Here is a 56312-nt window from a genome sequence, read left to right as displayed (position 1 = left end):
CGAACTCTCCGGAGGTAGCCCGGCCGCGCTCGGCTTGGCGGTCGCGCTGCAGTTCCTCCCCACCCTCGCGCTCACGCTGTGGGCGGGTGTGTTCGCCGACCGGTTCGACAAGCGCAAGATCCTGATCGTCACGCAAAGCGCCCTGGGGCTCTGCGGCTTCGCGCTGGGGACGCTCGACGTGAGCGGGATCGTCGTCCTCTGGCACGTCTACGTGCTGTGCTTCGTGCTCGGCTGCTTCTCGGCTGTGGACGCGCCGGTGCGGCAGTCCTTCGTGGTGGAGATGGTCGGACCCGCGCAGCTGACCAACGCCGTCGCGCTGAACTCGATGACCTTCAACCTGGCCCGCATCGTCGGGCCCGCGATCGCCGGGCTGGCCATCACCGCGGTCGGCACCGGCTGGGTGTTCCTGGCCAACGGGCTCAGCTCGGTGGCCGTGGTGGCGGGCCTGCTGCTGATGGACACCGCCCTGCTGCACCGGGCCAGAGCCGTGGGCAAGGAGCGCGGCCAGCTCCGGGCCGGCCTGCGCTACGTGCGCGGCCGCCCGGACCTGGTGGTGGTCATGGTGCTGATGTTCTGCGTAGGCACCTTCGGGATGAACTTCGAGAACACCTTCGCCGTGATGGCCCGCAACGTCTTCGGCCGCGACGCCGACGGCTACGGCATCCTCATCACGATGCTCGCGGTGGGAACGCTGACCGGCGCGACGCTGGCCGCCCGCCGCAGCGGCAAGCCCGGTTCCCGGCTGCGGCTGATGCTCGTCGGCGCGGGCGTGTTCGGCGCGCTGGAGGCGGTGGCCGGGCTGATGCCGACCTACTGGCTGTTCGCCGCGTGCCTGGTCCCCGTCGGTGTCGCGGTCATGACCTTCACGACCAGCGCGAACTCGACGGTGCAGCTGGCCGTCGAGCCGACCATGCGTGGTCGGGTGATGGGCCTCTACATGCTGCTGTTCATGGGCGGCAAGCCGCTCGGGGGTCTGGCCTCGGGCTGGCTGGCGGAGGTCTTCGGCCCGCGCTGGCCGCTCGTGCTCGGCGGGCTGCTCTCGCTCGCGGCCGCCATCGGTGGCGCCGTGGCGCTGTCGCAGCAGCGCAAGAAGGGGTTGATCCGGCCGAAAGGTTAGGCTAACCTAATACGCGTCCGCTTCGTGGTGGGAGCGGTAGTCAGTTCGGGAACAGATCGAGCCCCGGCCTCCTTCGGGAGACCGGGGCTCGATCATTACCGGCGGCAAGAACTTGTCGGAGCACCCACCGCCGAGTCTTCGAGTCCAGGATTTCAGTGGAAATCCGGTTCCCGATCTCCACTGCAATCCGGTCAGGCCGTGGGCAGGCGCAGGCCGTTGAGGCCCTTGCGGGCGTCGTCGAAGCGCTTGGCGACCTCGTCCCAGTTGACGACGTTCCACAGCTGCTTGACGTAGTCGGCCTTCACGTTGCGGTACTGCAGGTAGTAGGCGTGCTCCCAGATGTCGAACACCAGCAGGGGAGTGGTGGTGATCGACAGGTTCGAGTGGTGGTCGCGCAGCTGCTGGGTGATCAGCCGCTGACCGACCGGGTCCCACGCCAGCACGCCCCAGCCGTTGCCCTGGATCGTGGTCGACACGGCCTCCATCTGGGCGCGGAACTTGTCGAACGAGCCGAAGTCCTGGTCGATGGCCGCGGCCAGCTCGCCCGTCGGCTTGTCGCCGCCGTCCGGGGACAGGATCTTCCACCACACCAGGTGCATCGAGTGCCCGGCGAGGTTGAACGCCAGCGTCGTCTCCAGGCCGACGATCGAGGAGAAGTCGTTGTTGTCGCGGGCCTCGGCGATCTTGGCGATCGTGTCGTTCGCGCCCTTGACGTAGGTGGCGTGGTGCTTGCTGTGGTGCAGCTCGTTGATCTCCCCGGAGATCGCCGGCTCCAACGCCGCGTAGTCGTAGTCCAACTCCGGCAGCACGTACTCGGGCACCGAAGTCTCCCTCCGTAGTCGACACCTTCTGGTTGTTGCCACCCTATGGCAATTGAAGAGGTGTGGCCACAGGCGTCCTGCGGAGTGTCAGCGGATCGGCCAGGTGTGGACCGGATCGCCGTTGTCGGCGAGCTCGATGTAGCGGCGGAGCATGCTCGTCAGCGCGGAGTGCCGATCGGCGCCCTCGGACTCCAGGTGCGCGACCACGTCCCGCTGCCAGCTCGCGCCGTTCTGCCTGGCCAGCGAACGCTGCTCGATGACCCCGAGGTAGCGGGTGCGGGCCTCGTCGGAGACGCCGCAGGCCCGCAGGCCCTCGTGAGCCATCGGGAGCAGGCGGCGCAGGACGAGTTCGTCCGGCGTGACCCAGCCCGAACCCGGCCAGTAGAGGTGCGCGTCGAAACCGTGCCGGGCGCCCGCGTAGAAGTTCTCCTCGGCAGCGGCGAACGACATCTGCGTCCAGAGCGGACGGTCCTGTTCGGTCAGCGCGCGCTGGGCGCCGTAGAAGAACATCGCGTTCGCGACGATGTCGACCACTGACGGGCCCGCGGGCAGGACTCGGTTCTCGATCCGGAGATGGGGGACGCCTTCCACCAGGTCGTAAACCGGGCGGTTCCAGCGCCAGATGGTGCCGTTGTGCAGGCGCAGCTCGTTGAGCTTCGGGGCACGGCCGTTGTCCAGCGCGGCCACCGGGTCCTCTTCCTCGGGTTCGGGCAGCAGCGCGGGGAAGTAGCGGACGTTCTCCTCGAACAGGTCGAAGATCGAGGTGATCCACCGCTCGCCGAACCACACCCTGGGCCGCACGCCCTGGTTGCGCAGTTCCGTCGGGCGGGTGTCGGTGGCCTGCAGGAACAGCGGGATGCGCGTCTCGTGCCAGAGCGCCTTGCCCAGCAGGAACGGCGAGTTCGCGCCGATCGCGACCTGCACCCCCGCCAGGCACTGCGCCGCGTTCCAGTGCGCGGCGAAGTCCTCCGGCGCGACCTGCAGGTGCAGCTGCACCGAGGTGCACGCCGACTCCGGGGCGATCGAGTCCGCGTAGGAGCGGAGCCGTTCCGAGCCGCCGTCGGCCAGCGGAACGCCCTCCATGTCCAGCAGCATCTCCTCGCCGCGAGCCAGGATGATCTGGTCGTTGAGCACCGAGTAGCGCGGATTGCTCGTCAGCGTGGACGGGTCGAAGTGCAGGCTCTGCAACGTCGGTAAAGCGCCGATCATGGCGATCTTCGCTCCCGCGTCGTGCGCCCCGCCGTCGGCGCGCACCAATGCCGCCCGCACGCCTTCCTCCAGGCGCAGCGCGCTGTCTCCCGCGAGCACGCGCGGTTCGACGTTGAGCTCGATGTTCTGCTGCCCCAACTCGGTGGTGAAAATCGCTTCGCTGATTTTTTCCAGCACCACCGCGTTGTTCATCGACGGCTGCATGTGCTCGTCCACCAAGCACAATTCCATCTCCAGCCCCATCTGTTGATGGGGGAAGGAGAATTCGCCATCGGCCAGCATCCGCGCCAGTGCGTCCAGGCCTCGTTGCATCTTGTTCCGATAGCGTTGCCGATCAATCGGTTTGAAGGATCGATCGTCCACGTGCCGTCCCATGCCGTCTCCCCTTTATCGGCAGCACGTCAGCGCCCAGCGCTGGGGAAACCACCGTGACACATCCCCAACTGGTGAGCCAGCGGCCAATACGGTGTCAGCAGTCACGTCGGTCAGCGCGCTCCAGCCGAAGCGGCATTCAGCCTTTTCGACTCCGCTGAAGCGCGTTGAAATCGGCCGCCGGGAGCAGGCCCGCGCGGTGTTCGGTGTTGCTCGCACCGGCAATCGGGGCAATGGCGGTGCGAAGCGGACGGCAACCAGTCCAACCGGATCAACGGTGGTGCGGCATCACTCAGCGTCGCCCCCTCGTCTGTTGGGGCGAGAACTTTCCCACCGCATTCGTTCGAGAAGTCGCTAACACCGCTGAGCGCACTCGCGGCGGAGGTCTGAACAAATCCTCCAGACGAATCGGAAATGGGGCACAACGGCTCCGATTCGTCCCCTCCGCCGCCGAAGCGAGCCGAGCGGTGAATGAGATCGGCCCCATTACCCCTCGATTCCCGAACCCGGCCCGGGAGGAAGCGAGGGAACCTTCCTGTCACCACCCTGAGGCCAGGGCCGTGGGCGTGGGAACCTTCCTGCCACTCGCGGCTCTCTGCGGGGTGGGCGTGGGAACCTTCCTGTCACCGTCGCTCGCGGCGCGGATGGGAGAATGGCTGGCGTGGCGCAGATGGTCGAGATCAGCGATGTGGACGATCCGCGGGTCGACGACTTCCGCGATCTGTCTCGCGCGGACCGCCGGCCGGACCGGCCTGGCGGGCGCGGACTGGTGATCGCCGAGGGCGTGGTGGTGGTGGAGCGGTTGCTCGCCTCGCCGTACCCGGTCCGGGCGCTGTTCGGGGTGCGCCGCCGGGTCGAAGACCTCGCCGAAGCCACCGCCGACCTCAACGTTCCCGCCTACGTGGCCGACGCGGACGTGATGGCGCGGGTCGTGGGTTTCCACCTCAACCGCGGGGTGCTGGCCGTGGCCGACCGGGCGCCCGCCATCGACCCCGCCGAGCTCGTCGCGCGGTCGCGGCGGCTGGCCGTGCTGGAGGGCATCGGCGACCACGAGAACCTCGGCGCCCTGTTCCGCAACGCCGCCGCGCTCGGCGTGGACGGGGTGCTGCTGGGCGCCGGATGTTCGGACCCGCTGTACCGGCGCAGCGTGCGGGTGTCGATGGGACACGTGCTGCGGGTGCCCTTCGCGCACCTCGAGGCCTGGCCTGAAGATCTGAAACTGCTGCGCGACGAGGGTTTTCGGATCGCCGCGCTCACGCCTCGAGGGGATTCGAAGTCCCTCCGCGACGCCGGGCTCGACCAGGGCAGGGTCGCCGTTCTGCTGGGCTCGGAAGGTCCCGGGCTGACCGACGAGTCCATCGAGGCCGCCGACGTCGCGGTGCGGATCCCGATGGCAGAAGGGGTCGATTCGCTCAACGTCGCCACCGCGGGGGCCATCACCTTCCACGCGCTGAGCGGGGCCTGATGGAGACCGGCTGGGAGCTGCACGCGCGGTCCGGGCGGGCCGTGCTGGTGCGCGGCGGCGGGACCGAGCACGACCCGGCGCGGCTGCACCTGCCCGAAGCGCTGGTCGCGGCGCTGCACGAGTGGGCGAGTGTCGCGGAGCTGGTGCAGACCGGTGAGTCCGCGCAGACCGGTGAGATCGTGTCTCGCCGCGGCCGGCAGCTGGCGGTGCGCCTCGCCGCGGAGACGGGCGGTCGCGTCGGTTACGTCGACCCGTTCAGCGGCGAGCTCGCCCAGATCGGACGGCCGCGTTCGGCGCAGGCGGTGCGTCGTCGCGGGAGGCCGGTCGCGCCGGTGCCCCCGACGCCGTGGGCGACCGGGCTGACGATCAGCGCGATCGTCGCGGTGATCGTGGCGGTCACGCTCGCGGTGGTCTCGCAGGGACTGGCCGATGTCAGCGGAGCGCTCGCGGTGTTCGTCAACATCGCCATCGCCGCCGGGTTCGCGCCCTCGATCTGGCTGGGGCGCAACGTCCCGATCTGGCGCTGGGTGGCCTTCGGCACCGCAGCAGGTCTCGTCGTCTCCTGGATCACCGGGATCCTCAGCCTGCTCGGCCCGGGCTAGACGCGGGAACGCCCAGGCCGCGAAGGACCTGGGCGTTCCCGGTGGAACCCGCTCAGCGGTGCGAGCGCACTCCCAGCAGGACGTCTTCCCAGGAGGGGACGATCGGGTGGTTCTTGCGGGCGCGCTTCGGGTCGGTCTTGGTGTCCTCTGCGGACTCGGTCTCCGGCGTGGCCGAGGCCTCGGCGGGCTCCGGGGTCTCCAGGTCCAGCGTCGGTTCGGCCGGCTCGACGGGTGCCGGTTCCGGCGGTTCGACGCGCTGGAGCGTGGGCTCGACGCGTGCCGCCTGCGGCTCGGGCAGCACCGGCTCCGGCTCGGGGTCGATCTGGTCGGGAGCCGCCTGCTGGTCGAGCTGCAGCGCCTCGCGGGCCAGCTCGGTCACCGGGCGGACCGTGCGCAGCGGACGGTTCGGCGACGGATCGAGCAGGTCCACGGCGTGCTCGTCGAGCGAGGCGACGGTGCCGCCGTGCGCTCCCGGGTGGAACACCCAGTGCGCGCTGTTCTCCGAGCGGCCGGCCTGCCAGGCCAGCTGCACGACCCACTTGTTGTCCTCGCCGCGCCAGGCGTCCCAGTTGGCCTCGGCGTAGTCGTGGCCGCGCATCCCGAAGGTGTGCGCGATGACCTCACCGAGCGTCTGCACGTCGGGGCCGTCCTCGCGGACCGGGTGGGCGCGCTGCGCCATCTCCGCGATCTGGGCGCGTTCGAGCAGCACCGGGTAGGCGTAGCGCTCGATGCGGTGCTCGGGCAGGCCCGAGGTCGCCGCTATCTGGGCGACGGACGCTCCGGAGCGGATGCGGGCCTGGATCTCGCGCGGCCGCATCTGCTGTTCCATCTCGATCTGCACCTGGCCCAGCCGGGTGAGGTCGCCGCGGGCAGCCGCGCGCAACCGCTCGTCGGCGGGCACGGTGAATCGCTCACCGTTCTCCGGGTCCTCGCAGATGACGGATTCACCGTCCTCGTCGAGCCCGACCACTCGCAGCGCTCGCATAACGCCAGCCTCCCGCCGACCTACATGTCACCAAGCTGTGACAGTAACCCGGCGCGCCGCCTTGACGCGGGAGGCACGCCGGGTACTCGTGTCGTTTGTTGGTCGCCCTGTCAGCGTCGATCTTGCCCTACGCGGGCGGGTCGCGCGAATGAGTTGAACTACTCAACTCCTGCGAGCATCACTCGTCGTGATCAACTTCGTCGCGGATCGCGACCGCGAAATGGCAACGGCCGCCGAGGAAACCCGCAGTTCACGGGGTTGCCTCGACGGCCGCATAGCGCGATCAGGACAGCTGCGAAATCACCCAGTCGATGGACTTGGTCAGCTGGGTGATGTCGTCCGGCTCGATCGCCGGGAACATGCCGATCCGCAGCTGGTTGCGGCCCAGCTTGCGGTACGGCTCGGTGTCGACGATGCCGTTGGCGCGCAGCGCCTTGGCGATCGCGGCGGCGTCGATCGAGTCGTCGAAGTCGATGGTGCCGACGACCTGCGACCGCTTGGCCGGGTCGGTCACGAACGGCTTGGCGAACTCCGAGGCCTCCGCCCAGCTGTAGAGGCGCTGCGAGGACTCCTTGGTGCGCGAGTCGCACCAGGACAGGCCGCCCTGGCCGTTCATCCACTCGATCTGGTCGGCGAGCATGAACAGCGTCGCCACCGCGGGGGTGTTGTAGGTCTGGTCCTTGCGCGAGTTGTCCAGCGCGGTCGGCAGCGACAGGAACTCCGGGACCCAGCGGTCCGAGGCGCCGATCTCGTTGATCCGCTCGATCGCGGCCGGGCTCATCGCGGCCAGCCACAGCCCGCCGTCGGCGGCGAAGGACTTCTGCGGCGCGAAGTAGTAGACGTCCACGTCGGCGGCGTTGAACGCCAGGCCACCGGCGCCCGAGGTCGCGTCCACCGCGATCAGCGCGTTCTCCGAGCCCTCCGGGCGGGACGGCGGCAGCATGACGCCGGTGGAGGTCTCGTTGTGCGCCCAGCCGATCAGATCGACGCTCGGGTCCGACACCGGCTCCGGCGCGTCACCCGGGTCCGAGGAGACGACGATCGGGTCGCCGAGGAACGGGGCCGTCTTGGCGGCCTTGGCGAACTTCGAGGAGAACTCGCCGTAGGTCAGGTGCAGCGAGCGCTCGCGGATCAGGCCGAAGGTCGCGGCGTCCCAGAACGCGGTGGTGCCGCCGACGCCGAGCACGACCTCGTAGCCCTCGGGCAGCGAGTACAGCTCCCGCAGTCCCTCGCGGACCCTTCCGACCAGGGACTTCACCGGCTTCTGCCGGTGAGAGGTGCCCATCACCGCGGCACCCTCGTTCGCCAGCCGCGTCAGCTGCTCCGGTCGGACCTTGGAGGGTCCGCAGCCGAAGCGGCCGTCGGAGGGCTGGAGTTCGTCGGGCAGCTTCAAGGTGGTCGGGTCGGTGGTCTCGGCCTGCGTCATTCCGGCGCCTCCGGGCGTTGTTGTGGTGACTGTGCGGGGTGACCGGGAGAGGCCCGTCCCCGCGCGCCAGTGGCCAGGTCCGCCGGCGCCATTGCCGGCTCGGCTCAAGTGTTGCAGCAGGGTTACCGCTCGGTGTCCAGCGGTCGCTGCCGCACCGCAACTTACTGCTGTTCGCCGCCGCGGCCAACCGCACTGTGTCCCACACGGCCCGTTCGGGTCGGAACGATCAGGCGAATCCGGGCGCTCCGCAGCACTTCTTGTACTTGCGTCCCGAACGGCACCAGCAGGTGTCGTTCCGCCCGGGCGGCCAGGGCAGGTACCGCCCGGCGTGCGCCTCCTCGAAGACGTAGTCGTCCGGGGTCTCGGGGTCGCCGGGGTCGACTCCGTACGACGCGGCGAACTCCTCCACGGCGGTGACGGTCGTGGGAACCAGGCAGGCGCCGGAGACGATCTCGCCGAGCTCTCGCTGCACCGCGCGCCGGTAGTCCTCGTGGCTGGTCTCGTCGTTCCACCACTCCGGGTGCTCCCGCACCGAGCGGTCGAACTCCTCGGCGTTCCACAGCGGGACCGGGTAGAGGGTGAGCGAGAGGTTCCCCTCCTCGTCCACCAGACCGGCGAGGTCGCCTTCGGTGCCCGACAGCTGCTGGATCTCGTCGCGGACCTCCTCGCTGTGATCGACGCACCGCTGGAGGAACTCGTCCATCGCGTCGGCGGGCATGCCCGAGTCCTTGCGGGTGTGCCAGCGCTCCAGGAGGAGGTCGAAGCCCTGGTCGGTCGGCTCCAGGAGCTCGTCGAGCGACGGGACAATGTGGGTCGCGCCCGCGTTGAGCCAGCGCAGCCCCTCGGGGATGTTGCCGGTGGTGGCGTAGCCGACGTGGACGTCCATGTAGGTCATCGCGACCTTGCTCGGCTTCCGGCGCAGCTCGTCGAGCAGCGGCGCCGCTTCGTCGGCGCGCCCGTGGGTGAGCAGGTACGAGATGTAGGCGCCGCGCCCGCTGAGCGGCCCGGCGTCCTCGTCGAGGTCGAACGCCCTGGTCAGCGCGGAGTGCTCGCGCTCGTGCTCGTCGGCCGCGTGCCAGTGCTCCGCGGCTTGGACCAGTTCGGCGCACGGGTTGTCGCTGACCGCGGCGTCCTCCTCGAGGGCCGCGGCGTACTGGGCGTGCAGGTTCGCCGGATCGGTCACGCCGTCAAGGTATCCCCTGGTGGGTCGGCCACGCGGCGGACCCACCACGGGCTCACACCGGGGCGATGATCTGGGTGACGGTGTCCCAGCCGACCACGTCCTGCGGCGAGCGCGGGGCCGGGCCGATGTACTGCGCCGACGGCCGGACCAGGCGTCCGGTCCGCTTCTGCTCCAGGACGTGCGCCGACCAGCCCGCGAGCCGGGCTGCGGTGAACATCGAGGGCATCATCGCCGGCGGGACGGCGGCGAAGTCGAGGACCACCGCGGCCCAGAACTCCACGTTCGTCTCGATCTGGCGGTCGGGTCGCCTTTCGCGCAGCTCGGCCAGCGCCGCCTGCTCCAGTTCGCGGGCGACCTCGAAGCGAGGGGCCTTGAGCTGGTCGCAGGTGTTGCGCAGGACGCGGGCGCGCGGGTCCTCGGCGCGGTAGACGCGGTGGCCGAAGCCCATCAGGCGGTCACCGCGCTCGAGGATGTCGGCCACCACGCGGCGGGCGTCCCCGGTGCGCTCGACCTCCTCGATCATCGGCAGCACGCGGGCCGGGGCGCCGCCGTGCAGCGGGCCGGACATCGCGCCGACCGCGCCCGACAGGCAGGCGCCCACGTCGGCGCCGGTGGAGGCGATGACGCGGGAGGTGAAGGTCGAGGCGTTCAGGCCGTGCTCGGCCGCCGACACCCAGTAGGCGTCCAGCGCCTGCACGTGGGCCGGGTCCGGTTCGCCGCGCCACCGGGTGAGGAACTGCTCGGTGGTGGTCGTGGCCTCGGCGATGCGCGCGTGCGGGACCGGCGCCTGGTCGCCGCGCGCGGACTGGGCGATGTAGGACAGGCCGAGGGAGCAGGCTCGGGCGAGCTGCTCGCGCACCTGCTCGGCTTCGATGTCGAGCACCGGCTGGAACCCGAACTCAGGTGCGGTCATGGCCAGCGCGGCCTGCGCGTCCGCCCGAACGTCACCGGTGCGCACCGGCAGCGGGAGGTCCTCGGCGAGCGGCAGTCCGCCGCCGAACCGGCCGTCCACCAGCAGCGTCCAGACATCGCCGAAGGAGACCGTGCCCACCACGTCCTCGATGTCCACGCCTCGGTAGCGCAGCGCGCCACCGTCGCGGTCGGGTTCGGCGATTTCGGTCTGGAAGGCGACAACGCCTTCCAACCCGGGACGGAATTCGCTCATAGCTGCCTCGTCTCCTGGTAGTAGGGGTGCGCGCGTGCGCATGGCTGGGCGACGTGGCGGGGTTTGAGCCAACAGTGCACCCCGGGCGGAAGAAAGGGCAATGGCGCCGGGACGGGAAAAAATTCCAGGTTGAGTTGACCCGCGGTGAATGGAACGTTTTGCACCTCGGTGAAAAATTCCGGAAAAATTGCTGTTTCGCAAGTTGGCGGTCCGGATGTGGACGCGAGGGGTGAAGGTCGTCCCGCTCCGCGCACGGGAACCTTCCTGTCACGGCCACGACGCGCGCATGAGGGCCGCGTTCCGTTCGCGCCGGCCGAGCGCAGGGTGGCCGACGGCGTGGTGCCTCGACGATCCCCTCCCAACATCCGGGCGTCGAGGGCTTGACGCTCCCGCTGTGGTGAAGTGGGATGAGCGAAAGGTTCCCTTGCCCTTCTCGCAGCGCAACGGCTGTTCGGGTGACGTGGAGCCGTTGTGGGAACGATCACTGCATCGGTTGCGGAATCGATCGTGACCTATCGTCGATTCGGCTCCCGTTCCGATCCCGTTTACCGTCATAACGAATGGCCGATGCGCCTCGCGCGCGTCGGCCACGTCCAACCCGTACCGTCCGGCGCCGAGCCGGAATGTCGAAGTCGAGTCGTGCCGTTCGCCGGACGAGTCAGGGAGGAAGAGGATGACGGAGGCCAACGTCGCGTTGCCGTCCATGCGTGTTTCCTACGAAGCCGGGGCGTTGAACGAGGATTCGCTCGCCGGCACTTGGCACGAGCAGCTGCAGCTGTGGTTCGACGAGGCCGTGGCGGCCGAACTGGTCGAGCCGAACGCGATGGTGCTGGCCACGGCCGATCCGGAGGGCTTCCCGTCCTCGCGGACGGTGCTGTGCAAGGGCTTCGACGAGCGCGGCGTGGTGTTCTTCACCAACTACACGTCCAACAAGAGCCACGACCTGAAGTCGACTCGCGTTGCCGCGGCGACGTTCCCGTGGCTGGGCCTGCAGCGCCAGGTCAACGTGCGCGGCGAGGTCGAGAAGGTCAGCTCCTCGGAGACCGCCGAGTACTGGGCGGAGCGCCCGCGCGGTTCGCAGCTGGGCGCGTGGGCGTCGCCGCAATCGCGGGTGGTCAACGGCCGCGAGGCGCTGGAGAACTCGCTCAACGGCATCGAGCGCCGCTTCGGCGAGGCCGAGAAGGTCCCGGTGCCGCCGCACTGGGGCGGCTGGCGGATCCGCCCGGACTTCGTCGAGTTCTGGCAGGGACGTCCCGACCGGCTCCACGACCGGCTTCGCTTCCGCCGGACCGATGACACCTGGACGGTCGAACGCCTCGCTCCGTGAGTGAGCCGCCGGGGAGTGGTGTAGAGCTCCGTCACACGGGCGGACAACCAGTGGTCCTTTAGCTTCGCGAAGGACTACGCTCCGTCTTTCGTGCGGCAGAGCAGCGGAACCATTCCCCGGCGTAGCTTCAAGTCCTCGTTCAGCAAGGTCTTCATCGACACCAGGCCGCTGCACTACCCGGCCTACCGCAGGCTGTGGACCTCCAACATCGTCACCGCCGTCGGCGCTCAGTTCTCCGCCGTGGCCGTGCCCAAGCAGCTCTACGACATCACCGGCTCCTCCTTCTACGTCGGGCTGGCGGGCATCTTCGGGCTGGTCCCGCTGGTGGTGTTCGGCCTGTGGGGCGGCGCGATCGCCGACGCAGTGGACCGCCGCAAGCTGATGATCATCACCAACGGCGGGCTCGCGGGAACCTCCGTGCTGCTGTGGCTGGTCGCGTTCGCCGGCATCCCGTCGGTGTGGCTGGTGCTGGTGCTCTTCGCGCTCCAGCAGACGTTCTTCGCGGTCAACTCGCCGACGCGCGCCGCCGCCGTCGCCCGGCTCATCCCCGCCCACCTGCTGCCGTCCGCGCAAGCCCTGGGCTCCACCGTCTTCCAGCTCGGCTCCATCGTCGGACCGCTGCTGGCGGGAGTCCTGCTGCCGCTGCTCGGGTTGTCCGTGCTGTACCTCGTGGACGCGATCGCGCTGTGCCTGGCGCTGTGGGCGGTCTTCCGGCTGCCCGCGCTGCCGCCGCAGGACGGTGCGCCGAAGAAGGCCGGACTGCGCTCGGTGCTCGACGGCTTCCGCTACCTCGGCCTGCACGCCGTGCTGCTCGCGTCGTTCCTGCTGGACATCATCGCGATGGTCTTCGGCATGCCGCGCGCGCTGTTCCCGGAGATGGCCGAGCGCACCTTCGGCGACCCGCCCGGCGGAGGTGCCGCTCTCGGCTGGCTGTACGCGGCGATCCCGTTGGGCGCCTTCTGCTTCGGGCTGTTCTCCGGCTGGCTGCACCGCATCGCTCGGCACGGTGTCGGCGTGACGATCGCCGTGGTGGCCTGGGGTGTGGCGATCATCGGGTTCGGCTTCGCCGACTCGCTGTGGCTGGCGGTGCTGTTCCTGGCGCTCGGCGGCGGGGCCGACCTGGTCAGCATGGTCTACCGGAGCTCGATCCTGCAGGCGGCGGCCACCGACGAGATGCGCGGCCGCATCCAAGGCGTGTTCACCGTCGTGGTCGCGGGCGGACCGAGGCTGGCCGACACGCTGCACGGGCTGGCGGGTGCCGCACTGGGCACCCGACCAGCGGTGATGATCGGCGGAGCGCTGGTGGTGCTCGCCGCCGCGCTGTCGGCCGTTGCCCTGCCCGCGTTCTGGAAGTACAAGGCGCCCACCGGTGACGACGCGTGATCTGACCAGGGCGGAGCGTGCGCGTTGGGCACTCCGCCACGCTTGCGCCACTCGACGGAGTGCGTTTCGACCAGGGGCGGGCAGACAGTCGTCGAAGCCACCCTGCACACTTCTCCACTATGGCCAACGAAACGACCGTTAATGCGCCCGGCGGTGCGCACGAGCCTGGCCTCAAGAAGGTGATGGGCCCGAAACTGCTGCTCTTCTTCGTGGTGGGAGACATCCTCGGGACCACGATCTACTCGTTGACCGGGAAGGTCGCCGGCAAGGTCGGCGGGGCCCTGTGGGTTCCGTTCCTGGTCGCTTTCGTGGTCGCCTTCCTGACCGCGTTCAGCTACCTGGAGCTGGTCGGCAAGTACCCCCGGGCCGGTGGCGCCCCGCTGTACGTGCACAAGGCCTTCGGCATCCACTTCGTGACGTTCCTGATCGCCTTCGCGGTGATGTGCTCGGGCATCACCTCGGCCTCCTCGGCCGCGCAGGCGTTCAGCGGTGACTACCTGACGGGCATCTTCGGCGACGGCGTCGAGCCCTACTCGTGGATGGTCGCGCTCGGCTTCCTGCTGCTGCTCGCCGCGATCAACTTCCGCGGGGTCGGCGAGTCGGTGAAGATGAACGTCGTCCTGACGTGCGTGGAGCTGACCGGTCTGGCGATCGTGATCGTCTTCGGTCTGATCGCGATCTTCGGTGGTAGCCAGAGCACCGACATCGCGCCGGACCCCAGCAGGCTGACGCAGTTCGACACCGACACCTCGCCGCTGCTCGCGGTCACCTCGGCCACCGCGCTGGCGTTCTTCGCCATGGTCGGCTTCGAGGACTCGGTGAACATGGCCGAGGAGACCAAGGAGCCGTCGAAGAACTTCCCGCGCGCGCTGCTGCTGGGCATGGTCATCACCGCGACCATCTACCTGGTCATCGCGGTGATCACCTCGACCCTGGTGCCGACCGCGGAGCTCGCCGAGTCCGACGGCCCGCTGCTGCTGGTGGTCAAGGCCGCGGCACCGTGGTTCCCGCCGATCCTGTTCTCGCTGATCGCCCTGTTCGCGGTCACGAACACGGCGCTGATCAACATGCTGATGGCCAGCCGCCTGGTCTACGGCATGGCCAACGAGGGCGTCGTGCCGAGCGTGTTCGGCAAGGTGCACAAGGGCCGTCGCACCCCGTGGGTGTCGATCCTGTTCACCAGCATCATCGCGGTCATCCTGGTGAGCTCGCTAGAGATCTCCGACCTGGGCAGCACGACGTCGCTGCTGCTGCTCGTGGTGTTCGCGGTGGTCAACGTCGCGGTTCTGGTGCTGCGCAAGGACGAGGTGGAGCACGACCACTTCAAGGCACCCACCTGGGTTCCCGTGCTGGGTGCGCTGACCTGCGCGTTCTTCGCGAGCCCGCTGTCCGGCCGGCCGGCCACGGAGTACATCATCGCCGGCATCCTGCTGGGCATCGGCGTGATCTTCTGGGTGATCAACTACCTCGTGAAGGGCAAGACGGACTTCGAAGCGGAGTCCCTGAGCAAGTAGGAATCCCACGTCCGACGAGGCGGTCCGGGGCGCTGTTCGCGGTGTCCGGGGCCGCCTCGTGGTCGTAGAGTGGCGGAGTGCATGATCCTCTTCCCGCCACCGGCCGGCAGTTCGAGATCAGCTCGGGGACCGCGAAGGCGGTCATCACCGAGTTCGGCGCCGTGCTGCGCGCCTTCACCGTCGACGGTGTGCCGCACACCGAGACCTTCGACGCCGATCGGCTCCCGCCGTCGGCCGCCGGTGGGGTGCTGGTGCCGTGGCCGAACCGGGTCGCCGACGGGCGCTGGGCGCTCGACGGCGAACCGCAGCAGCTCGCGCTGACCGAGCCCGACCGCAGCAACGCCATCCACGGACTGCTGCGGCACGCGCCGTGGGCGATCGTCGAGCACACCGACTCCGCCGTGGTGCTGCAGGCGACCGTCTCGCCGCGTCCCGGCTGGCCGGTGCCGCTGCTGACCTCCATCGGCTACGCCCTCGACGGCGACGGGCTCACCGTGACCCACACAGTGGAGAACCTGGGTGGGCGCGCGGTTCCCTTCGGCGTCGGAGTGCACCCCTACCCGCGCGCGGGCAACGTCGAGACCGACGAGTGCACGCTGCGCCTGGCCGCCTCCACGGTGCTGCCGGTGGACGCCGACCGGCTGCTGCCGGTCCGGCCGCCGCGCGCGCTGGAGGGCGACGAGGTCGACTTCCGCACCGGTCGCCGCCTCGCGGGAGTCTGGCTCGACACCGCCTTCGGCGGCGCGGCCCCGGCTCCCGACGACCCGGCCGGTCTCGTGCGCCACTCGCTCACCGGACCCGACGGTCACGGCGTCCAGCTGTGGGCCGATCCGGTCTTCAAGTGGGTCCAGGTCTACACGGCCGAGGATTTCCCCGAACGAGGTCGCGCCATCGCGATCGAACCGATGACGTGCCCGCCGGACGCCCTCAACTCCGGCACCGACCTCATCACCCTCCAACCGGGCGAGGCCTGGACGGCCCACTGGGGCCTCAAGTCCCTCTGACCTGCGAAGACCCGTCTCGGATCCCGGGGCCAGAAGGCGTGTCAGGTTCCGCCACCCGCACCGCTGAGCAAAGCAACCACTGGAACTCTCACTTCGTGAGGTGGCGGGCTAGGACGACGCGCTGGATCTGGTTGGTGCCCTCGAAGATCTGCAGGACCTTGGCCTCGCGCATGTAGCGCTCGGCGGGGAAGTCGCGGGTGTAGCCGGCGCCGCCGAGGACCTGGACCGCGTCGGTGGTGACCTTCATGGCCGCGTCGGTGGCCACCAGCTTCGCCACCGACGCCTGCTCGCCGAAGGGCAGTCCCGCGTCGCGGCGGCGGGCGCCGTCGAGGTACATCGCGCGGGCCGAGTGGACGGCCGCCGACATGTCGGCCAGCAGGAACTCGATGCCCTGGAACTCGATGATCGGGTGCCCGAACTGCTTGCGCTGCTGCGCGTAATCGACCGCGAGGTCCAGCGCGGCCTGGGCCAGGCCCACCGCGCACGCGGCGATGCCCAGACGGCCGGAGTCGAGCGCGCACAGCGCGATCTTGAGCCCGTCGCCTTCCTCGCTGATCAGCCGCTCGGCTGGGACGCGGGCGTCCTCGAAGTACAGCGGCGTCGTGGGTGACCCGGTGAGTCCCATCTTGTGCTCGGGCGGTCCCGCCGTCAGGCCCGAGGTCGTGGAGTCGACCAGCAGGCAGCTGATGCCGCGCGCGCCTTCGCCGGTGCGCGCCATCAGCGTGTAGAAGTCCGCCTCGCTGCCGTGGGTGATCCACGCCTTCTGCCCGTTGAGCGCGTACTCGTCGCCGACCCGCTCGGCGCGGGTGCTCAGCGCGGCGGCGTCGGAGCCGGCGTGCGGTTCGGACAGCGCGTAGGCACCCAGCGTCGAGCCGCCGATCATCTCCGGGAGCCACCGCTCCCGCTGCTCGGCGGTGCCGAAGTGGGCGAGCGGGAAGCAGCTCATGGTGTGCACCGACAGGCTCACGCCGACCGTCATCCAGGCGCTGCTGATCTCCTCCAGGACCTGCAGGTACACCTCGTACGGCTGGGAGCCGCCGCCGTGGTCCTCGGGGTAGGGCAGGCCGAGCAGCCCGGTGTCGCCGAGCAGGCGGAAGACGTCGCGCGGGAACTTCCCGGCGGCTTCGTCCTCGGCGGCGCGACCGGCGAGTTCGTCGCGGGCGATCTCGCGGGTCAACGCGAGCAGATCAGCGGCTTCCTGCGTCGGAAGCAGGCGGTCAACGGTCATGGCGCGCTCCCGCGGTCCAGTGTGAGTACCGGGCTGTCGTACTGCAATCAGTACTGTAGGCGGTACGCCAGTACTGTGAAAAGCTCTGCGCCGAGTATTCAGAATCCTGTGGCAGGCTTCTCCCGATGAGCACCTCCCGAGCCGAGCGGGCGCTGAACCCCAGACGAGCCGAACTCCTGGGTCGGCTTCGCGACCTGTTCCTGGCCGAGGGGTTCGCCCACTTCACCCTCGACGACCTGGCCGGACGGCTGCACTGCTCGAAATCGACCCTCTACACGTTGGCCGGGAGCAAGGAGCAGCTCGCGGTCCGCGTCGTGGCGCACTACTTCAAGAGCGCCACCGAGGACATCGAGCGCCGAGCGGAGGTCGCCGACGACCCGCGGGAGAAGGTGCGCGCCTACCTCGACGCCGCCGCCGAAGCGCTGCGACCGGCGTCGCGGGAGTTCATCACCGACATGGGCGCCAATCTCGCCACCCGCGCCACCTACGAGGCCAACGCGGGCGCCGCCGCCGACCGGTTGCGCGGGTTCATCGCCGAAGGCGTCCGGCAAGGCGTGTTCCGCGAGGTCCACGCGGGTTTCGTCGGCGAGATGGTCGGCCGCACCATCGCCGGCATCCAGCGCGGTGAGATCGGCGAGCGCACCGGGCTGTCCGACGCCGCCGCCTTCGCCGCGCTGTCGCAGTTCCTGCTGGGCGGACTGGCCCAGGAGAAGTCCCCTTCGGACACAGTGGAGGAAAATTGATCGTCATCGGCGGTGAGGCCCTGGTCGACCTCGTGCCGGATTCGTCCACCCCGGACGGAGAGCTCGGCCCGCTGCACCCGCTGCTCGGAGGTGGGCCCTACAACGTGGCCATCGCGCTGGGCAGGCTCGGCGTGCCCGCCGCGTTCTACGCGAAGCTGTCCACCGACCAGTTCGGCGACCGCATGCTGCAACGGCTCACCGAGTCCGAAGTGGACACCTCCCTGGTCCAGCGCGGTCCGGAGCCCACGACGCTGGCCGTGGTCGGGCTGGAGGCCAACGGCTCGGCCCGCTACAGCTTCCACACCGAAGGCACCGCCGCGCGCTTCGTCACCGACCAGCCTCTCCCGGACGGCACGACCGCGTTGTGCCTGGGCACGCTGGGCATGGTCCTCGAACCCGGCGCCACCGCGTACGAGAAGGTGCTGTTCCGCGAGGCCGAGCGGGGCGTGTTCATCGCGCTCGACCCCAACATCCGAGCCGACCTCATCGCCGACGCGGACGCCTACCGGGCGCGGTTCTCCTCCTGGCTGCCCTCGGTCGGGCTGCTCAAGGTCTCCGACGACGACGCCGAGTGGCTCGCCCCGGGGCGCGACGTGGTCGAGGCGGCCCGCGAGTGGCAGGCGCGCGGCCCGGCGGCGGTGGTGCTGACCAGGGGAGCCGACGGGCTCACCGCGGTCACCGCTGACGGCGAGGTCACGGTCCCCGGCCGGAAGGTCGACGTCGCCGACACCATCGGCGCCGGCGACACCGTGCAGGCGGCGCTGCTGGCGTGGCTGCACCGCAACGGTGCGCTGTCGCCGGAGCAGGTCCGCGCTCTGGACGTGGGGCAGTGGGAGCAGGCCCTGTCGTTCGCCGCCGCCGCGGCGGCCGTCACCGTTTCGCGTCCGGGAGCCGAACCGCCGTGGTCCGCGGAGCTGGACGCGTGATCGGAATCCATCCGGTGGTGTCCGAACACGCCCCGTGAGCTCATCGGTCTGACTGCGGACGAACGAATCCGGATTAGACCGTTCGGATTTCACTCGTGGTCACGATGGTGGTGTCAGACGGTGGCGGAGCGTCGACATCGGCGCTCCGCCTACCGGTAAGTGTGATGTGATCGTGGTCCCACCTGCAAAAAAGAGGAAACGCGATTGCTGCGCGGGGACCCTCCGGCGGTCTAGCGTGACTACTGACAGGACCCCAACGGGGTGGTGCTGCGACGGTTCGGACACCCCGACCGGAGCGCGGGCGACATCGAGCCCTGCCGCTTGGCTGGGCAATCGCGGTCGTCATCACGCACCCCTTGACGAGCGCGAGAGGTTCCCGAATGCCCGACGACGTGACCGCCAAACGTACCGTCGCGCTGCGCTATGACGCCGGCGAGCACGAAATGCAGGTGACGCAACCTACCGAGGGTGCGCCTGGCGTCGATCTCGGCAAGTTGCTGGCCCAGACCGGTTTGGTGACGTTGGATCCGGGCTTCGTCAACACCGCAGCCTGCAACTCCGACATCACCTACATCGACGGCGACGCCGGAATCCTCCGGTACCGCGGCTACCCCATCGAGGAGCTCGCGGCGAAGTCGAACTTCATCGAGGTCAGCTACCTGCTGATCTACGGTGAGCTGCCGACCCAGCAGGAGTACGACGAGTTCTCCGAGCGCATCCGCCGCCACACCCTGCTGCACGAAGACCTCAAGCAGTTCTTCGACGGCTTCCCCCGCGACGCGCACCCGATGCCGGTGCTGTCGTCCGCGGTTTCGGCGCTGTCGACCTTCTACCAGGACAGCCTCAACCCGTTCGACAAGGACCAGGTCGAGCTGTCCACGGTCCGCCTGCTGGCGAAGCTGCCCACGATCGCGGCCTACGCCTACAAGAAGTCGGTCGGCCAGCCGTTCCTGTACCCGGACAACTCGCTGGGCCTGGTGGAGAACTTCCTCCGGATGACCTTCGGCTTCCCCGCCGAGCCCTACGAGGTCGACCCGACCCTGGCCCGTGCGCTGGACCTGCTGTTCATCCTGCACGCCGACCACGAGCAGAACTGCTCCACCTCGACGGTCCGGATGGTCGGCTCGTCCGAGGCGAACATGTTCGCCAGCGTCTCGGCCGGCATCAACGCCCTGTTCGGCCCGCTGCACGGCGGCGCGAACAGCGCGGTGCTGGAGATGCTGGAAGGCATCAAGAACAACGGCGGCGACGTCGACGCGTTCGTCGAGCGGGTGAAGAACAAGGAGCCCGGCGTTCGCCTGATGGGCTTCGGTCACCGGGTCTACAAGAACTACGACCCGCGCGCGGCGATCATCAAGAAGACCGCCGACGAGGTGCTGTCCAAGCTGGGCGCCAACGACCCGCTGCTGGACATCGCGCTGCGGCTGGAGGAGCGGGCGCTGTCCGACGACTACTTCGTCTCGCGCAAGCTCTACCCGAACGTGGACTTCTACACCGGCCTGATCTACAAGGCGATGGGCTTCCCGACGAAGTTCTTCACCGTTCTGTTCGCGCTCGGCCGGCTTCCCGGCTGGATCGCGCACTGGCGCGAGATGATCGAGGACCCGGCCCGCAAGATCAGCCGTCCGCGTCAGGTCTACACCGGTGCCGCCGAGCGCCCGTACAAGCCGATGGACCAGCGCTGATCTGAATCGTTACCTGAATCAAGTCTGAGGCCAAGGCCTCCGACCGCGCAATGGGCCCCGGAGAGCCCGGCCACCGAGGCCGGCCCCGGGGCCTTTCTGCATCTCAACGCCCCGCTGCTGGCGCCGAAACCCGGATTACCGCCGTAATCGGGTGACGGATTACTGCGGTGTTCGGGCAAAGGATTGCTGCCGGTAATACGGGCGAGGTGAGGTGAGGTGTGGGGTCAGGGTTCGATCCCTGCCAGGGCTCTGGTCACCAGGTTCTCGACCTGGGGGAGGGCTGCGGCGCGCTGGGTGGGGTCGAGGCCCAGGCGGGAGCGGCGGTCGAGGACGTCGTCGGCGTCGAGGGCGCCTTCGTGGCGGACCGCCCAGAGGACTTCGGCCGCGGTGAGGTGAAGGCCTTCCGCCACCGGTTCGGCGAGGTCCTGGTCGAACTCGGTCAGGGCCGCGACGCGGGCGGCTTCGGTGCCGTACTTGGCGACGAGGGTGGCGGGAGCCTCGATGTCGGTGAGATGACGCCGAGGGGCCGCGCCGACCAGCGCGATCTCGGTGGTCCGCGAAGGCCCGGCCGACAGGCCGCGGGAACCGACCGCCGCGTCCACGGCGTCGGCGGCCATCTTCCGGTAGGTCGTGAGCTTGCCGCCGATGACCGTGATGATCCCTTCCTCCGACGTGAGCACCGCGTGGTGGCGGGAGAGGTCGGCGGGGTCCTTGCCGTCCTGCTGGAGCAGCGGCCGGAGGCCGGCGAACGATCCGAGGAGGTGGTCGCGGGTCAGCGGCACTCCCAGGACGTCGCGGATCCCGGCCAGCAGGAAGTCCACATCGGACTCGGGGACAAGCGGGACGGCCGGGATCGGGCCGGGCGCCCGTTCGTCGGTCAGGCCGAGGATCGCGCGGCCGTCGGGTAGCGGAATCAGCAGCAGGAACCGTCCCGGCTCACCTGTCACGGGCGCGACGACGGCCGTTCCGGCGATCCCGGCCGCGTCGGCGTCGACCACCAGGTGCGATCCGCGCGACGGGCTCAGCCGGACCTCCGGCACGAGGTCACCGGCCCACACGCCCGCGGCGTTGACCACCGACCGCGCGCGGATCCGCAGCGACTCGCCGCTGCGCCCGTCCACCAGGTCGGCGCCGCCGCCGTCGAGGGACGTCACCGCGCAGCGGGTGAGGATGCGCGCGCCGAACCCGGCCGCCGTGCGCGCCAGCGCCACCACCAGCCGCGCGTCGTCGACCAGCTGCCCGTCGAAGCTCAGCAGGCCGCCGCGCAGCCCGCCGGGGCGGAGGCCGGGAACCAGCGCGAGGGCTTCGGCCGACGGGATCCTCTTGGGCGAGGGAAGGACGTCGGAGGGCGTCCGCGCCGCCCGACGGAGCGCGTCGCCGGCCCGCAGGCCCGCGTGCAGGACGACCTCCTGGCGCCGCGACACCCCTTCGTGCAGCGGGATGAGCTGCGGCAGCGGGCGGACCAGGTGCGGGGCGGTGCGGGTCATGAGCACGTGGCGCTCGGCCGCGCTCTCCCGGGCCAGCGCGATGTCGCCGTGCGCGAGGTGGCGCAGACCTCCGTGCACGAGCTTGCTGGACCAGCGCGAAGTTCCCCACGCGAGGTCCTCGGCCTCCACCAGTGCCACCGACAGTCCCCTCGCCGCTGCGTCGAGGGCGACCCCGGTGCCGGTGACACCGCCGCCGACGACGAGCAGGTCGACTTCCTGCTCCGCCGCCGCGTGCAGGTCGGTTCGCAGCCGGGCGGAGTTCAGCGAGGTGGCGCGCAGCGAACCGGCGGGCAGCGGCGTGGTGATCATGAAGGGCTCCTTGGCTGGAGAGCGCCGTCGAGGAGGTGGGCGAGTTCATCGGTCAGCGAGTCGATGCCGACGTCCTCGGTCGCCGGACCTGCGGAGATGACGAAGGACTGGGTCAGCAGCAGCAGCGAGCGGGCCTGCACCGCCACGTCGCCGGGGCGGATCGATCCGTCGGCGTGCCCGGCGGCCAGATACTCGCGAATGAACCCGTCGGCCGCCAGCTGGGTGCCGCCCAGTCGCTCGACCAGGTAGGGCAGCAGCAGTTCGGCGTCGGTTTCCAGGACTCGTTGGAGCAGGGGAGCTTCGTGCAGCAGTCTGATGCCGCGCACCATGACGCGCACGAGGCGCTGTCGTGCCTGACCGGTCACCGCCGCAAGACGGGCTTGGTCGAGGACTTCGCCGAACTCGACGGTGACGAGGGACGTGACCATGCTGCCGACGTCGGGGAAGCGGCGGTACAGGGTCATCCGGCTGACGCCCGCGGTGCGGGCCACCTCGGTCAGCGTGGTGCGTCGGACCCCTGCGGCCAGCACGCACGCGCGCGCCGCGCTGAGCAGGTCCGCGTCGGCGACCCGGTTGGCCGCCTGCCGCTTGCCGGTGCGGGCGCGGTGCGGATCAGCTCGGTCGATGCTGTGACAATCCGACTCCATGTGTCACACTCTAGCCGTGAACGGCGAGATCGAACACACCCTCCGCGGCAGCTGGACCCCGTCAGGGGCCGCGTCCGCGCCACTGTCCCCGGCCGCGCTGCGCTGGTTGCGGCACCGCATCGGACTCACCGAGACCACCACGCCGGCGGTCCCGTCGTCGCTCCTCGACGTCCCCGAGAGCTCCCTCGCCGAAACCCCGCGCGCCGAGCTGGAAGCGCTCCTCGGCGAGCGGCACGTGCTCGTCGACGCGGCCGCGCGGCTCGGACGCGCGGGCGGCATGTCCTACAGCGACCTGGTGCGCAGGCGCGACGGCGCCGAACTCGCCGTCCCGGACGCCGTTCTGCTGCCCTCGGACCCGGAGCTGGTGCAGGGAGTGCTGGAGATCTGCGCCCGCCACGACATCGCGGTGGTCCCCTTCGGCGGCGGAACGTCCGTGGTGGGCGGCGTCGACGCGCTGCGCGGCGGCAAGAACGCCGTCGTCGCCCTCGACCTGGTGCGGCTGGACCGGCTGATCTCGCTCGATCCGGACTCGCGGATCGCCGTGCTGCAGGCCGGGATGCGCGCGACCGAGGCCGAATCGCTGCTGACCGCGCACGGGTTCACGCTCGGGCACTTCCCGCAGTCCTTCGAACGGGCCACCATCGGCGGGTTCGCCGCGACCCGCTCGGCGGGCCAGGCGTCCTCCGGCTACGGCCGCTTCGAGGACATGGTCGAGGGCGTGCGCCTGGCGACGCCGGCCGGTGAGTGGAAGCTCGGTATCGCCCCGGCGTCGGCCGCGGGACCCGATCTGCGCCAGCTCGCCATCGGCAGCGAAGGGATCCTCGGTGTCATCACCGAGGTCGCCGTCCGGGTGCGGCCCGCGCCGAGGCGGAGCCGCTACGAGGCGTTCGTGGTCGACGGCTGGCAGGCCGGGACCGACGCCGTGCGCGCGCTCGCGCAGGAACGGGTGCTCGCCGACGTCACCAGGCTGTCGGACCCGACCGAGACCGAGGTGCAGCTCGCGCTGTCCGGGCAGCTCAAGGCGCGTGCGCTCGGGAACCTCCTGCGAGCCAAGGGCGTCCGCAACCCGTGCCTGCTGGTGCTCGGCTGGGACGCCGGTACCCGCACCGAGCTCAAGCAGCGCCGGGCAGCCGCGGTGCGCGCCCTGCGCGACGTCCGGACCGTGCGGTTGGGGCGGGCGGCCGGGGAGTCGTGGAAGTCGCACCGGTTCTCCGGACCTCGGCAGCGGGACGCCCTGCTCGACCGGGGAGTGTGCGTCGAGACGCTGGAGACCGCGACGAGCTGGAGCGGCCTGAGCGAGCTGCGCTCCGCGGTGCGCACGGCCCTGGTTTGCAACCTGCAGACCGGCAGCAAGCAGCCCATCGTGATGTGCCACGTCTCGCACGCCTACGAGACCGGCGCCTCGCTGTACTTCACGGTGCTGGCCCCGCGCGACTCCGAGCACGCCCTCGCCCAGTGGCAGCGCGCGAAGGAAGCCGCCTGCGACGCCATCGCCGGTCGCGGCACGATCAGCCACCACCACGCGGTCGGCGTCGACCACCGGCCGTGGCTGCGCGCGGAGATCGGCGACATCGGCACGGCGGTGCTGACCGCGGCGAAGCGGGCGGTGGACCCGACGGGAATCCTCAACCCGGGCAAGCTCATCCGCGACTAGCGGAGATGGGGCTGTAGCGGAAGCCGAGACCCCGGTAGACCTTCAGCGCCGGTTCGTTGTCGGCATCGGCCATCAGCGTCACCGCGCCGAGCGCGGCGAGCTCCCTGGTCAGGAACGTGCAGACCTGCGTGGACAGGCCCCGGCCGCGGTGCGCGGGATGGGTGGCGACGCCGGAGACGTAGCGCAGGCCCGGGGCGGGCCAGGAGTCCCCGGCGATCGAGACCGGGGTGCCGTCGGTGTCGCGGATCCCGGCCCACCGCACGGCACCCGGGTCGTCGGGGAACAGGTACGAGCCGGGATTGGCCGCGCGCAGCAGCGCGTCGATCGCCGGCTCGTCGGCCGCGGTCAGCCACTCGACGTCCGGGGTGGGGCGCTGCGGTGCGGCGCCGTCCAGGTGCAGCCATCCGAACGTCGCCAGGACCTCGTGGCCCAACCGCTCGGAAACCCGGGCGGCCAGCGGAGCCGCTGCCAGCAACCGCACCTTCGGACGGGTCAGATCGGGCAGGACCTCCCGCAGCAGCGCGACGACGTCGTCCTCGTCACCGGCGTGGACCACCCGGTCGGCGCGGTTGAGCCGGGGCGCGAACACGACCACCGCGTTCCGCGACCGCCACGCCGCGCCGCGCTCGTGCGGGTACCCCGGCTCCAACGCCTGGGCCGCCCACCGCACCATCAGGTCGGACGTGACCTCCGCGACCTCGGCCGCATTCCTGAGCTCCTGCACCCGCCCAGCGTAGGGATTCACATCTCGCGCGAAGTTCGAATGCCGTCCTTGCCGGGCTCAGGACTTCTTGCGGCGGGAGAGGAAGCCGGTGGGCAGGCGGGGTTTGGTGATGGCGTCGCGGAGGTCCTCGAACGCCTCGTGAACGGCGAGGCGGGACTCCGACGGCGACGCGTCGGGAGCCTTGCGGTCAGCGGCCGGCATGCCCGAGGAACGCAGCCAGCGCTCGTCCCAGACGACCTGCATCGCGGCCGTCCAGCGCTGCTTGACCTCGGCGACGAGCTCGTCGCGGACCTTCTCCGACTCCTCCGTGCGCTGCTTGCCCGCCGCGACCTTCTCGCCGAGCTTCTCGGCGCTGTCGCGCTCGTGCTTGCGCATCTCCTTGCCCGCGGCCGTGGCCAGGGCGGTCAGCTCGCGGTAGCGCTCGGCTGCGGTCTCAGTCACCGGCTTCCTCCCGGACGGTGGCGTCCGACTCCGTCGAACGCTGGGCGGGCACCGGCGGCGCCCCGCCGAGGTCGAAGGGCAGGACCACCTCGGGACGCGAGTGCACCGAGCGGTCGAAGAACAGGCCGCGGCGCGAGCGCGGCGACCAGTTCACCGGCTGACCCGCGGCGAACGCGCTGAGCTCCTGGCCGTGCACGTCGAAGGCGACCCACGCGCCGATGTCGTCCACCGGCCCCATCCCGAGGGTGTTCTTCACCCGCTGCACGCTGCGCCACCAGCCGATCACGTGCACCCGGGACTCCGGGCCCTGCTTGAGGATCTTGCGCAGGGAGTCCAGCGCGCACGCGCGGGTCACCGGATCCTTGCGCTCCAGCGTCGTCTGCGCGGCGTCGACGGCGTAGAGCACCACGCAGTGCCGGACCGGAGACGCGCCCGCGTCGATGTCCTGGGCGATGCCGTCGAGCGTCGCCGAGATCTCGTCCAGGCCCACCACGTCGACCTCGTGGCCGCGCCCGCGGAGCTCCTCGGCCACGGCGCGCGCGTCCTCGTCGACGTCGTCGAGCAGGGCGCCGATGGTGAACCTGATCTTGCCCGGTTCGTGCTGGCGGGACAGCGAGAGCGCCGCCGCGCCGAGCGCGCTGGTGGTGTCCTCGCGGACCGAGCCGATCACCGCGATGTTGCGTCCCGGCGAGCGCGACAGCCGAACGGCCGCGGCCGTGCCCTCGACGTCGATGACCTGGCCGAGCAGCGCGCGCGGTGTGCTCACCGGCGCGGTCAGCTTCCGGAAGTCCTCCAGGGCCGAGAGCTTCGGCAGGTTGGAACCGTCGAACAGGCGCGGCGGGTGCGAACCGGCCGCGCGTCGCTGCCACAGCCGCTGCTGCAGCTGGTGGAACGTGTCGCGGGCGGTGGCGTCGGGGATGCGCGCGATCTCGTTGCCGTGCTTGACGCCCGACTCGTGGTTGACCACCGCGTGCCAGCGCGGCAGCTCCATCGCCGCTTGGTTGTGCTCGGTGAGCACGCGCCGCGCCTTGGGCAGCGCGATGCGCAGGATGAACTGCTCGAAGATCGCCGGCTTGCCCCAGAACGCCTCGATGCCGGAGACGTCCTGGCTGGCCAGCACCAGGTGGATCCCCTGCGAGCGGCCTCGCCGCGCAACGTCTTCCAGCAGCTTGGTGGCCTGCGCGGTCACCGGGTCGCGGTCGGCGAACAGGTACTGGAACTCGTCGATCACCGCGACGATCCGCGGCCACCGGCCCTGGGGGTCCTCGGCGCGCAGCTCTTCGAGCTTGGTGACCTCGTGCTCCTTGGCCTTGTCGGCGCGGCGGCGCATCTCGTCCGCCAGGAACCGCAGCAGCGCCAGCCCGAACTCGCGGTCGGTGTTGACGTTGACGCCGACCAGCTTGGAGTGCGGAAGCCAGCTCGGATCGCGCTTGCCCGGCGTGAACTGGGCGAACGACACGCCTTCCTTGAAGTCCAGCAGGTACAGCTCCAGCTCGTCCGGTGAGTACCGGGCGGCCATCGCGCCGAGCATGCTGTAGAGGAAGTTCGTCTTGCCCGAGCCGCTCGGCCCGCCGATCAGCGTGTGCGGACTGGCGTCGCCGAGCCGCATCCACACCTCTTCGCCCTCGTCGAACCCGACGGGCGCCTGCAACTCGGAACGCGAGTGGCACTGCCACAGCTCGTCGGGCAGCAGGTCGTCGAAGTTGCGGACCCGGGCGCGGCGGGACTCGAACTCGGCCGCGATCGCCCCGCACGCCTTCGACGCCTTGCCGCGCGTGGGTGGATCGTCGAGCGCCACCACGGCTTCCGGCCCGGTCATGCTGGTGCGGGCCCGGTTCTCGCCGATCAGCGTGATCGACTCTATGGAGCTGTTGACGGTCAGCGGGAGATCGACGGTGATCAGCTGGATCCCGCAGGCCAGGCCGTTGCGGGCGATGCGCTGGAGCTGCTGCTGCTGTTCCTCGCGCAGCGGCTGGCCGTTGCCGAACAGCACCGCGATCCGCCACGGTTCGCCGCGCCTGCCGTTGGCGGCGGCCAGCGCGCGCAGCGTGGTGTGCTCGCCGAGCAGAGCGCCGGAGTGGATGCGCTTGATGTGGTCGGAGAGCACGTCGAGCATGTCGCCCAGCCGCGTCGGGTCGTGAGCGGTGAGCAGTCCGGCGCTGCTGAGCGGGTGCAGGTCCGGCAGCGTCCCGGTCAGCCTCGCGACGTCCCAGCTGTGAATGCGCACCTGGCCGGGTTCGAAGTGGCCGACGATGCGCAGCAGCAGGTTCTGCACCAGGGTTTCGGCGGTTTCGGGCACCTCGTCGGTGGTGATGCGCAGGTGCGCGAAGTCCAGCGCCGGGACCACCGCGGCGAATGACGGCGTCAGCGGGGAGTCGGGGACGTTCGCGGTGCCGATGCGCCACAGCTCGGGCGGGTGCGCGACGTCACCGCCGCCGAACTCGCCGAGCCAGGCGTCGAACGGGTCCGACGCGCTGCCGGGCGAGTTCGCGGCGACCAGCTTCTCCAGGGACGGTGGGCCCTGCTCGGTCCAGTCCCGGAAGATCTCGTCGCGGTCGGCGAGCGCCCTGGCGAGCGCGGCCTGGAAGTGCGGGTCGGCCGGGTCGGCGACCTTCTCCGGTTCGCGTTCGGCCTCGGCCGCGCCGAGCTGGGCGATGCGCAGTGCGTACTCCTGCTCGGCGCAGGTGTCGAGCACTTCCTGGTGCGCGTTCTCGGCGGCGCCGAGGGCGGCGGAGATGCTGCGGCGCAGGTGCTCGAATGCCGATTCGATGCGACTTCGCCGGTCACTGCGTTTCACAACACGCCACCTCGGAGACCGAGTTACGGAACGTGATCAAGGTACCACCTCGAAATAAGCCCCGCCTAACCCATGCGCAGGCACGAATACCGCGCAGTGGGACGGTGTTCTGCGATCCGCCGACCGTCCTACAAACGGGTGGCGAAGTCGCGGATCGTGTTCAAGACGAGGTCGATCAGGCGTTGAGCGCGCTCGACCTGGTCATGCGTTCGGGGGAGCCCTGGGGGGAGGACGGTCTCCGGGTGCTCCGGGTCGAGCCGGACCAGCGCTTGACGCGCTTCGTCGAGCTTGCCCTGGCAGGTTCCCAGGTGCGCGCCGGCCTCCTCGAGGTGGCGCTCGATGCCCTGCAGGACCTGCTGGAGTTCGTCGAGCGAGGACACCGCTACAGCCGCCCGGCGTAGCTCTCAGTGGAGGAGATCGTCGCCGACAGCGTGCCCTGCGCGCCGCCGATCGTCTGCAGGACTTCGGCGAGCATGCCGTAGGCGTGCTGCATCTCGTCCTGCGCGGTGCCCTGGATGGCGCCGGAGAGCGCGGCTTGCGCCTCTTCGAGGACGAGCGCCGTCTGCTGGAGGGCTGCGACGCCTTCCTGCATCTTCTGGTTGGCCAGCGAAATGCCTGCGCGAACTTCTTCGACGCCTGCCATGTGGATTGCGGTCCTCTCCAGGGCGGTACGACTCTGCAAGGATTCACAAGGTAGTGCCCGAGCGAGATCAGCGCGCGGCCGGGCCACCCCTTGTTGATCACTGTTCGGTCTTAGCCGGCAGGCATGTTGGAGTCAGTTGTCTACTGTGGATTCCTGGTGATCCGGGGCGTCCTCCGGCTCCTCCGACCACGCCTCGATGAGCAGGCGTTCGCCGGCCGGGACGAGTTCGCCGACCAGCTCGGGGTCGTCGACCACCGACCAGGCCGTCGGCGGCGCGCAGGCGACGCGGTGGCGGGCGTAGCCCGGCCCCAGCTCCCGCAGGAAGTTGCGCACCACGCGCGAGAGGGCCGCCACGTGCCAGCCCGTCTCCCCGGTGCCGCGGCTCATCGTCAGCGACCAGCAGCCGGGCTCCTCGTCGGAGCAGTCCCCGACGGTCACGACCTGCCCGCCGACCCGTCTGACCAGGTCGTCGCAGGCAGCTCGGGCGGAGGCTTCGTCCTGCGCGCCGACGACCACCGTGATGAGCAGTTCGAGCTCGCTGTGTGCGTCCATCGCGGAAGATTCTTCCGCATCCGCACCCGAGTGCGAACGCCCGAGAGGATCAGATGTTGATATCGCTCTCGTCGGGGTCGGCGAGGCCGTAATAGGCGTAGAGGTTGCGGCCCTCGGCGTCGGTGAGCCGTCCGCCCTCGGCCTCGACGCTCGGGGCGTTGCGGACCCGGGCTCGGGACACCGGGATCTCCAGCCGGTTCTCCGCCTTGATCGCGCCGTCGAGCGGCACGAAGGTCTCCCTGACCCCGAGCATGCCGAGCCGCACCGTGACCCATTCGGGCTGGTTGGTGTGGTCGTCGACGTAGACGTTGCCGACCCGGCCGACGCGGTTGCCGTCGCTGTCGAAAACCGGTGTCCCGATCAAGTCCTGCGCACGCTCGACGTTCATGGCAGCCCCCCGCTCCGTCGGATTTCAAGCTGCCCGGAAGAGCGGACGCCTGCAACCGCGCAAGCGACACGCCTCACTCGATCAGGTAATGATCGTCAGTATTATCAGCCGATCTAAGAATTCAGTGCTCGGCCGATGAAGTTGCGGACATCCGTCATGACCTCGGCCTTGTTGGTCTCGTTGAACAGCTCGTGGCGGCCGCCCGGGTAGATGTGCTCGTGGAACTCGTGGCCTCGGATGCGGTCGATGCCGGTCCGGGTGTCGGCCTCCGGCACCAGCTCGTCGTCCTCGCCGTGCACCCACAAGGTCGGGATCTCCAGCGCCGGGCCCTCGTTGATCGCCAGCAGGCAGTCGTCGATCGCGCGCAGCGTGGGCCGCTTGAACGGGCCGTGCCAGACCAGCTCGTCGGCCAGGTACGCCGCGCCCACCTCCGGGTCGCGGGACAACGTCGCCGGGTCGATCGGGGTGTCCGGGATCTCGTCGTGCTCCAGCAGGTCGAGCACGTGCCAGGTGCCCAGCACCGGACCGGACAGCACCACGGCGGCCAGGTTGCGCTGGTGCTCCTGGGCGTAGCGGGCGGCGAGCATCCCGCCCATCGAATGCCCGATCAGCACCACCGGCAGGTCCGGGTGCCGCGCGGTCACCTCGCGGCGCAGCGCCTCCAGGTCGGCGACCAGGACCTCGGCGTCCTCGAAGTGGACGCGGTCGCCCGGCGAGCGGCCGTGGCCGATGTGGTCCGGTGCCCAGACCACCGCGCGTGCGTGGACCAACTGCTCCGCGACCCACTGGTAGCGGCCGGAGTGCTCGCCGTAGCCGTGCGCGATCAGTGCGATCCAGCCGGGGTTGTCCGCCGACCACTCCCGCACTGCCAGGGTTCCCAGGCTCCCCGCTACCTCGCGGTCCGTTGACTCGATCATGTCGCCACCCCAGCACACCGGCGCTGTTCCGGCCACCGCCTCCGGTGTGATCGACGCGTCTCCGCTGCGGCGGGAAGAAATCGCTTTGCGTAGCGCGGTGCGGGTAGCAGAACCTGAGCGGTTCCGTGGACTCCGTGCGCCGCTCCTGATGTATGTCCAATACACGGCGTCGTGGCGTGCTCGCCACGAAACCGCTGAAGAACCCGCGGCGGTGCCGGCTGAGTCCCACACCTGAAACTTCCTCGAGCTCCGCCGTGCCTGGCGGCTAGTGGTAGGCGGTTTCTTCGATGGCGCCTGCGCCGCAGACGACGTCGCCGGTCCACTCGACCGGAAGCGGATCGGTCTCGTCCGGCGGGATGACCTGCAGGACGGCCGGGGTGGGCTGGCACGGGTCGCCTTCGCCACCGTGCGGGACGGCGCTCCAATGCAGCGTCGCCGCGGCCGACTGACCGGGGGAGAGCCCGATGAGCGCGGGCCCGGGGTTGGCCGTGCGGGCGACGTTCGTCGGCAGCGGGTTCCCGGCTGCATCGACCAGCTGCATTCCGCCGTAGCCGTAGATCGTGCAGAACCGGCCGCTGGTGTTGGTCAGCGACACGTCCGCGTAGCGCTGGCCCGCCCCGGCCTCGACCGGCGACATGCTGCCGGCCAGCTGCGAGGTGTGGCAGCGCGGATCGCGCGGCTGGTCCGGTGCGTCCTGCGCGTGAGCGGGCAGGCTCGCGCCCGCCAGCGCCCCCGCGGCCAGAAGTCCGGCGGACGTCCGCAGAATGCGTGCTCCGATGTGCCGGTACACGGCCATCACCCCCGTTCCCGCCGCCCCAGCGGGTTGGTTCGGTCATTGCTCTGCTGTTGGGGAGACGCCCTCCGGCGGAAATGGTTGCCCCGCGCCGGAAAAAACGGCGGTGCTTCGCGGGTCCGCCTCCACTGTGCATCTGGTGAAGAAAACTCGCGACTAGGATCAGTGGCTCACCGGAACAGGTGAGTGGAAATACGCAGTGTTTGCATTGAGTGCCGATCTCCTGGGGCTCTCGGGCGGTGATCTTAACCCGAATGGCGGAACTGGCGGTTTGTTGGACTTCGATAGTTTGAGCAGCGGCAGAGGCCAGAACTGCAGGGGGTAAAACATGGCCGAACGCATTCCCGGTATCGACGTAGCGCGATACCAAGGGGAGCCGAACTGGGGAGCGGTGCGCGGCGCCGGATACGTCTTCACCTACATCAAGGCGACCGAGGGCATCGGATATGTCAGCCCCACGCTCGACGCCCAGCTCAACGGGGCGCGCGGGGCCGGCATGGTCACCGGGCTCTACCACTTCGCGCGACCGGACACCAACACGCCGCAGCAGGAGGCCGCCGACTTCGCCGCGCAGCTGGCGCGGACGAACTCCGCAGGTCCCGGCAACCTCCCGCCGTGCCTGGACATGGAGACCGAGGCGCCCAACCTCGGCGGCTGGATCAAGGGGTTCATCGACGCGCTCCGCGCCCACACCGGGCGCAACGAGATCGTCGTCTACGCCTCCAGCTCCTGGTTCCAGGACAAGATCGCCCCGGAGACCTGGGTGGATCCCGGAGTGTTCCTGTGGGTCGCGCACTACGGGCGCAACCCCGGCGAGCCCGGCTACATGACCGATCGCGTCGTGATCCACCAGCACGCCTCCGACGGGCAGGTGCCCGGCATCGGCGGTGACACCGACCTCAACGTTTCGCTGGTGCCGCTGGAGGTGCTCACCGGAGCCGGAGCTCCGCCGCCACCGCCCCCCGCACCGCCGCAGGAGACCTACGTGGTGCAGCCCGGTGACACCCTGTCCGACATCGGTGCCAAGCTCGGCGTCGACTGGCGGGAGATCGCGCGGGTCAACGGAATCGCCGACCCCGACCTCATCTACGTCGGTCAGGTCCTCAGGATTCCTCGCTAGGGCGGCGTTCTCGTGATGGCCCGGGTGGTTGCGCCGCCCGGGCCGTCACGATGCGCAAGTGGCCGAATCGAGCGAGAGCGCGAAAAGCACGTGCCGGGAGTCACTTTCCGCCCGGCGCACATTTCCGTTGGGAAAAGGTTCGCCCGGAACAACCGGTTCCCGGTTCTCCCTCGATCAACACGGGTTACCGTTTTCGTGAACATCACCCGAGGTGGAGGTGAACGCGATGGCGGACGTCGCTGCCCTGGTCCGGGCTCACTGGACCCGCGGTGCACCCGGCCGAGACGCGCCGGGCGAACTGGTCACGGCGTTGTACCGCTGGTGGGTCGTCGCGATGGTGCTCAAGATCCTCGGCGCGACGTGGGACATCTGCTGGCACTTCCGGTGGCTGCGGGACGACCTGGCGCCGCCGCACCTGCTCAACACCGTCGGCACGGTGATGGTGATCGGGCTGGTGGTCATCCACAGCTACACCGGCATCGGCGTCGACAAGGCCACGCTGCGCTGGATGCAGTGGGGACTGGGGATCTTCCTCGTCGCCGCGCCGCTCGACGTGATCAACCACCGGGTCAACGGGCTGGACATCACGGCGTGGAGCCCGTCGCACGCCCTGCTCTACCTGGGAACCGGGCTGATGAGCGTCGGCCTGCTGGTGGGCTGGGACCGCCACGGCCGCGCCGACCGGTACTTCTACCCGGTCACCTGCTTCCTGTGGTTCACCGTGCTGGACAACTTCATGTTCCTCAACCAGCACCAGGAGTACGGCGTGCTCGGGCTGGCCGCGTGGGAGCGGGGCACGCCCTACGCCGAGGACAGCCTGCTGCAGTTCGCCGCCGATCAGCTGCACCGGCCGTTGGACTACATCGCGGTGGAGAACTTCACGCTGCCCACGCCCGACTGGCTGTACCCGAGCTGGGCGGTGCTGACCGGGCTGGGCACGCTGCTGCTCGCCCGGATCCTCGTCGGTCGTCGCTGGACGGCCACCACGATCACCGTCGGCTACCTGCTCTTCCGCTGCGTGGCGTGGGCGCTGCTGGCCGCGGCCGGGTTCCCGATCTCCACCGTGCCGTTCTTCCTGCTGGTCGGGGCGCTGGCCATTGACCTGTCCTGCCAGCTGGTGACCCGGATGCGGCCGCTTGTCGGCGCGCTCGCGGTGACGGTCGCGGCCTACGCGGCGTTGTGGTTGCAGCACGTCTACATCGCCGCTCCGCCGTCGGACTTCGCCTCCGCGCTGTACGTGGTGGTGCTGCTGGCCGCGATGTGGGGCGTGTTCGAGCACCTGGGCTCCGGCGGGGTGCGCCGCATCGAGCAGCACCTGGCCGCGGTGCGCGACTGGCGCGTCCGCGGCTGAGTCACACGATGACGGGGGCGCGGGAGAGGACGACACCGAGCCCGTAGGCCATGCCCATGACGGCGACCTCGAAGGTCACCCAGGTCAGCAGGGCGGTCCGCTCGTGGCGGGCGATGCGCGGCAGGAGCCGGAACCGCATCTGGGCGCCGACCACGGCCAGCACCACCAGGCACAGCGCCTTGCCGAGGAGGATTTGGCCGTACTGGGTGGTGACCAGGCCGGTCAGGCCCGCGTTCGGCGTGATGACCAGCTCCATCACGCCGTTGAACAGGCCGGAAGCGCCGACCACGAGCAGGGCGAGTCCGGCGAGCTTGGAGAAGCGGGGCAGCGCTTCGGCGAGCAGGCCGCGCTGCGGTGCGACGAACAGCGCCACCGCGGCCAGGCCGCCGACCCACATGGCCGCGCCGACCACGTGCAGCTCCATCGAGATCATGCTGAAGTCGTGGTACTGCCAGTCGGTGGCGTGGCCGGTCAGCGGCATCGGCAGCAGCCCGAGCAGCGCGACGATGGTGCGCAGCTCGGTGGGCACCGACTCGCCGAAGCGCACCGCGAGCAGGCCGATGACCGCGCACAGCAGTCCGCCGCCCGCGCTGGCGAGCAGGCCGGGGCCGGCGGGCACGTCGTTGATGTAGGTGATCACCAGCGAGGTGGTGGCCGGAGCTCCTGTACTGGCTTCCATGGCTTGCAGGACCAGCGAGAACAGCGCGCTGAGCATCCACACCAGCGCGGTGATCACCGCGATCGGGCGGGCCTTGGCGAGCACGGGTTCGGTGCGCGCGGGCTGGTCGAAGCCGAGCAGCTTGGGCAGCATCGAGAGGCCGACGGTGGCCAGCGCCGCCAGGTCCAGCAGCACCCGCATCACGGGGATGCCGAAGCGGACCAGGGGAGGCAGCCCGGGCAGTCCGGGGATGGTGCCGACGTCGGTGTAGGCCGTGGCGGCCAGCGCCGTCAGCAGCGCGGTACCCAGCAGAGCCAGGACGACCAGCGCTTTGGCGTTGCGCGGACGCTTCTGCTCGGTCTGCTCGCTCCCGGACACCGCTTCGTGAACAGCCACGTTCCGCATGATCTCACCCGAAGGTGGTTCGGCGGGCACGAGTCGCGCCAGATCACGCCTCGTGACGCAATTGTTCCTGAGCGCGAGGGCGGGTGGACGACGTGATGTTCTCCCCATGTCGTTTGGATCACCGTTTCCCGCCACATAAGTTGATCTTCATTTTCGTTGATGTTCCTGCTCCCAAGGCGTGTTCGGCGGAATGATTCCAATCCGGTCCATTTGTCCGGGGCCTGTTGCGGCGCCGCGGGTGCCGTTCAGAGATGTGTTGCTGACAAAGTCCTCAGCGTTGTTGTTCTAGAGTCGGCGGCGTGATTCCGGCGGCGAGCGCACTTGTGCACCTGAAGTGCGCTACCCCCGTGCGCGATTCGCCGGGCCGTCGAGCGGTGTTCACCGGATCGGTTCCCACGAATTCCACTCGACGTCGGACTGGTGGCGGACAATTCGTGGTCTGCTGTGACAGCGGGGTTCCGGCACTACGGGATCACCCTGGGTTCACCCGGGGTAGGCCCGGGAACCCTCCGGGCAGCTCTCAAGCACGTCCCCGCAGCCAGGCAGCGGGAGCTCGGTACGACGGCGGTTCGCGGCCGGCCGCCGTCGCTGGAATGCGAGCGAGGATCGCCTCAGGGAAATTGGGGGTCCGGCCCCGGATGTGCGCCGGGCTCGCGAGACGCGAGATTGAGCGGTGTGAACGGACAGAGTGTCATGCAACACGCGCTAGGGCGTGATGCGCGATGACCGCACTTGCGGTGGTGCTGGCGGCGCTGGGCGCCTGCGGATACGCGCTGGGCGCGCGCCTGCAGCACGCGGCCGTGCACGCCACGATGGACGGCGGCGGGCTCGGCCTGCGCAACCAGGCCCTGCTGGTCCGCAACCCGCGCTGGCTGGCAGGGCTCGCCGCGCTCGGCAGCGGCGCGGTGCTGCACGTCTGCGCGCTGGGGCTGGCCCCGCTGAGCGTCGTGCAGCCGATCGGCGTGCTCGCGCTGCCGATCACCGTGCTGCTCAACCTGCGCGAGCGGGGGTGCAGCCGACGCGACGTCAACCCGAGCATGGTGCTGGCCGTGCTGGCAGCGACCGGCGGACTCGCCGCGTTCGTCCTGCTGGCCGCGGGCAGCGCGACGCCGACGCCGGTCGGCGACGACGACCAGTTCACCGCGACCCAGATCGTCGCGGTGGCGGTCCTACTGCTCGGCGTGGTCGCGGTCGCGACCCGCTCGAAGGTGCGCTGCGTGCTCTTCGCCGCCGGCTGCGCCGTGGCCTACGGGTACGTGTCGCTGATGGCTCGCGCCGTCGCCCAGCAGGTCGGGACCTGGGACCTGCTGGCGATCAACCTCCTGTCCGTGCTCGGCATCGCCGTGGCGATGGTCGCGGGTGGCTGGCTGCTGCAGCACGCCTACGCCAGCGGCCCGCCCGACCTCGTCGTGGCCTGCCTGACCGTCATCGACCCGCTGGTGGCCGTCGGCCTGGGCATCGGCCTGCTCGGCGAGGCCGATCACGTCAGCGGCTGGGTTGCCACCGCTGAAGCGCTCTGCGCCCTGGTGGCCTGCGCCGGGGTGTTCGCCCTGGCGCGCCACCACCCGGACAACACCGAACACCGCACATCGGACAGGCTGGACGCCGACCAGCCCCCGACAGAAGTTCCCGCCGGTACCGCCGGACACCGCACGTCCCCTCGTCCTAACGGGAGTTCCTCTTGACTTCGCAACCGTCGCGCAGGCGCCCGCTGCGGATCGTGGTCGGTGCGACCACCTACCCGCCTCACGTCAACGGGGCCGCCAACTTCGGGCACCGGCTGGCCACCGGCTTGTCCGCACGCGGGCACGAGGTGCACGTGGTGTGCCACTCCGACACCCGCGAGCCGCGCACCGAGGTCGAAGACGGCGTTCTGGTGCACCGGGTGGGCTCCTACAGCTCACCGTTCCACCCGTCGATCCGCGGCCTGATGCCGTGGCAGGCGCGGCAGGCCGACGCGATGCTGGAGGAGATCCAGCCCGACATCGTGCACGTGCAGTCGCACTTCTTCATCTGCCGCGGGCTGATCGACTCGGCTCGCAAGCGCGGCATCGGAGTGGTGGCCACCAACCACTTCATGCCGGAAAACATCTTCGGCTACTTCAAGATCCCTCCCTTCCTGCAGAACGCCGCCGGACGGCTGCTCTGGCACAACCTGGTCAAGCACTACCGCAAGGCGCAGATGGTCACCGCGCCGACGCCGCGCGCCGTGCAACTGCTGCAGGACAACGGTTTTGACCGCACCGCGCTGCCGGTGTCCTGCGGCATCGACGTCGACCGCTACCGGCGCCCGGCCGCCCGCTACCGCGAGGAGAACCCGGACCCGGAGGCGCGGACCGTGCTGTTCGTCGGCAGGCTCGACGAGGAGAAGCACATCGACGACCTGCTGCGTGCCATGTCGTTGCTGCGCACCGAGGTCCGGACCCGCCTGGAGATCGTCGGCAACGGCGCTCGCCGGGAGGCGTTCGAGCAGCTGGCCGACGACCTCGGCATCGCCGACCGGGTGCACTTCCACGGTTTCCTCAGCGATGAGGAGCTCCTGGAGGCCTACGCCCGCGCCGACCTGTTCTGCATGCCCAGCATCGCCGAGCTGCAGAGCCTGGCCACCATGGAGGCCATGTCGGCCGGCACCCCGGTCGTGCTGGCCAACGCCATGGCGCTGCCGCACCTGTGCCGCCCGGGCGAGAACGGCTGGCTGTACCCGCCGCGCGACGTGCACGCGCTCGCGGGTGCGATCGGCGACGTGCTCGCCGACCGCGCCACCATCGACCGGATGGGCCAGGCCAGCCAGCGGCTGGTCTCCCGGCACGACATCGACGAGGTCCTGGGCCGCTTCGAGTCGCTCTACCACCACGTGATCGACCCGGACAGCGCGGTGGAACTCGACGAGATCAGCACCGAGCTGGCGAGCTGACCATGATCGTTCCGGACCTGCACCCAATGGAGCGTGTAGCTCGGATCAACGGCTCCGACGTGCACTACTGGGTCTACCGCGAGGAGCTCGGGCCGACCGCCGAGACGGTGCTGATCGTGCACGGGCTGCGCGGCACGCACCACGGCCTGGAGCTCATCGCCGCCGGCCTGATCGGCAAGCGCGTCGTCATCCCGGATCTGCCCGGATTCGGGGATTCCGGGCCGATGAACGCGCGGCACGACGTCGCCGGCTACGCCGAGGTGATCACCGAGCTGATCGGCCGGCTCGGTGGCGCCGAGCGGCCGCTCGTGCTGATCGGGCATTCGTTCGGTTCGATCATCGCCTCCCGTCTGGCAGCGTTGAACCCGTCCTTGGTGCGCCGGTTGGTGTTGATCAACCCCATCGCCCAGTCCGCGTTGCGCGGCCCGCACGCGGCCCTGGCCGGTCTGACCGCCGCTTACTACAGGCTCGGCGAGCGGTTGCCCTCCCGCGCCGGGCGATCGCTGCTGACCAATCGGTGGGTGGTGCTGGCGGCCAGCCGGGCGATGACCCGGACCCGGGACAAGCAGCTGCGCGGTTTCATCGACGACAACCACCTGCGGCACTTCAGCAGGTTCCACTCGCCGAGCGTGGTCAACCAGTCCTTCCAGGCCTCGGTGACCCACACGGTGACCGACTACGCCGACCAGCTGGCGATGCCGGTGCTGCTGGTGGCCGGTGAGCACGACGAGATCGCGCCGTTGGCGGGCCAGCGCGCGCTGGCGGCGCGACTGCCCGACGCCGAGCTCGTCGTCATCGCCGACGTGGGACACCTGGTGCACTACGAGACCCCCGATGCCGCGGCGGCCGAGATCGTGCGGTTCCTGGGGCGCAGCGACCACCGCGAGAAGCTCGCGATCGCGGAGCAGAGCCGATGAACCTCGTGGTCGACGCGCGGTGGACGCGCACCGATCAGCACGACGGCATCAGTCGTTACGGCGCGAGCCTCATCGAAGCACTGCACCACCTACATCCCGTGACGATGCTGATCCACGACGAGCGGCAGCTGGACCTGCTGCCCGACGGGGTTCCGCACGTGCTGATCAACAGCCCGTTCTCGCCGCGCGAGCTGTGGGTCTCGCGCACCCTGAACCGGCTGGGCGCCGACGTGGTGTTCAGCCCGATGCAGATCATCGGCGGGTTCCGCCGCGACTACCGGCTGGTGCTCACGCTGCACGACCTCATCTACTACCGGCACCCGGAGCCGCCGGGGTTCCTGCCGCTGCCGGTGAAGATCGCCTGGCGGCTCTACCACAAGGCGTTCTGGCCGCAGCGCGTGATGCTCAACCGCGCCGACGCCGTGGTGACCGTCAGCGACACCACCCGCCGGTTGATCGAGCGTCACCGGCTGACGCGCAGGCCGGTCACCGTCGTGCACAACGCACCTCAGCCGCAGCCCGCCCGGACGTCACCACCAGGACCGGGTGGCGGTCCGCGCGAGCTCGTGTACATGGGTTCGTTCATGCCGTACAAGGACGTGGAAACGTTGTTGGCGGGCATGGCTTTCCTTCCTGGTCACCGGCTGCACCTGGTCAGCCGGATCGCACCGCAGCGCCAGGCCGAACTGCGCGAGCAGCTGCCGCCGGGGGCGGACGTGGTGTTCTGGCGGGGGATCGGGGAGGACGAGTACCAGCAGCTGCTGGCTCGGGCGACCGCGCTGGTCACCGCCTCGCGGGACGAGGGTTTCGGGTTGCCGGTCATCGAGGCGATGAACGCGGGGACGCCGGTGGTCTGCAGCGATCTGGAGATCTTCCACGAGGTCACCGGCGGGCACGCGAAGTTCTTCGAGTCGGGGAGGCCGAAGGACTTCGCCGATGCCGTGCGCGCGCTGGAGGACGACGACGCCCGCGCCGACCTGGTCGCGGCGGCCCGGACCCAGGCGGCGAAGTTCACCTGGCAGAACTCCGCCGAACGACTCCTGGACCTGGCGCGGCGCCTGACCGGCCGCGGTCAGTGACTCCAGACCTGGATGGCCCGAGCCACGTACCCGGCCTGCGGGGTCTGCGAGCCTGATGGGTGGGTGTCGAAGTCGGCCTCCTCATCGCAGTGCGGATCCTGGTAGACGGTCACCGGGTGGCCGGTGTTGTTCGCGAAGGACTCGGCTTCCCACCCGGTTTCGAGGGTGACGCACCGCTCGACACCGGTGGTGCGCAGCGCGAGTTCGCGGGATTGACCACCGAACCCGGTTTCCGGCCAGACGCAGAAAGACCCTGCGGGGCAACTGGTTCGGCTCACCTCGGCGTCGGCCGGCGGGCCGGCCAGCAGCGCGGCCAGCGACAGCACCGCCGTGAGCACCAGCCCGAGCGCGAGCGACCATCGGGATCGGAGCCGGCCGGAGGCGGTCCGGGGGAGGGCGTAGGCGGGCATGTCGGAAATCCTTTCGCCGGAGGGGGAATTCGTTCCGCGTCGGCGTTGATCGCCGCGCTGGAGCAAGATTGGCGGCACAGCGGGAGCGTTTCCAGCGAATTGGCCGGATACACCACCTACGGGTGGTTTCCCAGGCGTGGAGAGCCATTCCCGAAGACCCGGAGATCGACTAGTGATCCCTGCCGGATACACCACGGTTGAGGTATAAAGTCCACCACTACCCGTCGGTAATAGCGGAGGTCGGCGATGGTGCTGGACGCTGATGTGATCGTGGTGGGCGCGGGCCTGGCAGGCCTGGTCGCCACCGCGGAACTGGCCGATGCCGGTCGCCGCGTGGTGCTCCTCGACCAGGAACCCGAGGCTTCCCTGGGAGGTCAGGCGCATTGGTCCTTCGGCGGGTTGTTCCTGGTGGACTCCCCGGAGCAGCGCAGGCTCGGCGTGCGCGACTCGCACGAACTCGCCCTCCAGGACTGGATGGGCACCGCGGCCTTCGACCGCGAGGAGGACCTCTGGCCCCGCCGGTGGGCTGAGGCGTACGTCGACTTCGCCTCCGGCGAGAAGCGCGCGTGGCTGACCGCGCAGGGCGTGAAGTTCTTCCCGCTCGTGCAGTGGGCCGAGCGCGGCGGTTACCTCGCCTGCGGCCACGGCAACTCGGTGCCGCGCTTCCACGTCACCTGGGGCACCGGTCCCGGCGTGCTCGAACCGTTCCTCCGGCGGGTCCGCGAAGCCGAGGCCAAGGGCCTCGTCGAGCTGCGGTTCCGGCACCGCGTCACCGAACTGGTCACCACCGGCGGCGCCGTCACCGGCGTGCGCGGCAAGGTGCTCATCCCCAGCGACGCCGAACGCGGTAAGCCGAGTCCCCGGAAGACCAAGGCGGAGTTCGAACTCGCCGCGCAGGCGGTGGTCGTCACCTCCGGCGGGATCGGCGGAAACCTGCCGCTGGTGCGCAAGAACTGGCCCAAGCGCTTGGGCAAACCGCCGAAGAACATGATCGCCGGAGTGCCCGGCCACGTCGACGGGCGAATGCTCGACGTGGTGGCCAAGACCGGTGGCCGGATCATCAACCCGGACCGGATGTGGCACTACACCGAGGGAATCCGCAACTACGCCCCGGTGTGGACCAGGCACGGCATCCGCGTCCTGCCCGGCCCCTCCTCGCTGTGGCTGGACGCCAACGGCAACCGGCTGCCCGCGCCGCTGTTCCCCGGATTCGACACCCTGGGAACGCTGGAGCACATCATGGGCACCGGCCACGAGCACACGTGGTTCGTGCTCAACCGGCGCATCATCAGCCGCGAGTTCGCCCTGTCGGGCTCCGAGCAGAACCCCGACCTCACCGGCCGCAGCGTCCGCCAGCTGCTGCAACGCGGTGGCGGTGCCACTCCCGGACCGGTCATGGAGTTCGTGCGGCGCGGTGAGGACTTCATCGTCCGCAACGGCGTCGCCGCGCTGGCCGAGGGCATGAACGAGCTCGGCGACGGCCACATCGACGCTGCCGAGCTCGAACGCACCATCGTCGAGCGGGACCGCCAGGTCGCCTCAGGACTCGGCAAGGACCTGCAGATCAACGCGATCCGGGAGGCCCGCCGCTACGCGGTGGACCGGCTGATCCGGGTGGCTGAGCCCCACCGGCTGCTGGACCCGGCGGCCGGGCCCCTCATCGCGGTGAAGCTCAACCTGCTGACCCGCAAGACCCTCGGCGGCCTGGAGACCGACCTGGACGGCCGGGTGCTCACCGATGGGGTGACGCCGCTGGACGGGCTCTACGCGGCCGGAGAGGTCGCCGGCTTCGGCGGCGGCGGCGTGCACGGATACCGAGCCCTGGAAGGCACCTTCCTCGGTGGTTGCCTGTTCTCGGGCAGGCAGGCCGGAAGGGCCGCCGCAGCGGCAGTGGGCTGAAAAAGGGGAATCAGATGAAGCAGCCGCTCACGAATCCTGAAATCTGGCTGCGCTCATCAGTCACGTCGAGCCATTCCGAAACGGTCCGGCCGTCCCCGCAGACAATGGGTTCGCCGATCACCCTGCGGTGAATCGTCGCGGTGTCCCCGGGATTGCCGATTCCTCGCACCGAGGCGGTCGTCACCGGTTCCGAGCGGATCCGGGTGCCGAAGGCGAGGAAGTCGGTGGTGTCCTGCTCAGGAGCCGCGTGCGCGGCCTGGACCAGGACCTCTCTGATTTCGAGGGCGATGGTGGCGATGTGAGTTCCGAGCCCGGAGATGGGCACGATCGCCGCCACCGCCATGCCTAACAGGGCATTCCGAAGCTTGCGCATCACAACCCCCACTTGGCCCGCCAGTTCGCTTTTCGACCGGATTTTCGGCGAAGTTCTGCGTTGGTCGGGACGGTTCCCAGTTTATTGACCAGAACCCGGATCCAGCAGTATCCGATCGGGTAAGACGAATTCGTGCGGGGCACCCACGAAGACCGGTGACGCGCAGGGGTCGGAACTGGTTCGACAACACCTCGGGTGAGTGAGCGGACGACCAACATCGACCCGGTCCGCGACGACGAAGGCGCCGGCGGACCACGTGGCCACCGGCGCCTTCGAACGCGTGTTCCGCACAGGTCAGCCGGTGCGCGAGCCGATTCCCGTGAGGGAGCGGACCTCCATCTCGGCCTGACGTTCGACGTCCTGCTCGGACTTGCCCAAGAAGGTGCCGATGGCGGCGAACAGGAACGAGATCGGGATCGAGACGATGCCCGGGTTCTTCAGCGGGAAGAACGCGAAGTCCACGCTCGGGATGATCGAATCCGGCGAGCCCGACACGACCGGCGAGAAGATCACCAGCAGCAGGCAGGAGATGAGCCCGCTGTAGATGCCCCAGAGCGTGCCGGTGGTGTTGAACCGCTTCCAGAACAGCGTGTACAGCAGCGTGGAGAGGTTGGCCGAGGCGGCGAAGGCGAACGCCAGACCGACCAGGAACGCCACGTTCTGGCCCATCACCAGGATGCCGCCGCCGATCGAGACCACGCCGATGACCAGCGCGGTCATGCGCGCCACCCACACCACGCGGTCGGAATCGACCTCGCCGCCGCGGACCACGCTGGCGTAGACGTCGTGCGCGAACGACGCCGACGCCGTCAGCGTCAGGCCCGCGACCACCGCCAGGATGGTGGCGAAGGCGACGGCCGAGATGATGCCCAGCAGGACGGTGCCGCCGATCTGGTAGGCCAGCAGCGGTGCCGCCGAGTTCTCCGCACCGGGCGCGGCCAGGATCGCTTCGCTGCCGACCAGGGCGCTCGCGCCGTAGCCGATGATCAGCGTGCACAGGTAGAAGATCGCCATCGTCCAGGTCGCCCACACCACCGAACGCCGCGCCTCGCGCGCGTTGGGGACGGTGTAGAAGCGCATCAGCACGTGCGGCAGACCACCGACGCCGAGCACCAGCGCCAGCGAGAGCGAGACGAAGTCCAGCTTGGTCATGTCGGACTTGCCGTACTGCGCGCCGGGAGCGAAGATCGCGCGCCCGTTCGGGTTGTTGTCCGCGGCGGCGCGCAGCAGCTCGGACATGCTGTAGCTGAACTTGCCGAGCAGGAAGATCGTGATCAGCACGGCGCACAGCACGAGCATGGTGGCCTTGATGATCTGCACCCACGTGGTGCCTTTCATGCCGCCGACCAGCACGTAGACCATCATGACGGCGCCGACGCCGACCATCACCAGCATCTGCCCGACGTGGCCGTGCACGTTGAGCAGCAGCGCCACCAGGCCTCCGGCACCGGCGATCTGGGCGATCATGTACATGACCGTGATGGCCAAGGTGGACGTCGCCGCCGCGGCGCGCACCGGACGCTGCTTCATCCGGAAGCTGAGCACGTCGCCCATGGTGAAACGGCCGGTGTTGCGGGTGCGTTCGGCCAGCAGCAGCAGGTTGACCAGCCAGGCGACCAGGAAGCCGATGCTGTAGAGGAACCCGTCGTAGCCGTAGATGGCGATCGCGCCGGCGATGCCCAGGAACGACGCGGCCGACAGGTAGTCGCCGGACAGCGCGATGCCGTTCTGCACACCGCTGAAGGCGCTGCCGGCGACGAAGTAGTCGCTGGCGGTGCCGCGGTTGCTGACGCGGTAGACGATGAACAGCGTGATCAGCACGAACGCCGCGAAGACGCTGGTGTTGATGATGACGCTGTCGTCGGGGATGACGTGGGGTTGGGCAAGGTTCATCGGTCGAACTCTCCGGCCTGCTCACGGATTTCGTCGACGCGCGGGTCGATGTGGCGGCGGGCGAACCTGACGTAGAGGGCGGTCAGCCCGACGGTGGTCACGAACTGCCCGATTCCCAGCAGCAGCCCGACGTTGACGTCGCCCACGACGGGCTTCGCCAGCTCCTCCGGGAAGTACGCCGCGGCCACCACGTAGCCCAAGTACCAGATGAGGAAAAACGCCGTCGCGGGGAAAACGAACCATTTAAGTCGACGGCGGAGGCTGCGGAATTCGGCGCTCTGCTGGATTGCGGTGAAATCGGGCCGGTCGGCGGTTGTGCGAACCGCGCTCTTCTCGATTCCGCCGAACGCCGCGCGTTGATTTCCGGGCTCGCGGGGGGAACCGCGCAGCGCGGATTGCGTTGCGTTGCTCATGCATCCTTCCTGGGGCTTCAGGGTGTGCCGGCCGGGGTCGCCGAGCTGGCGGAGGCGGGCAATTCTTACCACTGTTCTACCGCTATCGACACTGTGGGGAGCACCACCTGCGGGTTTCCATTTCACCCGTCTGAGCAGGAACGGAGCCGAGAGTCCGCGACGGGTGGGCGACTCTCGGTTACTGGCTGGTAAGGCCAGGTCAGAGACCTGCCACTTCAAGATCGAAAGCCGCTGACCTGGTGTTACAGTCTCTCTCGCGGAAGAGTTCCGGGGTCATTTTAGTCCGAACGGGTGAAATTGCGTGAAGCGCACCCGAACTGCTCGAACACTCGGCGTGATCTCGCCTGTTTGGCGTAGCACATTGCGAAAAAGCCCCCGGTGCTTTCCTCGCGGCAGGGGCATATAGTGCTTGGACACTGAGAGGTAGTCGTGCGAACGGGAAGGGTCACGGTTCGATACCGGTGTCCGGAATGTACCGGCCGGGGAAGTCATTGGTGACGCTGAGTATCGACGAGATCGTGAAGGCAGGGAGTCACGCGTTGGTTCGCCGACCCCACGCCCTCCCGGCATGCCTGCCTTTCACCCCAGACCATCAGCACGACGATTGCGGGACCGCACGCATGCGCCGTTCGCCTACGCTTTGTTCGACACGCTCGCTTGACCAGCGCGGAGACGCACAGGGAGATCGCTCGTGAGCGGGGACCGGCGGCCCGCCGGCTTCCTGCAGTGGCGCAACTGGTCGCTGCCCACGAAGCTGGCCGCCGTCGTGCTGGTGCCCGTCCTGTTCGCGATCACGCTCGGTGTCGGTCAGATCCAGTGGCAGGTCGACCAGGCCGACCAGTACGGCCGGGTCGCGCAGGTGCTCGACGCCGAAGACCAGCTGGAGCCGCTGACCAGCGGGCTGCAGCTGGAGCGCAACCACGCCGTGGAGAACCTCGTCGGTGAGGGCCAGATCGGGGACTTCACCGAGCAGGTCGGTGCCACCGACAAGGCGGCCGAGAACCTGCGGGTCATCCTCACCGAGAACGACATCTACACCGACGTCGTCCACGAGCGCTTCGCCGAAACCCGCAAGGCGCTGGACGGGCTGACCGCGGTGCGTGCCGGGGTGCAGGCCAAGCGGGTCACCGCCATGCAGGCCGTCGGCGCCTACAGCCAGGCCGTGCGCGCGGCGCTCGCGCTGGACCGCGCGCTGACCACCAGCGTCGCCGACCCCCAGATCTCCAGCACCGCGACCGCGCTGACCGACCTGCTCAGCCTGACCGAGGAGGTCCGGCTCCAGCAGGCGCTGGTGCTGTCCGGGTTGCGCGACGGCTCGCTGGACGCGCCCACGCTCGACACCCTCTCCGGTTCCCGCGCCCGGCTGTTGTCCAAGATCAACGACGCCAGCTCGGGTGTGGCCAAGCACTGGCAGCAGCGCCTCGCGGAGCAGCTCCAGGTCCCGGCGATCGTGCAGCGCAACCAGATGCTCGGCGTGGTCGTCGTGGAGAGCACCGACCGCAAGTCCAGCGGTGGCTTCTCGGTCGAGCGCGAGGCGTGGAACAGCGCCAGCGACGGCTCCGCGGCGACCATCGAAGGCGGTCGCGGCGAGCTGGCGGCCGAGGTACGCACCGTCGCGCAGGGCCTGGCCGACGACGCCGGCGACAGCGCCGGGTGGGACTCGGTGATGCTGCTGGCCTCGCTGATCGCCGCCGCCGCCGTGATCATCATGATCACCCGCCAGCTGCTCGGTTCGCTGCGCGAACTGCGGATCGGCGCGCTGGACGCGGCCGAGTACGACCTGCCCTCGGCGGTCACCGCGGTCCGCCAGGGCAAGGGCGCCGAGGCCGAGGTGCCGCCGCTGCCGATCAACACCACCGAAGAGGTCGGCCAGGTGGCGCGGGCCTTCGACGAGGTCAACCGGCAGGCGCTGCGCCTGGCCGTCGAGCAGGCCGACCTGCGCCGCGGCTACAGCGACGCGTTCGTCAGCGTCTCCCGCCGCAGCCAGGCGCTGCTGGAGCGCCAGCTGCGCCTGTTCGAGGAGCTGGAGCAGGACGAGGAAGACCCCGACCAGCTGTCCAGGCTCTTCCAGCTCGACAACCTCGCGACCCGGATGCGCCGGAACAACGAGAACCTCATGGTGCTCTCCGGCAGCGACCTGGCCCGCCGCTTCACCCAGCCCACCGAGCTCGCCGACGTGCTGCGCTCGGCGGTCTCGGAGATCGAGCAGTACCCGCGGATCGCGGTGCAGCCGACCCCGTCGGTGAAGCTGCGCGGCAACACCGCCAGCGACCTGGTGCGCCTGGTCGCCGAGCTGATGGACAACGGTGCGAACTTCTCCGCACCCGACACCGTCGTGACCGTCTCCAGCTACCAGTCCGGTGACGGCACGGTCGTGCTCGACGTCCTCGACAACGGCATCGGCATGGGCGACGACGACCTGGCCTCCGCCAACGAGCGGCTCGCCCGCGTCGCCGAGGACGACATCTCGACCTCGCGCCGGATGGGCCTGTTCGTGGCCGGACGCCTGGCCGCGCGGCACGGCATCAGCGTCGAGCTGCACGGCGGTCCCGACGTCGAGGGCGTGCGCGCCACGGTGCTGGTCCCGGCCGAGCACGTGGTCTCCGCCCAGCCGAGCGGCCAGTCGCAGATGCCGCCCGCGGCACCGCCCGCGCAGGTCAACGGCCACTCGCTGCCGGGCTTGCAGACCTCGTTCCCGGGTGCGGGTTCGCCGCTGCCGCAGCGGGTTCCCGACCAGCACCGCCCCGAGGACGACGGCTGGCAGACCCACGAGCCGGCCTGGGCCCAGAACGACGAGCCGAGCTGGGCGCGCAGCGAAGAACCGAGCTGGGCGCACAGCGACGACGACTACAACGCCAACGCGCCGACCAGCCTGTTCGAGCCGATCTTCCCGAACGACCAGGCCGAGCGCTCGGGCCAGTTCGACGGGAGCGGGTTCTTCGACTCCGGCTCCGGCCAGGCCAACGACTTCTTCGCCCCGGCCGGAGGCGAGGACTCGCAGACCAACAGCTTCTTCGGTTCCTCGCTGGACTACGACCAGCCCGTGGCCGGCGAGGAGCCCGACGAGCCCGCCGAGGAACCGGCCCGCAACGACCTGGCGGGGCAGTGGTTCATGCCCGCGGCGTCGGACTCGATCTCGGAGACCGGTGAGTTCCGCTGGCCCGAGACCAAGGACGGCGACTCCGCGCTGTTCACCTCGGAAAAGCCCGCCGAGGACGACGAGCCGCAGCTGACCTCGTCCGGTCTGCCACAGCGCAAGCCGCGCAACCGCGTCGCCGCTGAGCCCGCTGCCGAGGAAGCTCCCCAGAGCCGCAGCGCCGAGGACATCAGCAAGCAGCTGGCGCACAACGGCGTCCAGTTCGGTCACACCGACCCGGAATCGGTGTTCAAGCCGTGGCCGCCGGACCCGTCGGAGCCGGCTCCCGAACTGCCCCAGGCCCAGCCCTGGATCCCGCAGACCCCGGAAGCGCAAGCCTGGGACTTCGCCGCGGACAAGGCCCGCGAGGCGGCGGAAGCCGCGGCGAACCCGCAGGAGACGTCGTTCACCAGCGCCGGGCTGCCCCGGCGCAAGCCGAAGGCGAACCTGGTTCCGGGAAGCGTGTCCGACCAGTCCCAGCAGCCGAGTCAGCCGCGACGGTCCCAGCGCGACCCGAACGCGTTGCGCAGCAGGCTGTCCGACTTCCAGGGCGGCGTCAGCCGTGGCCGGCACCGGATGACTGACGAGGGCTGAGTGGTGGACACACGCGAGAAGACACGTGATCATCTCGGCAACGAACAGGAGGTTGCATGAGCGCACAGACTATTTCCCGCAGGTTCGGCTGGCTGATCACGGACTTCACCGAACGCGTGCAGGGAGTGGCGCACGCGATCGTGGTCTCGGCTGATGGACTGGTGCTGACCGCTTCGGCGACCCTGCCCAGGGATCGCGCCGATCAGCTCGCAGCTGTGGCCTCTGGTCTGCTGAGCCTGACGCAGGGATCGGCGAAGTGCTTCGAGGCCGGCCGGGTCGTGCAGACGATCGTGGAGATGGACCGGGGCACCCTGCTGCAGATGGGCATCAGCGACGGTTCGTGCCTGACCGTGCTGGCCGCGCCGCAGTGCGACATGGGGCTGATCGCCTACGAGATGACCATGCTGGTCGAGCGCGTCGGCCAGATGCTCACCCCGGAGATCCGCACCCAGCTGCAGAACAGCGCGGGCGCTGTGTCGGGTCAACTGGTGTGAGGAAGCGATGAGCAGACGCTCGGAATACCCCCGCCGAGACCGAAGACGGCAGAACTCGGGCGATGACAGCTTCGCCGATGTCGTCAACGCGTTCACGTTCGGCGCCAAGTCCAAGCGGGACAAGCGCAAGGGGCGCGAGGAGCCGGAACCGCCGCAGGACCACGAGCTGGACCAGCGTGCCCGGACGGTGTCGCAGGACCCTGCCGACGCCGCTCCCCAGGCCCCCGCTGCCTCCAGCATCCGGTCCTACACCTGGACCGGCGGCCGGACGAAGTCGAACTACGAACTGGCCATCGAGACCCTGGTTTCGGTCGGCGAGAATTACCGACCCGGCGCACCGGTCCGGCTGGAGCACCAGTCGATCGCCGAGCTGTGCCAGCAACCGCGTTCGGTGGCCGAGGTGGGGGCACTGCTGTCGGTGCCGATCGGGGTCGCCCGCGTGCTGCTGGCCGACATGGCCGAACTCGGATTGATCACCGTGCACAACACGGTGAGCGAAAGCGGTAGCGCACCACACATGATGTTGATGGAAAGGGTTTTGAGTGGACTCCGTCGGCTATAGCGCACCCCAGCTCGGCTCCATGCCGGAGGCTGCCAACCGGGGTGGCACCAGCTCGACGTCGGCGAAGATCGTCGTCGCGGGCGGGTTCGGTGTGGGCAAAACGACGTTCGTCGGTTCGGTCTCGGAAATCGTTCCGCTGACCACCGAAGCGGTCATGACGGAGGCCTCCAAGGGCGTCGACGACCTCGACGCGACTCCGAACAAGACCACCACCACGGTCGCCATGGACTTCGGCCGCATCTCGCTGGCCTCGGACCTGATCCTCTACCTGTTCGGCACGCCCGGGCAGCAGCGGTTCTGGTTCATGTGGGACGACCTGGTCCGCGGTGCCATCGGCGCCGTCGTGCTGGTCGACACCCGCCGGCTGGCGGACTCGTTCTCGGCGATCGACTTCTTCGAGGACCGCGGCCTGCCCTACCTGGTGGGCGTGAACATGTTCGACGGGCAGATGCTGCACTCGCTCGAACAGGTGCGGGAAGCGATGGCGATCGGGCCCGAGGTGCCGATCGGTCCGGTGGACGCCCGGGACCGGGAATCCACCAAGCGCACCCTGATCGCGCTCGTGGAGCACGCGATGCGGCACTGGACTTCGCGCCAGGCCATGTGAGCTCGACCGGGCGCCTTTGCGGTCACGGGTGGCGGTTTCGACCGAGGAACTGCCACCGACCCCGGAAAGGCGCCCTTCGCGCCGGCTTCCGGCGTCAGCGCTTGCGGCCGACGCCGCCGAGCAGGTTGTACTCGCCGTCCGAGGGCTCGGTCAGGCGTGGTCCGTCCGGCCACCAGTCGAAGAGGTTGACCAGGCCGGGCTCGATCATCTCCAGGCCGGCGAACAGCTCCTGGATGTCCTCGCGGCTGCGGTAGAAGCAGCTGCCCATCATCGAGTTGAACTTGACCTGCGATTCCTCGGCGAGCTGCGCGCGGGAACTGCCGTCGCCCGGGTTGTGCAGGTGCGAGATCGCCAGGAACGAGCCGGAGGCCAGCGCGTCGAGGTAGGTGCGCATGATCGCCGGGGGGTTCTCGTCGTCGGTGACGTGGTGCAGCGTGTTGCTGTGGATCAACCCCACCGGGCGGTTCAGGTCCAAGTACTTGCGGACCGACTCGTGGTTGAGCACTTGCTCGGGATCGCGCAGGTCGGCGACCGCGAAGTGGGTGAACTCGTTCTCCTCCAGCAGCGCGCGGCCGTGCGCGGCGACCGTGGGGTCGTTGTCGACGTAGACGACCGTCGCCTCGTGGTTGATCCGCTGCGCCGCCTGGTGGGTGTTCTCCGCGGTCGGCAGGCCCGATCCCAGGTCGAGGAACTGGTCGACACCGGCGTTGCCCGCCATGAAGCGCACGACGCGGATCAGCCAAGCGCGGCACTGCCTGCCGACCTGGATGGCTTCCGGGGCCAGCTGCTGGATCTGCCGCAGCACCTCGCGGTCGACCTCGAAGTTGTCCTTGCCGCCGACGAACGCGTCGTACACGCGCGCGATGCTGGGCTTGGTCGTGTCGATCTGCGGGTGGGCGTCAGCCATGAGAGGGATCCGCTCGGTTGCCTTCGTGGGGAACGATCTCGTACTAAGAGTATGCCGGGGGCTTCAGTCGGTGAACAGCCCTCCGGTTGAGGTGGCGGTGAGTTGCGCTACTGAGCCGGCGCGGTCCTGCGCGAAATCGGAAATCGTTGCCCGGCAAGCCACCGGGGGTGCACCGCGCGTTGCCGGGGTGGTGGCAGGATGACCGCGATGAGCGGAGCGGTACTGATCCTGGGTGGCCGGAGCGAGATCGGCGTGGCGGTCGCGGACCGCCTGGTGCGGCGCGGGAACGGCAAGGTGATCCTCGCGGCCCGGCGGTCGCAGGACCTCGACGACCAGGAAGCGGCGCTGCTCCGAGCGGGTGCCGACGAGGTCGTGCGGGTGGAGTTCGACGCCGCCCGGCTGGACACCCACGAAGCCCTGCTGCGCGACCTCGCCGAGGAGCACGGCCCGATCGGCACCGCGGTCATCTCCTTCGGGATCCTCGGTGACCAGCAGCGCGCCGAGTCCGAGGCCGCGCACGCGGTCGACGTCGTGCACATCGACTACGTCGCCCACGTCAACGTCCTCACCCACCTGGCGAACCTGCTGCGCGAGCAGGGCCACGGCAAGATCGTGGTGTTCTCCTCGGTCGCCGGTGTCCGCGTCCGCCGCGCCAACTACGTCTACGGCTCCGCCAAGGCCGGCCTCGACGGCTTCGCCAACGGGCTCTCCGACGCCCTGGTGGGAAGCGGTGTGTCGCTGCTGATCGTCCGGCCCGGCTTCGTCATCGGCCGGATGACCACCGGCATGGACCCGGCCCCGTGGTCGTCGACTCCCGACCAGGTCGCCGACGCCACCGACAAGGCGCTGCACCGAGGCCGCCGGGTCGTCTGGGTCCCCGGCATCCTCCGCTGGGTCTTCGCCGCCATGCACTACGTCCCGCAGCCCCTCTGGCGCCGCATGCCCCGCTGATCTCCCCGTGTCAGGCCCGGCCTCTACGGTGCCGGGCATGGACTTCCACGCGCTGCACGAGGGTGCCGAGCCGCTGCTCCTGCCCAACGCCTGGGACTTCGCCTCCGCCGCTGCGCTGGTCGAGGCGGGGTTCGCCGCGATCGGCACCACGAGCCTCGGCGTCGCGGCGGTTCACGGCGTGCCGGACGGCAGCGGGGGAACGAAGGACGAGACGCTCGACCTCGCGAAGAAGATCGTCGGGCTGCCGGTCCCGATCACGGTCGACGTCGAGGCGGGTTTCGGTCTCAGCCCGGCCGAGATCGGTGATGTCGCCGCGGAACTGGCGGAACTGGGCGTCGCGGGCATCAACATCGAGGACGAGCTCTGCGCCCCGGAGCTCCACGAGCAGCGCATCGCGGCGATCCGCGACCGAGCCCCGGGCCTGTTCCTCAACGCCCGCACCGACACCCACTGGCTCGATCCGCGCCCGTCCCTGCCCGACGCGCTGGAACGAGCCCGCCGCTACGCCGGAGCGGGCGCCAGCGGGGTCTTCGTCCCGGGCATCAGCGCCGAGGACGACGTCCGGGCCGTGGTCGACGCGGTCGACGTCCCGGTCAACGTCCTCTACAAGCCGGGGCAGAGCATCGAGGAGCTGGCCGCCCTGGGCGTCGCGCGCATCAGCACCGGCTCGCTGCTCTACCGAGCGGCCCTGCACGCCGCGGTCACCACCGCGCGGGAGGTCCGCGCGGGTGGTGCCACGGCGGCGGACGTGCCCGGTTACCAGGCGGTGCAGGACTACATCATCGGTGGCCGGCGGCGGGGTTCCGGCGGTTTGAAGTGACCGCCGTCGGGGCCGGTCTGCTTGCTGTGCCCGGCACCGAGGTACTTGCAGAACCACCGGTCGGCGAGTTCGGAGACCTTCTCCAGGGCTCCGCGTTCCTCGAAGAGGTGACCGGCGTGCGGCACGATCTCGATCTTGATGTCGGTCAGGGGCAGTGAGGTGAGCAGCTCGGCGGCCTGCCGGTTGAGGTTGAGGACTTCGCGGTCGTCGCCGCCGACGATCAGCAACGTCGGGGCCTGCACCTCGGCCAGCCCGTCGCCGCCGAGATCGGGACGACCGCCCCGCGACACCACGGCGGTGACCCGGTCGGGACGGCGCGCTGCGGCCTTCATCGCGGCGGCGGCGCCGGTGCTCGCGCCGAACAGGCCGACCGGCATGCCGCGCGTGGTCCGCCAGGAGCCGAGCGCGTCGATGGCGGGCGTGAGCCGCTCGGCCAGCAGGTCGATGTCGAACCGGTACTCGTGCGTGCGCTGGTCGATCGACGCCTCGGAAGGCGTGAGCATGTCCAGCAGCAGGGTGCCGAAGCCCGCGTTGTGCAGGGACTCGGCGACCGCGCGATTGCGCGGACTGCGCCGTGAGCTGCCGGAACCGTGCGCGAACAAAACCACCGCCCGTGCAGGCGGTGGCATCACGAGGTCCCCTTCGAGCTGTCCGGCAGGGGTTTTGACGATCACTGGCTCGGTCGTGAGTTGAACCATGGGGAGCCTCCCTCGGTTTCCGCACGCAACGACTACCCGGACGGGCCCGTCACGACACGCCGCAGGTCACCCCACTGTCACCCGAGGGAGGCACATCCGCAGGAGGATCTAGGAGCGCACCGCGTTACCGAGAGTCATGATCAGCCGGTTGTCCCAGGCGAACATCGAGGACACGGCGACCAGGTCGTTCACGTCGTCGGCGTCGAGTCCAGCGGCGTGCAGCCGCCGGACGTCGGCGGCGGTGAGCGCGGCGGGCGTGTAGGTGAGGGCCCCGGCGACGTCGACGACGGCCCGCAGTCGCTCGTCGGCGATGGCGGCGGGACCGGCCTCGGCGAGGACCACGGCGGTCAGCGGGTCACCGGAGAGCTCCACCTGCCGCTTGCCGTGCACGGCCGTGCAGTAGCCGCACCCGTTGATCAGCGAGGTCGCCAGCGCGGCGAGCTCGCGATCGGCCCGGTCCAGAGCGCCGTGACCGGTCATGATCGCCTCGCGCAGCAGGGTCTGCGCCGACAGCACCCCGGCGTCGAGCTTGAGGGTCTCCGCGAAGTCACCGCCGGACACGACCCGCGACACCCACCGCATCGAGGGGAACGCCTGGTCGGGCGTGGACAGCGCGAACCCGTCGGCCGCCGCACCGGCTTCGATGGTGATCCCGGCCTGGGACGCGGGGCCGTCCCCGGCGTCGGCGACCAGCCGCAGGCCGCTCTCCAACCGCACCCGGAAGCTCGCGTAGGCGGCGACCTGCGTGGCGGTGACGACCTGGGCAGGGCTGAAGTGCTCCCGCAGCTCGGCGATCTCGTCGGCGCCCACGTCCGCCGGGTCGAGCGCGACCTGCTCGCAGTGCGCCAGCAGCGCCTGCGTCGGCTCGGGCAGCTCACCCCAGCGCTCGACGTCCCGCACCACCTCGGAGTCGTCGAGGGCGACGGCCACCGAGTCGGCGTAGGCGGGGGACTCGTTGACCAGCGCGACGCGCAGCGCGATCCGCGCCCGATCGGCCTGGCCCAGCTGGGACTGGTCTTCGGGGCGGAGCACTGCGGCGTCGGCGTTCTCGGCGGCTTCCCGGACGTCCGGCCGAAGCACGGTGAGCGTTTCTGCTGCGCGATCGCTGACGGTCGTCATCGGCTCCCAATCGAATCGGAACGGATGCGCAGACCTTAGCGCTGCAAGATCGCTCAGCTGCGCGGGAGGTTGAGCTGCCAGGAAACCCCGTACCGGTCTTCGACCCAGCTGAACTTCCGCGAGAACCCGTAGTCGTCCGGCGGCATCATCACCGCGCCGTCCTCGGAAAGCGCCTGGTGGAGCCGGTCCTGCTGGGCCTCGTCGACGCAGTCGACGTACAGCGACACCGACGGCGTGAAGTCGAAGGCGTGCGACACGGGCGAGTCGATGCACATGTGCTGCCGCCCGCACAAGGTGAACGTGGCGTGCTGCACGGATCCCTCAGTTCCCTGCTCACCAGGGCCGTATCGGCTGATGGCGAGCACTTCGGCGTCGTCGAACAGGCTGATGTAGAAGTTCATCGCCTCCTCGGCCTTGCCGTTCTGGAACATCAAGAACGTCGAGATCTGCGTCGGCATCTCGCCTCCCTGGTGCGCGGGCTGATCGCGGGGCGAGTATTGCGGTTGCGACCGACATCCGCCCGGACAGGAGCCGACATGACGACCCCGAAGGTCCCTCTGGTGATCGACACGGACACCGCGCAGGACGACTGCATCGCCCTGCTCGTCGGCCTCCTCGACCCCCGCGCAGACCTGCGCGCGATCACCATGGTCGCCGGCAACGTCGGCTTCGACCAGCAGATCCGCAACGCCTTCCTGACCCTCAACGTCGCAGGCCGGCTGGGCGAGGTCCCCGTCCACCTCGGCTGCCGCCGCCCCATCGTCCGCCCGTGGGAGAGCGCCGAGAACGTCCATGGCGACGGAGTAGGCGGCATGACCATGGACATGACCAACTGCGACCCAGACCCCGAGCACGCGGTGGACGCCCTCATCCGCCTGGCCGCCGAATCCCCAGGCGACTCGCCATCGTCTGCATCGGCCCCCTCACCAACATCGCCACAGCCACGATCAAGGACCCGACCTTCGTAGACAACGTCAAGGCCCTCTACGTGATGGGCGGCAGCAACAACGCCCGCGGAAACATCACGGCCGCAGCAGAATTCAACTTCTACGTAGACCCAGAAGCAGCAAAAGCAGTCTTCGCGGCTGGTTTCGACATCACGGTCATCCCGTGGGCGCCCCTGACGTTGGAACAAGCAGTCTTCGGACAAACACAACTCGACGCGATCGCGGCCCTCGGAACCCCGCTCTCCGACTTCTTCACCCGAGTCTGCGCAGCAACCCTGGAGTTCGACCGCAGCGTCGGCGTCAACGGAACAACCCACCCAGACTCACTGACAGCAGCAGTCCTGCTCCATCCGGAGTTGGTCACCCGGACTGGCCAGTACCACGTCGACGTCGAAACCCAGGGCGAACTGACCAGGGGCTACGCAGCCATGTCCTGGGGGGTCCACAAGCTGCGGCCGAACTCGACAGTGGTCGAGGCAGTGGACTCTGGTGGCTTCTACGACTACATCCGGAGCCTGCTCGCTAACGAGGCTGGAAC

51 protein-coding genes and 1 pseudogene (2 of these 52 cut by a window edge) are annotated in these 56312 nt (G+C 69.7%); 25 read left to right on the top strand and 27 right to left on the bottom strand.

The genetic code is table 11. The annotated features are described in order from the left end of the window. Positions 1-1117: the 3' portion of an MFS transporter gene (locus E1202_RS04800; protein ID WP_408006082.1), read on the top strand. 200 nt of this gene lie to the left of the window's left edge; the window shows 1117 of its 1317 coding nt (coding positions 201-1317); the start codon falls outside the window, past its left edge; it ends in the stop codon at positions 1115-1117. 191 nt (positions 1118-1308) lie between these two features. Here the strand turns inward: E1202_RS04800 and E1202_RS04795 are convergent, their stop codons facing one another. Continuing rightward, a complete protein-coding gene (locus E1202_RS04795; protein ID WP_132681315.1) occupies positions 1309-1938 on the bottom strand; it encodes a superoxide dismutase in 630 nt (209 codons plus the stop codon). A gap of 87 nt (positions 1939-2025) precedes the next feature. After that, the gene (locus E1202_RS04790) at positions 2026-3522 is read right to left on the bottom strand and encodes a glutamate-cysteine ligase family protein (protein ID WP_132681314.1); all 1497 of its coding nucleotides are present in this window, start codon (positions 3520-3522) and stop codon (positions 2026-2028) included. Between the two features lie 649 nt (positions 3523-4171). Between E1202_RS04790 and E1202_RS04785 the strand changes: the two genes are divergently transcribed. Together E1202_RS04785 and E1202_RS04780 are read left to right on the top strand one after the other, a co-directional pair. Continuing rightward, positions 4172-4984, top strand: a complete 813-nt coding sequence (locus E1202_RS04785; protein WP_408006081.1) for a TrmH family RNA methyltransferase — start codon at positions 4172-4174, stop codon at positions 4982-4984. After that, on the top strand, positions 4984-5586 hold the full coding sequence (locus E1202_RS04780; RefSeq protein ID WP_132681312.1) for a DUF2537 domain-containing protein: 603 nt from the start codon (positions 4984-4986) through the stop codon (positions 5584-5586). Before E1202_RS04785 ends, E1202_RS04780 begins: the two co-directional genes overlap by 1 nt. Positions 5587-5638: 52 nt before the next feature. On the opposite strand, the gene sepH is transcribed toward E1202_RS04780, so the two are convergent. The 4 genes from sepH to E1202_RS04760 all read right to left on the bottom strand — a co-directional run bounded on the left by sepH (position 5639) and on the right by E1202_RS04760 (position 10345). Further along, positions 5639-6571: a septation protein SepH gene (sepH, locus tag E1202_RS04775; RefSeq protein WP_132681311.1), complete on the bottom strand. Its 933-nt coding sequence runs from the start codon at positions 6569-6571 to the stop codon at positions 5639-5641. A 283-nt stretch (positions 6572-6854) separates the two neighbouring features. Next, positions 6855-7997: a phosphoserine transaminase gene (gene serC / locus E1202_RS04770; protein ID WP_132681310.1), complete on the bottom strand. Its 1143-nt coding sequence runs from the start codon at positions 7995-7997 to the stop codon at positions 6855-6857. A 226-nt stretch (positions 7998-8223) separates the two neighbouring features. Beyond that, positions 8224-9180 carry a YecA family protein gene (locus E1202_RS04765; RefSeq protein WP_132681309.1) on the bottom strand — a complete coding sequence of 319 codons (957 nt, stop codon included), beginning with the start codon at positions 9178-9180 and terminating at the stop codon, positions 8224-8226. 52 nt (positions 9181-9232) lie between these two features. Then, positions 9233-10345 carry a citrate synthase 2 gene (locus E1202_RS04760; RefSeq protein WP_235877694.1) on the bottom strand — a complete coding sequence of 371 codons (1113 nt, stop codon included), beginning with the start codon at positions 10343-10345 and terminating at the stop codon, positions 9233-9235. Positions 10346-11018: 673 nt separating this feature from the next. Here E1202_RS04760 and pdxH point away from each other — a divergent pair. The 4 genes from pdxH (at position 11019) to E1202_RS04740 (ending at position 15573) form a co-directional block, all read left to right on the top strand. Further along, positions 11019-11672, top strand: coding sequence for a pyridoxamine 5'-phosphate oxidase (gene pdxH, locus E1202_RS04755; protein WP_132681307.1), 654 nt, complete (start codon positions 11019-11021; stop codon positions 11670-11672). Positions 11673-11762: 90 nt separating this feature from the next. Continuing rightward, complete coding sequence (locus E1202_RS04750) at positions 11763-13055, top strand: MFS transporter (RefSeq protein WP_132681306.1); 1293 nt, start codon at positions 11763-11765, stop codon at positions 13053-13055. A gap of 119 nt (positions 13056-13174) precedes the next feature. Beyond that, positions 13175-14569: an APC family permease gene (locus tag E1202_RS04745; RefSeq protein ID WP_132681305.1), complete on the top strand. Its 1395-nt coding sequence runs from the start codon at positions 13175-13177 to the stop codon at positions 14567-14569. Positions 14570-14646: 77 nt separating this feature from the next. Then, entirely contained in the window at positions 14647-15573 is a 927-nt protein-coding gene (locus E1202_RS04740) for an aldose 1-epimerase family protein (RefSeq protein WP_132681304.1), read from the top strand. A gap of 88 nt (positions 15574-15661) precedes the next feature. Here E1202_RS04740 and E1202_RS04735 read toward each other — a convergent pair whose 3' ends face one another. After that, positions 15662-16801, bottom strand: coding sequence for an acyl-CoA dehydrogenase family protein (locus E1202_RS04735; protein WP_132681303.1), 1140 nt, complete (start codon positions 16799-16801; stop codon positions 15662-15664). Between the two features lie 125 nt (positions 16802-16926). On the opposite strand from E1202_RS04735, the gene E1202_RS04730 reads away from it, so the two are divergent. The 3 genes from E1202_RS04730 to E1202_RS04720 all read left to right on the top strand — a co-directional run bounded on the left by E1202_RS04730 (position 16927) and on the right by E1202_RS04720 (position 20155). After that, positions 16927-17544, top strand: coding sequence for a TetR/AcrR family transcriptional regulator (locus E1202_RS04730; RefSeq protein ID WP_132677844.1), 618 nt, complete (start codon positions 16927-16929; stop codon positions 17542-17544). Further along, the gene (locus tag E1202_RS04725; protein ID WP_132681302.1) at positions 17541-18470 is read left to right on the top strand and encodes a carbohydrate kinase family protein; all 930 of its coding nucleotides are present in this window, start codon (positions 17541-17543) and stop codon (positions 18468-18470) included. The genes E1202_RS04730 and E1202_RS04725 overlap by 4 nt, the downstream gene beginning before the upstream one ends. A 380-nt stretch (positions 18471-18850) precedes the next feature. Beyond that, a complete protein-coding gene (locus E1202_RS04720; RefSeq protein ID WP_132677841.1) occupies positions 18851-20155 on the top strand; it encodes a citrate synthase in 1305 nt (434 codons plus the stop codon). A 224-nt stretch (positions 20156-20379) separates the two neighbouring features. Here E1202_RS04720 and E1202_RS04715 read toward each other — a convergent pair whose 3' ends face one another. After that, on the bottom strand, positions 20380-21951 hold the full coding sequence (locus E1202_RS04715; protein WP_132681301.1) for a glycerol-3-phosphate dehydrogenase/oxidase: 1572 nt from the start codon (positions 21949-21951) through the stop codon (positions 20380-20382). Beyond that, positions 21948-22598, bottom strand: a complete 651-nt coding sequence (locus E1202_RS04710; RefSeq protein WP_132681300.1) for a TetR/AcrR family transcriptional regulator — start codon at positions 22596-22598, stop codon at positions 21948-21950. Before E1202_RS04710 ends, E1202_RS04715 begins: the two co-directional genes overlap by 4 nt. Between E1202_RS04710 and E1202_RS04705 the strand changes: the two genes are divergently transcribed. Further along, a complete protein-coding gene (locus tag E1202_RS04705) occupies positions 22597-24252 on the top strand; it encodes an FAD-binding oxidoreductase (RefSeq protein ID WP_408006080.1) in 1656 nt (551 codons plus the stop codon). The two genes, E1202_RS04710 and E1202_RS04705, sit on opposite strands and share 2 nt — an antisense overlap. On the opposite strand, the gene E1202_RS04700 is transcribed toward E1202_RS04705, so the two are convergent. From E1202_RS04700 to E1202_RS04660, 9 genes are all read right to left on the bottom strand, one after another. Continuing rightward, a complete protein-coding gene (locus E1202_RS04700) occupies positions 24239-24976 on the bottom strand; it encodes a GNAT family N-acetyltransferase (RefSeq protein WP_132681298.1) in 738 nt (245 codons plus the stop codon). The genes E1202_RS04705 and E1202_RS04700 overlap by 14 nt on opposite strands. A gap of 57 nt (positions 24977-25033) precedes the next feature. Then, positions 25034-25417: a hypothetical protein gene (locus E1202_RS04695; protein WP_132681297.1), complete on the bottom strand. Its 384-nt coding sequence runs from the start codon at positions 25415-25417 to the stop codon at positions 25034-25036. After that, positions 25410-28214, bottom strand: a complete 2805-nt coding sequence (locus E1202_RS04690; RefSeq protein ID WP_132681296.1) for an FtsK/SpoIIIE domain-containing protein — start codon at positions 28212-28214, stop codon at positions 25410-25412. Before E1202_RS04690 ends, E1202_RS04695 begins: the two co-directional genes overlap by 8 nt. Before the next feature lie 128 nt (positions 28215-28342). After that, positions 28343-28594 (bottom strand): hypothetical protein, encoded by a 252-nt coding sequence (locus E1202_RS04685; protein WP_132681295.1) that lies wholly within the window; start codon positions 28592-28594, stop codon positions 28343-28345. Positions 28595-28596: 2 nt separating this feature from the next. Next, a complete protein-coding gene (locus tag E1202_RS04680) occupies positions 28597-28857 on the bottom strand; it encodes a hypothetical protein (RefSeq protein ID WP_132619308.1) in 261 nt (86 codons plus the stop codon). Between the two features lie 132 nt (positions 28858-28989). Beyond that, complete coding sequence (locus E1202_RS04675) at positions 28990-29409, bottom strand: hypothetical protein (protein ID WP_207918460.1); 420 nt, start codon at positions 29407-29409, stop codon at positions 28990-28992. A 49-nt stretch (positions 29410-29458) separates the two neighbouring features. Further along, positions 29459-29797, bottom strand: a complete 339-nt coding sequence (locus E1202_RS04670; protein ID WP_132681294.1) for a PRC-barrel domain-containing protein — start codon at positions 29795-29797, stop codon at positions 29459-29461. 113 nt (positions 29798-29910) lie between these two features. Continuing rightward, positions 29911-30714, bottom strand: coding sequence for an alpha/beta hydrolase (locus E1202_RS04665; protein ID WP_132681293.1), 804 nt, complete (start codon positions 30712-30714; stop codon positions 29911-29913). A 265-nt stretch (positions 30715-30979) separates the two neighbouring features. Next, a complete protein-coding gene (locus E1202_RS04660; protein ID WP_132681292.1) occupies positions 30980-31510 on the bottom strand; it encodes a DUF4232 domain-containing protein in 531 nt (176 codons plus the stop codon). 325 nt (positions 31511-31835) lie between these two features. Here E1202_RS04660 and E1202_RS04655 point away from each other — a divergent pair, with 325 nt between their 5' ends. Together E1202_RS04655 and E1202_RS04650 are read left to right on the top strand one after the other, a co-directional pair. After that, complete coding sequence (locus E1202_RS04655) at positions 31836-32627, top strand: GH25 family lysozyme (RefSeq protein ID WP_132681291.1); 792 nt, start codon at positions 31836-31838, stop codon at positions 32625-32627. 226 nt (positions 32628-32853) lie between these two features. After that, positions 32854-33978, top strand: a complete 1125-nt coding sequence (locus E1202_RS04650; protein ID WP_207918459.1) for a hypothetical protein — start codon at positions 32854-32856, stop codon at positions 33976-33978. A 1-nt stretch (position 33979) separates the two neighbouring features. Here E1202_RS04650 and E1202_RS04645 read toward each other — a convergent pair whose 3' ends face one another. Continuing rightward, positions 33980-35032: a copper resistance D family protein gene (locus E1202_RS04645; RefSeq protein ID WP_235877692.1), complete on the bottom strand. Its 1053-nt coding sequence runs from the start codon at positions 35030-35032 to the stop codon at positions 33980-33982. Positions 35033-35763: 731 nt separating this feature from the next. On the opposite strand from E1202_RS04645, the gene E1202_RS04640 reads away from it, so the two are divergent. From E1202_RS04640 to E1202_RS04625, 4 genes are read left to right on the top strand one after another with little or no spacing between them, the layout of a single operon-like run. Continuing rightward, a complete protein-coding gene (locus E1202_RS04640) occupies positions 35764-36726 on the top strand; it encodes a DMT family protein (protein WP_132681289.1) in 963 nt (320 codons plus the stop codon). Next, positions 36723-37955 (top strand): glycosyltransferase, encoded by a 1233-nt coding sequence (locus E1202_RS04635; RefSeq protein ID WP_132681288.1) that lies wholly within the window; start codon positions 36723-36725, stop codon positions 37953-37955. The genes E1202_RS04640 and E1202_RS04635 overlap by 4 nt, the downstream gene beginning before the upstream one ends. Positions 37956-37981: 26 nt before the next feature. Beyond that, complete coding sequence (locus E1202_RS04630) at positions 37982-38872, top strand: alpha/beta fold hydrolase (protein ID WP_235877690.1); 891 nt, start codon at positions 37982-37984, stop codon at positions 38870-38872. Next, a complete protein-coding gene (locus E1202_RS04625; protein WP_132681286.1) occupies positions 38869-39951 on the top strand; it encodes a glycosyltransferase family 4 protein in 1083 nt (360 codons plus the stop codon). The genes E1202_RS04630 and E1202_RS04625 overlap by 4 nt, the downstream gene beginning before the upstream one ends. Here the strand turns inward: E1202_RS04625 and E1202_RS04620 are convergent. Further along, positions 39945-40361, bottom strand: a complete 417-nt coding sequence (locus E1202_RS04620) for a peptidase inhibitor family I36 protein (protein ID WP_132681285.1) — start codon at positions 40359-40361, stop codon at positions 39945-39947. The genes E1202_RS04625 and E1202_RS04620 overlap by 7 nt on opposite strands. A gap of 246 nt (positions 40362-40607) precedes the next feature. Here E1202_RS04620 and E1202_RS04615 point away from each other — a divergent pair, with 246 nt between their 5' ends. Beyond that, complete coding sequence (locus tag E1202_RS04615; protein ID WP_132681284.1) at positions 40608-42260, top strand: FAD-binding dehydrogenase; 1653 nt, start codon at positions 40608-40610, stop codon at positions 42258-42260. A gap of 10 nt (positions 42261-42270) precedes the next feature. Here the strand turns inward: E1202_RS04615 and E1202_RS04610 are convergent, their stop codons facing one another. The 3 genes from E1202_RS04610 to E1202_RS04600 form a co-directional block, all read right to left on the bottom strand. Next, positions 42271-42633, bottom strand: coding sequence for a hypothetical protein (locus E1202_RS04610; protein ID WP_132681283.1), 363 nt, complete (start codon positions 42631-42633; stop codon positions 42271-42273). A 294-nt stretch (positions 42634-42927) separates the two neighbouring features. Beyond that, the gene (locus E1202_RS04605; protein ID WP_132681282.1) at positions 42928-44526 is read right to left on the bottom strand and encodes a solute symporter family protein; all 1599 of its coding nucleotides are present in this window, start codon (positions 44524-44526) and stop codon (positions 42928-42930) included. Next, on the bottom strand, positions 44523-44939 hold the full coding sequence (locus E1202_RS04600; protein ID WP_132681281.1) for a DUF485 domain-containing protein: 417 nt from the start codon (positions 44937-44939) through the stop codon (positions 44523-44525). Before E1202_RS04600 ends, E1202_RS04605 begins: the two co-directional genes overlap by 4 nt. Before the next feature lie 691 nt (positions 44940-45630). Here E1202_RS04600 and E1202_RS04595 point away from each other — a divergent pair. The 4 genes from E1202_RS04595 to E1202_RS04580 are packed head-to-tail and all read left to right on the top strand — an operon-like array spanning position 45631 to position 50332. Then, a complete protein-coding gene (locus E1202_RS04595; protein ID WP_132681280.1) occupies positions 45631-48669 on the top strand; it encodes a sensor histidine kinase in 3039 nt (1012 codons plus the stop codon). Between the two features lie 56 nt (positions 48670-48725). Further along, the gene (locus tag E1202_RS04590; RefSeq protein WP_132673877.1) at positions 48726-49163 is read left to right on the top strand and encodes a roadblock/LC7 domain-containing protein; all 438 of its coding nucleotides are present in this window, start codon (positions 48726-48728) and stop codon (positions 49161-49163) included. Positions 49164-49170: 7 nt separating this feature from the next. Then, complete coding sequence (locus tag E1202_RS04585) at positions 49171-49725, top strand: DUF742 domain-containing protein (RefSeq protein ID WP_132681279.1); 555 nt, start codon at positions 49171-49173, stop codon at positions 49723-49725. Beyond that, positions 49706-50332 carry a GTP-binding protein gene (locus E1202_RS04580; RefSeq protein WP_132673875.1) on the top strand — a complete coding sequence of 209 codons (627 nt, stop codon included), beginning with the start codon at positions 49706-49708 and terminating at the stop codon, positions 50330-50332. The genes E1202_RS04585 and E1202_RS04580 overlap by 20 nt, the downstream gene beginning before the upstream one ends. Positions 50333-50426: 94 nt before the next feature. Here E1202_RS04580 and E1202_RS04575 read toward each other — a convergent pair whose 3' ends face one another. Next, positions 50427-51239 (bottom strand): SAM-dependent methyltransferase, encoded by an 813-nt coding sequence (locus E1202_RS04575; protein ID WP_132681278.1) that lies wholly within the window; start codon positions 51237-51239, stop codon positions 50427-50429. A 207-nt stretch (positions 51240-51446) separates the two neighbouring features. On the opposite strand from E1202_RS04575, the gene E1202_RS04570 reads away from it, so the two are divergent. Further along, on the top strand, positions 51447-52190 hold the full coding sequence (locus E1202_RS04570; RefSeq protein ID WP_132681277.1) for an SDR family NAD(P)-dependent oxidoreductase: 744 nt from the start codon (positions 51447-51449) through the stop codon (positions 52188-52190). A gap of 37 nt (positions 52191-52227) precedes the next feature. Then, a complete protein-coding gene (locus E1202_RS04565; RefSeq protein ID WP_132681276.1) occupies positions 52228-53010 on the top strand; it encodes an isocitrate lyase/PEP mutase family protein in 783 nt (260 codons plus the stop codon). Here the strand turns inward: E1202_RS04565 and E1202_RS04560 are convergent. The 3 genes from E1202_RS04560 to E1202_RS04550 all read right to left on the bottom strand — a co-directional run bounded on the left by E1202_RS04560 (position 52965) and on the right by E1202_RS04550 (position 55285). After that, the gene (locus E1202_RS04560) at positions 52965-53708 is read right to left on the bottom strand and encodes a dienelactone hydrolase family protein (RefSeq protein ID WP_132681275.1); all 744 of its coding nucleotides are present in this window, start codon (positions 53706-53708) and stop codon (positions 52965-52967) included. The genes E1202_RS04565 and E1202_RS04560 overlap by 46 nt on opposite strands. 108 nt (positions 53709-53816) lie before the next feature. Beyond that, complete coding sequence (locus tag E1202_RS04555) at positions 53817-54827, bottom strand: peroxidase-related enzyme (RefSeq protein ID WP_132681274.1); 1011 nt, start codon at positions 54825-54827, stop codon at positions 53817-53819. A 53-nt stretch (positions 54828-54880) separates the two neighbouring features. After that, positions 54881-55285 (bottom strand): VOC family protein, encoded by a 405-nt coding sequence (locus E1202_RS04550; protein ID WP_132681273.1) that lies wholly within the window; start codon positions 55283-55285, stop codon positions 54881-54883. 78 nt (positions 55286-55363) lie between these two features. Here E1202_RS04550 and E1202_RS32770 point away from each other — a divergent pair. Further along, a pseudogene (locus E1202_RS32770) lies at positions 55364-56312 on the top strand (nucleoside hydrolase) (it continues 40 nt past the right edge of the window).

Source organism: Saccharopolyspora karakumensis (assembly GCF_004349225.1).
In the GTDB taxonomy this organism is placed as follows: domain Bacteria; phylum Actinomycetota; class Actinomycetes; order Mycobacteriales; family Pseudonocardiaceae; genus Saccharopolyspora; species Saccharopolyspora endophytica.
The sequence above is the reverse complement of the archived record's forward strand: the minus strand, read 5'-3'. Positions and strand labels throughout refer to the sequence as shown.

Bases quoted from the DNA above. Each gene is read 5' to 3' on its own strand.
- pdxH (WP_132681307.1), top strand. From the start codon at position 11,019: ATGACGGAGGCCAACGTCGCGTTGCCGTCCATGCGTGTTTCCTACGAA.
- E1202_RS04610 (WP_132681283.1), bottom strand. From the start codon at position 42,633: ATGCGCAAGCTTCGGAATGCCCTGTTAGGCATGGCGGTGGCGGCGATC.
- E1202_RS04625 (WP_132681286.1), top strand. From the start codon at position 38,869: ATGAACCTCGTGGTCGACGCGCGGTGGACGCGCACCGATCAGCACGAC.
- E1202_RS04605 (WP_132681282.1), bottom strand. From the start codon at position 44,526: ATGAACCTTGCCCAACCCCACGTCATCCCCGACGACAGCGTCATCATC.
- E1202_RS04565 (WP_132681276.1), top strand. From the start codon at position 52,228: ATGGACTTCCACGCGCTGCACGAGGGTGCCGAGCCGCTGCTCCTGCCC.
- E1202_RS04550 (WP_132681273.1), bottom strand. From the start codon at position 55,285: ATGCCGACGCAGATCTCGACGTTCTTGATGTTCCAGAACGGCAAGGCC.
- E1202_RS04620 (WP_132681285.1), bottom strand. From the start codon at position 40,361: ATGCCCGCCTACGCCCTCCCCCGGACCGCCTCCGGCCGGCTCCGATCC.
- E1202_RS04590 (WP_132673877.1), top strand. From the start codon at position 48,726: ATGAGCGCACAGACTATTTCCCGCAGGTTCGGCTGGCTGATCACGGAC.
- E1202_RS04660 (WP_132681292.1), bottom strand. From the start codon at position 31,510: ATGGCCGTGTACCGGCACATCGGAGCACGCATTCTGCGGACGTCCGCC.
- E1202_RS04570 (WP_132681277.1), top strand. From the start codon at position 51,447: ATGAGCGGAGCGGTACTGATCCTGGGTGGCCGGAGCGAGATCGGCGTG.
- E1202_RS04640 (WP_132681289.1), top strand. From the start codon at position 35,764: ATGACCGCACTTGCGGTGGTGCTGGCGGCGCTGGGCGCCTGCGGATAC.
- E1202_RS04735 (WP_132681303.1), bottom strand. From the start codon at position 16,801: ATGACCGTTGACCGCCTGCTTCCGACGCAGGAAGCCGCTGATCTGCTC.
- E1202_RS04575 (WP_132681278.1), bottom strand. From the start codon at position 51,239: ATGGCTGACGCCCACCCGCAGATCGACACGACCAAGCCCAGCATCGCG.
- E1202_RS04710 (WP_132681300.1), bottom strand. From the start codon at position 22,598: ATGGAGTCGGATTGTCACAGCATCGACCGAGCTGATCCGCACCGCGCC.
- E1202_RS04715 (WP_132681301.1), bottom strand. From the start codon at position 21,951: ATGATCACCACGCCGCTGCCCGCCGGTTCGCTGCGCGCCACCTCGCTG.
- sepH (WP_132681311.1), bottom strand. From the start codon at position 6,571: ATGCGAGCGCTGCGAGTGGTCGGGCTCGACGAGGACGGTGAATCCGTC.
- serC (WP_132681310.1), bottom strand. From the start codon at position 7,997: ATGACGCAGGCCGAGACCACCGACCCGACCACCTTGAAGCTGCCCGAC.
- E1202_RS04585 (WP_132681279.1), top strand. From the start codon at position 49,171: ATGAGCAGACGCTCGGAATACCCCCGCCGAGACCGAAGACGGCAGAAC.
- E1202_RS04720 (WP_132677841.1), top strand. From the start codon at position 18,851: ATGCCCGACGACGTGACCGCCAAACGTACCGTCGCGCTGCGCTATGAC.
- E1202_RS04730 (WP_132677844.1), top strand. From the start codon at position 16,927: ATGAGCACCTCCCGAGCCGAGCGGGCGCTGAACCCCAGACGAGCCGAA.
- E1202_RS04600 (WP_132681281.1), bottom strand. From the start codon at position 44,939: ATGAGCAACGCAACGCAATCCGCGCTGCGCGGTTCCCCCCGCGAGCCC.
- E1202_RS04670 (WP_132681294.1), bottom strand. From the start codon at position 29,797: ATGAACGTCGAGCGTGCGCAGGACTTGATCGGGACACCGGTTTTCGAC.
- E1202_RS04780 (WP_132681312.1), top strand. From the start codon at position 4,984: ATGGAGACCGGCTGGGAGCTGCACGCGCGGTCCGGGCGGGCCGTGCTG.
- E1202_RS04745 (WP_132681305.1), top strand. From the start codon at position 13,175: ATGGCCAACGAAACGACCGTTAATGCGCCCGGCGGTGCGCACGAGCCT.
- E1202_RS04655 (WP_132681291.1), top strand. From the start codon at position 31,836: ATGGCCGAACGCATTCCCGGTATCGACGTAGCGCGATACCAAGGGGAG.
- E1202_RS04760 (WP_235877694.1), bottom strand. From the start codon at position 10,345: ATGAGCGAATTCCGTCCCGGGTTGGAAGGCGTTGTCGCCTTCCAGACC.
- E1202_RS04665 (WP_132681293.1), bottom strand. From the start codon at position 30,714: ATGATCGAGTCAACGGACCGCGAGGTAGCGGGGAGCCTGGGAACCCTG.
- E1202_RS04555 (WP_132681274.1), bottom strand. From the start codon at position 54,827: ATGACGACCGTCAGCGATCGCGCAGCAGAAACGCTCACCGTGCTTCGG.
- E1202_RS04615 (WP_132681284.1), top strand. From the start codon at position 40,608: ATGGTGCTGGACGCTGATGTGATCGTGGTGGGCGCGGGCCTGGCAGGC.
- E1202_RS04785 (WP_408006081.1), top strand. From the start codon at position 4,172: ATGGCTGGCGTGGCGCAGATGGTCGAGATCAGCGATGTGGACGATCCG.
- E1202_RS04680 (WP_132619308.1), bottom strand. From the start codon at position 28,857: ATGGCAGGCGTCGAAGAAGTTCGCGCAGGCATTTCGCTGGCCAACCAG.
- E1202_RS04675 (WP_207918460.1), bottom strand. From the start codon at position 29,409: ATGGACGCACACAGCGAGCTCGAACTGCTCATCACGGTGGTCGTCGGC.
- E1202_RS04790 (WP_132681314.1), bottom strand. From the start codon at position 3,522: ATGGGACGGCACGTGGACGATCGATCCTTCAAACCGATTGATCGGCAA.
- E1202_RS04630 (WP_235877690.1), top strand. From the start codon at position 37,982: ATGGAGCGTGTAGCTCGGATCAACGGCTCCGACGTGCACTACTGGGTC.
- E1202_RS04560 (WP_132681275.1), bottom strand. From the start codon at position 53,708: ATGGTTCAACTCACGACCGAGCCAGTGATCGTCAAAACCCCTGCCGGA.
- E1202_RS04705 (WP_408006080.1), top strand. From the start codon at position 22,597: ATGTGTCACACTCTAGCCGTGAACGGCGAGATCGAACACACCCTCCGC.
- E1202_RS04650 (WP_207918459.1), top strand. From the start codon at position 32,854: ATGGCGGACGTCGCTGCCCTGGTCCGGGCTCACTGGACCCGCGGTGCA.